The organism is Eubacterium sp. An3, assembly GCF_002159465.1.
Taxonomy (GTDB): domain Bacteria; phylum Bacillota; class Clostridia; order Lachnospirales; family Lachnospiraceae; genus Anaerobutyricum; species Anaerobutyricum stercoris.
Genome location: NZ_NFIR01000020.1, coordinates 1 through 57,671, shown reverse-complemented (window position 1 = coordinate 57,671; position 57,671 = coordinate 1). Strand labels below are relative to the sequence as shown.

At 47.8% G+C, this 57,671-nt stretch carries 54 protein-coding genes and 3 pseudogenes (1 of these 57 running past the window's edge); 6 read left to right on the top strand and 51 right to left on the bottom strand.

Going from position 1 to position 57,671, the window contains the following annotated elements; translation table 11 throughout:
* From B5F87_RS14550 to B5F87_RS14445, 22 genes are all read right to left on the bottom strand, one after another.
* Window positions 1-274 carry the 5' portion of a DUF6551 family protein gene (locus B5F87_RS14550; RefSeq protein ID WP_087282277.1) on the bottom strand. The gene continues 512 nt to the left of window position 1, outside the view, so the window shows 274 of its 786 coding nt (coding positions 1-274); its start codon is at window positions 272-274; the stop codon falls past the left edge of the window.
* Window positions 271-1,275: a hypothetical protein gene (locus B5F87_RS14545; protein ID WP_087282275.1), complete on the bottom strand. Its 1,005-nt coding sequence runs from the start codon at window positions 1,273-1,275 to the stop codon at window positions 271-273. Before B5F87_RS14545 ends, B5F87_RS14550 begins: the two co-directional genes overlap by 4 nt.
* Before the next feature lie 4 nt (window positions 1,276-1,279).
* Window positions 1,280-1,480, bottom strand: coding sequence for a hypothetical protein (locus B5F87_RS14540; protein ID WP_087282273.1), 201 nt, complete (start codon window positions 1,478-1,480; stop codon window positions 1,280-1,282).
* On the bottom strand, window positions 1,477-1,854 hold the full coding sequence (locus tag B5F87_RS14535; RefSeq protein WP_009259813.1) for a type II toxin-antitoxin system PemK/MazF family toxin: 378 nt from the start codon (window positions 1,852-1,854) through the stop codon (window positions 1,477-1,479). Before B5F87_RS14535 ends, B5F87_RS14540 begins: the two co-directional genes overlap by 4 nt.
* Before the next feature lie 479 nt (window positions 1,855-2,333).
* Window positions 2,334-2,600, bottom strand: a complete 267-nt coding sequence (locus tag B5F87_RS14530; protein WP_242964495.1) for a helix-turn-helix transcriptional regulator — start codon at window positions 2,598-2,600, stop codon at window positions 2,334-2,336.
* A gap of 406 nt (window positions 2,601-3,006) precedes the next feature.
* Window positions 3,007-3,225 (bottom strand): hypothetical protein, encoded by a 219-nt coding sequence (locus B5F87_RS14525; RefSeq protein ID WP_083831477.1) that lies wholly within the window; start codon window positions 3,223-3,225, stop codon window positions 3,007-3,009.
* Between the two features lie 26 nt (window positions 3,226-3,251).
* On the bottom strand, window positions 3,252-3,446 hold the full coding sequence (locus B5F87_RS14520) for a translation initiation factor 2 (RefSeq protein WP_087282268.1): 195 nt from the start codon (window positions 3,444-3,446) through the stop codon (window positions 3,252-3,254).
* 42 nt (window positions 3,447-3,488) lie between these two features.
* Window positions 3,489-4,103, bottom strand: a complete 615-nt coding sequence (locus B5F87_RS14515) for a S24 family peptidase (RefSeq protein WP_087282267.1) — start codon at window positions 4,101-4,103, stop codon at window positions 3,489-3,491.
* 141 nt (window positions 4,104-4,244) lie between these two features.
* Window positions 4,245-4,733, bottom strand: coding sequence for a hypothetical protein (locus B5F87_RS21445; RefSeq protein WP_242964493.1), 489 nt, complete (start codon window positions 4,731-4,733; stop codon window positions 4,245-4,247).
* Between the two features lie 48 nt (window positions 4,734-4,781).
* Window positions 4,782-5,756: a WYL domain-containing protein gene (locus B5F87_RS14505; protein ID WP_087282265.1), complete on the bottom strand. Its 975-nt coding sequence runs from the start codon at window positions 5,754-5,756 to the stop codon at window positions 4,782-4,784.
* A 46-nt stretch (window positions 5,757-5,802) separates the two neighbouring features.
* The gene (locus B5F87_RS14500) at window positions 5,803-7,224 is read right to left on the bottom strand and encodes a UvrD-helicase domain-containing protein (RefSeq protein ID WP_087282263.1); all 1,422 of its coding nucleotides are present in this window, start codon (window positions 7,222-7,224) and stop codon (window positions 5,803-5,805) included.
* A complete protein-coding gene (locus B5F87_RS14495) occupies window positions 7,221-8,948 on the bottom strand; it encodes an AAA family ATPase (RefSeq protein ID WP_087282261.1) in 1,728 nt (575 codons plus the stop codon). Before B5F87_RS14495 ends, B5F87_RS14500 begins: the two co-directional genes overlap by 4 nt.
* Before the next feature lie 118 nt (window positions 8,949-9,066).
* A complete protein-coding gene (locus B5F87_RS14490) occupies window positions 9,067-9,816 on the bottom strand; it encodes a hypothetical protein (protein ID WP_087282259.1) in 750 nt (249 codons plus the stop codon).
* Between the two features lie 38 nt (window positions 9,817-9,854).
* Complete coding sequence (locus B5F87_RS14485; protein ID WP_087282257.1) at window positions 9,855-13,259, bottom strand: DUF499 domain-containing protein; 3,405 nt, start codon at window positions 13,257-13,259, stop codon at window positions 9,855-9,857.
* Between the two features lie 3 nt (window positions 13,260-13,262).
* Window positions 13,263-15,479, bottom strand: a complete 2,217-nt coding sequence (locus B5F87_RS14480; RefSeq protein ID WP_087282255.1) for a DUF1156 domain-containing protein — start codon at window positions 15,477-15,479, stop codon at window positions 13,263-13,265.
* A gap of 32 nt (window positions 15,480-15,511) precedes the next feature.
* The gene (locus B5F87_RS14475) at window positions 15,512-18,286 is read right to left on the bottom strand and encodes a DUF1156 domain-containing protein (RefSeq protein ID WP_087282253.1); all 2,775 of its coding nucleotides are present in this window, start codon (window positions 18,284-18,286) and stop codon (window positions 15,512-15,514) included.
* 10 nt (window positions 18,287-18,296) lie between these two features.
* The gene (locus tag B5F87_RS14470; protein ID WP_087282251.1) at window positions 18,297-21,806 is read right to left on the bottom strand and encodes a helicase-related protein; all 3,510 of its coding nucleotides are present in this window, start codon (window positions 21,804-21,806) and stop codon (window positions 18,297-18,299) included.
* Window positions 21,807-21,819: 13 nt separating this feature from the next.
* Window positions 21,820-22,032: a DNA-binding protein gene (locus tag B5F87_RS14465; protein ID WP_182466495.1), complete on the bottom strand. Its 213-nt coding sequence runs from the start codon at window positions 22,030-22,032 to the stop codon at window positions 21,820-21,822.
* A gap of 344 nt (window positions 22,033-22,376) precedes the next feature.
* Window positions 22,377-22,757: a hypothetical protein gene (locus B5F87_RS14460; RefSeq protein ID WP_242964492.1), complete on the bottom strand. Its 381-nt coding sequence runs from the start codon at window positions 22,755-22,757 to the stop codon at window positions 22,377-22,379.
* 124 nt (window positions 22,758-22,881) lie between these two features.
* Complete coding sequence (locus B5F87_RS14455) at window positions 22,882-24,411, bottom strand: DNA methylase (protein WP_050625184.1); 1,530 nt, start codon at window positions 24,409-24,411, stop codon at window positions 22,882-22,884.
* A 70-nt stretch (window positions 24,412-24,481) separates the two neighbouring features.
* The gene (locus tag B5F87_RS14450; protein WP_009259793.1) at window positions 24,482-24,790 is read right to left on the bottom strand and encodes a hypothetical protein; all 309 of its coding nucleotides are present in this window, start codon (window positions 24,788-24,790) and stop codon (window positions 24,482-24,484) included.
* A 19-nt stretch (window positions 24,791-24,809) separates the two neighbouring features.
* Window positions 24,810-25,598 (bottom strand): hypothetical protein, encoded by a 789-nt coding sequence (locus tag B5F87_RS14445; RefSeq protein WP_009259792.1) that lies wholly within the window; start codon window positions 25,596-25,598, stop codon window positions 24,810-24,812.
* A 289-nt stretch (window positions 25,599-25,887) separates the two neighbouring features.
* Between B5F87_RS14445 and B5F87_RS14440 the strand changes: the two genes are divergently transcribed.
* Window positions 25,888-26,205, top strand: a complete 318-nt coding sequence (locus B5F87_RS14440; RefSeq protein ID WP_009259791.1) for a helix-turn-helix transcriptional regulator — start codon at window positions 25,888-25,890, stop codon at window positions 26,203-26,205.
* Between the two features lie 92 nt (window positions 26,206-26,297).
* Here the strand turns inward: B5F87_RS14440 and B5F87_RS14435 are convergent, their stop codons facing one another.
* The 10 genes from B5F87_RS14435 to B5F87_RS14390 all read right to left on the bottom strand — a co-directional run bounded on the left by B5F87_RS14435 (window position 26,298) and on the right by B5F87_RS14390 (window position 34,673).
* Window positions 26,298-27,983, bottom strand: a complete 1,686-nt coding sequence (locus B5F87_RS14435) for a recombinase family protein (protein WP_182466491.1) — start codon at window positions 27,981-27,983, stop codon at window positions 26,298-26,300.
* Window positions 27,984-28,069: 86 nt separating this feature from the next.
* Window positions 28,070-28,258 carry a transposon-encoded TnpW family protein gene (locus B5F87_RS14430; RefSeq protein WP_087282247.1) on the bottom strand — a complete coding sequence of 63 codons (189 nt, stop codon included), beginning with the start codon at window positions 28,256-28,258 and terminating at the stop codon, window positions 28,070-28,072.
* Window positions 28,259-28,648: 390 nt separating this feature from the next.
* The gene (locus B5F87_RS14425; RefSeq protein WP_087282245.1) at window positions 28,649-28,888 is read right to left on the bottom strand and encodes a helix-turn-helix domain-containing protein; all 240 of its coding nucleotides are present in this window, start codon (window positions 28,886-28,888) and stop codon (window positions 28,649-28,651) included.
* A complete protein-coding gene (locus tag B5F87_RS14420; protein ID WP_087282243.1) occupies window positions 28,873-29,307 on the bottom strand; it encodes a sigma-70 family RNA polymerase sigma factor in 435 nt (144 codons plus the stop codon). Before B5F87_RS14420 ends, B5F87_RS14425 begins: the two co-directional genes overlap by 16 nt.
* Window positions 29,308-29,827: 520 nt before the next feature.
* Entirely contained in the window at window positions 29,828-30,034 is a 207-nt protein-coding gene (locus B5F87_RS14415) for a cysteine-rich KTR domain-containing protein (RefSeq protein ID WP_087282242.1), read from the bottom strand.
* Window positions 30,035-30,156: 122 nt separating this feature from the next.
* Window positions 30,157-31,521 carry a radical SAM protein gene (locus B5F87_RS14410; protein ID WP_087282240.1) on the bottom strand — a complete coding sequence of 455 codons (1,365 nt, stop codon included), beginning with the start codon at window positions 31,519-31,521 and terminating at the stop codon, window positions 30,157-30,159.
* Window positions 31,522-31,567: 46 nt separating this feature from the next.
* Entirely contained in the window at window positions 31,568-32,353 is a 786-nt protein-coding gene (locus B5F87_RS14405) for an ABC transporter permease subunit (RefSeq protein ID WP_087282238.1), read from the bottom strand.
* A gap of 11 nt (window positions 32,354-32,364) precedes the next feature.
* Window positions 32,365-33,156 (bottom strand): ABC transporter permease subunit, encoded by a 792-nt coding sequence (locus tag B5F87_RS14400; protein WP_087282236.1) that lies wholly within the window; start codon window positions 33,154-33,156, stop codon window positions 32,365-32,367.
* Window positions 33,157-33,168: 12 nt separating this feature from the next.
* Window positions 33,169-34,056 carry an ABC transporter ATP-binding protein gene (locus B5F87_RS14395; protein WP_087282234.1) on the bottom strand — a complete coding sequence of 296 codons (888 nt, stop codon included), beginning with the start codon at window positions 34,054-34,056 and terminating at the stop codon, window positions 33,169-33,171.
* Complete coding sequence (locus tag B5F87_RS14390) at window positions 34,053-34,673, bottom strand: TetR/AcrR family transcriptional regulator (RefSeq protein ID WP_087282232.1); 621 nt, start codon at window positions 34,671-34,673, stop codon at window positions 34,053-34,055. The genes B5F87_RS14395 and B5F87_RS14390 overlap by 4 nt, the downstream gene beginning before the upstream one ends.
* Before the next feature lie 202 nt (window positions 34,674-34,875).
* On the opposite strand from B5F87_RS14390, the gene B5F87_RS14385 reads away from it, so the two are divergent.
* From B5F87_RS14385 to B5F87_RS14365, 5 genes are all read left to right on the top strand, one after another.
* Window positions 34,876-35,235, top strand: a complete 360-nt coding sequence (locus B5F87_RS14385) for a helix-turn-helix transcriptional regulator (RefSeq protein WP_087282230.1) — start codon at window positions 34,876-34,878, stop codon at window positions 35,233-35,235.
* 247 nt (window positions 35,236-35,482) lie between these two features.
* A complete protein-coding gene (locus B5F87_RS14380; RefSeq protein WP_087282228.1) occupies window positions 35,483-35,812 on the top strand; it encodes a MobC family plasmid mobilization relaxosome protein in 330 nt (109 codons plus the stop codon).
* Window positions 35,773-37,116 carry a relaxase/mobilization nuclease domain-containing protein gene (locus B5F87_RS14375; protein WP_087282226.1) on the top strand — a complete coding sequence of 448 codons (1,344 nt, stop codon included), beginning with the start codon at window positions 35,773-35,775 and terminating at the stop codon, window positions 37,114-37,116. Before B5F87_RS14380 ends, B5F87_RS14375 begins: the two co-directional genes overlap by 40 nt.
* Before the next feature lie 102 nt (window positions 37,117-37,218).
* Entirely contained in the window at window positions 37,219-37,548 is a 330-nt protein-coding gene (locus B5F87_RS14370) for a DUF6050 family protein (RefSeq protein ID WP_087282224.1), read from the top strand.
* A gap of 93 nt (window positions 37,549-37,641) precedes the next feature.
* The gene (locus B5F87_RS14365; RefSeq protein ID WP_087282221.1) at window positions 37,642-38,361 is read left to right on the top strand and encodes a hypothetical protein; all 720 of its coding nucleotides are present in this window, start codon (window positions 37,642-37,644) and stop codon (window positions 38,359-38,361) included.
* A 179-nt stretch (window positions 38,362-38,540) separates the two neighbouring features.
* On the opposite strand, the gene B5F87_RS14360 is transcribed toward B5F87_RS14365, so the two are convergent.
* The 19 genes and pseudogenes from B5F87_RS14360 to B5F87_RS14265 all read right to left on the bottom strand — a co-directional run.
* Window positions 38,541-38,738 (bottom strand): hypothetical protein, encoded by a 198-nt coding sequence (locus tag B5F87_RS14360; RefSeq protein WP_087282220.1) that lies wholly within the window; start codon window positions 38,736-38,738, stop codon window positions 38,541-38,543.
* Window positions 38,735-40,405, bottom strand: a complete 1,671-nt coding sequence (locus tag B5F87_RS14355; protein ID WP_087282218.1) for an antirestriction protein ArdA — start codon at window positions 40,403-40,405, stop codon at window positions 38,735-38,737. Before B5F87_RS14355 ends, B5F87_RS14360 begins: the two co-directional genes overlap by 4 nt.
* Window positions 40,406-40,419: 14 nt before the next feature.
* The gene (locus B5F87_RS14350; RefSeq protein ID WP_087282217.1) at window positions 40,420-40,914 is read right to left on the bottom strand and encodes a hypothetical protein; all 495 of its coding nucleotides are present in this window, start codon (window positions 40,912-40,914) and stop codon (window positions 40,420-40,422) included.
* Window positions 40,901-43,006, bottom strand: coding sequence for a type IA DNA topoisomerase (locus B5F87_RS14345; protein ID WP_087282215.1), 2,106 nt, complete (start codon window positions 43,004-43,006; stop codon window positions 40,901-40,903). Before B5F87_RS14345 ends, B5F87_RS14350 begins: the two co-directional genes overlap by 14 nt.
* On the bottom strand, window positions 43,003-44,157 hold the full coding sequence (locus tag B5F87_RS14340) for a DUF4366 domain-containing protein (RefSeq protein ID WP_087282213.1): 1,155 nt from the start codon (window positions 44,155-44,157) through the stop codon (window positions 43,003-43,005). Before B5F87_RS14340 ends, B5F87_RS14345 begins: the two co-directional genes overlap by 4 nt.
* Window positions 44,147-44,422, bottom strand: a complete 276-nt coding sequence (locus tag B5F87_RS14335) for a DUF4315 family protein (RefSeq protein ID WP_087282211.1) — start codon at window positions 44,420-44,422, stop codon at window positions 44,147-44,149. The genes B5F87_RS14340 and B5F87_RS14335 overlap by 11 nt, the downstream gene beginning before the upstream one ends.
* The gene (locus B5F87_RS14330; RefSeq protein ID WP_087282209.1) at window positions 44,409-44,879 is read right to left on the bottom strand and encodes an XF1762 family protein; all 471 of its coding nucleotides are present in this window, start codon (window positions 44,877-44,879) and stop codon (window positions 44,409-44,411) included. Before B5F87_RS14330 ends, B5F87_RS14335 begins: the two co-directional genes overlap by 14 nt.
* A 15-nt stretch (window positions 44,880-44,894) precedes the next feature.
* Window positions 44,895-46,877 (bottom strand): C40 family peptidase, encoded by a 1,983-nt coding sequence (locus B5F87_RS14325; protein WP_087282207.1) that lies wholly within the window; start codon window positions 46,875-46,877, stop codon window positions 44,895-44,897.
* Window positions 46,874-47,911: a DNA cytosine methyltransferase gene (locus B5F87_RS14320; RefSeq protein ID WP_242964490.1), complete on the bottom strand. Its 1,038-nt coding sequence runs from the start codon at window positions 47,909-47,911 to the stop codon at window positions 46,874-46,876. Before B5F87_RS14320 ends, B5F87_RS14325 begins: the two co-directional genes overlap by 4 nt.
* Window positions 47,912-47,978: 67 nt before the next feature.
* Window positions 47,979-48,887 (bottom strand): hypothetical protein, encoded by a 909-nt coding sequence (locus B5F87_RS14315; RefSeq protein ID WP_087282206.1) that lies wholly within the window; start codon window positions 48,885-48,887, stop codon window positions 47,979-47,981.
* Between the two features lie 67 nt (window positions 48,888-48,954).
* Window positions 48,955-51,210: a conjugal transfer protein TraE gene (locus B5F87_RS14310; RefSeq protein ID WP_087282290.1), complete on the bottom strand. Its 2,256-nt coding sequence runs from the start codon at window positions 51,208-51,210 to the stop codon at window positions 48,955-48,957.
* A gap of 85 nt (window positions 51,211-51,295) precedes the next feature.
* Window positions 51,296-51,721 carry a PrgI family protein gene (locus B5F87_RS14305; RefSeq protein ID WP_087282204.1) on the bottom strand — a complete coding sequence of 142 codons (426 nt, stop codon included), beginning with the start codon at window positions 51,719-51,721 and terminating at the stop codon, window positions 51,296-51,298.
* Between the two features lie 66 nt (window positions 51,722-51,787).
* The gene (locus tag B5F87_RS14300) at window positions 51,788-52,531 is read right to left on the bottom strand and encodes a hypothetical protein (protein ID WP_118635992.1); all 744 of its coding nucleotides are present in this window, start codon (window positions 52,529-52,531) and stop codon (window positions 51,788-51,790) included.
* A 55-nt stretch (window positions 52,532-52,586) separates the two neighbouring features.
* A pseudogene (locus B5F87_RS14295) lies at window positions 52,587-52,862 on the bottom strand (hypothetical protein); the annotation flags it as partial.
* Window positions 52,863-52,964: 102 nt separating this feature from the next.
* Window positions 52,965-54,797 carry a reverse transcriptase/maturase family protein gene (locus B5F87_RS14290; RefSeq protein WP_087282196.1) on the bottom strand — a complete coding sequence of 611 codons (1,833 nt, stop codon included), beginning with the start codon at window positions 54,795-54,797 and terminating at the stop codon, window positions 52,965-52,967.
* Between the two features lie 654 nt (window positions 54,798-55,451).
* A pseudogene (locus B5F87_RS14285) lies at window positions 55,452-56,039 on the bottom strand (CD0415/CD1112 family protein); the annotation flags it as partial.
* A gap of 70 nt (window positions 56,040-56,109) precedes the next feature.
* Window positions 56,110-56,325, bottom strand: a complete 216-nt coding sequence (locus tag B5F87_RS14280) for a Maff2 family protein (protein ID WP_003508243.1) — start codon at window positions 56,323-56,325, stop codon at window positions 56,110-56,112.
* Window positions 56,326-56,388: 63 nt separating this feature from the next.
* Window positions 56,389-57,231, bottom strand: a pseudogene (locus B5F87_RS14275) (TraM recognition domain-containing protein); the annotation flags it as partial.
* Window positions 57,232-57,316: 85 nt separating this feature from the next.
* A partial coding sequence (locus tag B5F87_RS14265) for a hypothetical protein (RefSeq protein ID WP_143405262.1) occupies window positions 57,317-57,671 on the bottom strand: 355 nt, incomplete at its 5' end.

Here is a 57,671-nt window from a genome sequence, read left to right as displayed (position 1 = left end):
CGGAGAGACCATAGAACACTTTGCAGCGGATGGGCAAGTCCTGACCGCCGTTGCGGAGCTTCCTGGCGGCAATAGTGTGCTGACCGTCAAAAACATAGTAGTGACCGTCACGGAAGCTGACCTTCGGGTCATTGGCGATATGCTCGTCAAATTCTGCCGCGATCTTGCGGACACGGTTGGGATTCAGTTCCCGCTGGTAAGCGTTACGAGGGACTTCCAGGTTCTTGCTGTAGATCATCATCTCGTCAAAGGGGCAGTTAATCAGGTTCTTCATGTTGATTCCTCCTGTTCGATTTTTTGAATGAATTGAATGGCTTCTTTGAATATTTTCAGTACCTTGCGGCGGTACGATTTCTTATTTAAAAGTCCCGGATAGCTTTCAAAGCAGCGGAGACATCGGCGTATCATGGTAGATACCGCATCCTCCAGTTCGTAGAACATGGTGCTTTCATCAGCAAGTTCTTCCGCAGTTTCCATACCGGAAGAAATCGCAAGGATTTTTTGGATTTCTGTCATGGGTCGGGCAGGAAGCTCAGATTCTTCCGGCTCTGGCTGAGCTTCATCATCAATAATTGATGAAGGCTCAATCTCTGTCGATGCTTGCTGTTCAACTGAGACTGGTGCTTTATCTGACATTAGCTTTGACTGACGTAGCTGTTCAACTAAAGCTGGACGATCATCGGGATTGGCTTTGGCAATAGCTGCCACAGCAGTATCCGTGGGTTTAATGGAGCCTGAAAGCAGTTCCTGTTTGATGCCGGGTTCTATTTCCTCGGCAGCATCGACTCCCTTAGCATAACGCTCAGCACGACGGACATAGCTTTCGCTGGTGTTAATTTCCCGTGCGATGCATTCACTGGTTCGTTCGGATTTTTGCTTCGGGTCATTTTGACCCGAAGCACTTTTGCCTACTAAAGCGTATTGATTTCCTCGGAAGCAATTAGCCAGCTTCTCCGCTTCATACCGCTGTCCAATCAAATATTTCTTCTGCTGTGGTGTCAAATTTCGACGACCAAGCTGGTTACAGCAAATCCAAGCAATGGCGGCATAGCGGTCAGGAAACTCCTTTTCAAAGACTGTGTATTTGATTTCCGGATGTGCTTGAATAATACGAAAGCGATTATGACCATCTACGATGCAGCCGTTCCAGACAATCAACGGATTCAGCACAACGCCGTCCTGGAGAATATTTTCTTCCAGCAGTTGATATTCTTCCTCAGTCAGAGGTGGAATTTTAGACTCGAACTCTGGGTCAATCCGCAGTAGTTCATCCATCTCATCACCCCCGTTCCGATACCGGCGTTACATAGTAGTCATAGCCCATGCGAATCTGGCAGTAGGTGCAGATTTCCTTTACTGTCTGCTGGTAATTTGCCCGCCGGATACGATAACTCCCTGTGATCTCGAAGTTTTCCCGGCAGGTGGGGCAAAGACAGATCAGGGAATTCCTGTCATTTCCTTGCCGGGTCAGGCGCGTCATACACTATCCTGGGAAAGCCCCAGGCTGGCACATACCGCTTTATCAATCAGTTCCATCTGAGCTTTGGTCAACCGCCCAGCGTAGCCGCGTATGCGGTGCTTATCGATCACCCGTAACTGTTCCAACATGAACAAGGAGTCTCCGTCATACTTCATTCCGGGGATCTTGCTCAGAACAACGTGTGTCGGCAGATATGGCTTTTTGTCGGCCTGCTTTGTAGCAGGTGTGACGATCAATGTCGGTGAATAGAAGTTGCCTACGTCATTCTGCAGGATCAGCACAGGGCGGATACCGCCGTGCTCACAGCCATAGGCAGGATTTAAGTTTGCGAAGTATATCTCTCCGCGATGATATTGTTTGAAATCTCGATCCATTGTGTGTACTCCTTTCTTGTGGGTATGTTAAAGGAGCCAGAACACGGGAATAACATTCCCGGTCATGGCTCCCGAAAATTTCTTAAGCGGTTATTTTCTCACATTTGTCCTCGACACCCCTGAGAAGCGGGAAATCATCAGGCGGCAGCTTGCTGGGCTGCTCCATAGGCATCTAACCTCCCCGCCTTCCTTATGGCCGGGCTGCGAATTACAGAAGTATCATTATCCCTGTATGCCGTCCTGGCCCTGCCGGTTGCAATCCGGTATTTTGTAGCAAGTATGGTTCGCTCGCCTCCGGATGGAAGGTCATGGCGTACTGCCTGTCCGGCTCTGACATACGGTAATGTACCTGATGAATGAGTATTCGGTTTTCAAGGTTCCCAGCCGGTGTTCCCTGGCTGTGATTAAATTGTAGCCGAATCCAAATTGTTTCCAGAGTGACTCGTTGTCACGGTACTGGTCGAGTTTGTCACGGTAGATTAAAGAGAAGCCTTCAATTGTCCAATCTGACCCATTATCTTTTCCAGTTCTCTCTGGATACGCTCACTGTCCGAATATTTCACCCGCCCTAAGATCAGATAGTCCAGAGAAATATCAAACGTAATAGCAAGTTCAATCAGCAAGTCGAGCGAACCACCGCGTCTTCCGTTTTCCAACGCCCTGTAATGATCCAGACTAATGTTCAACTTGTCGGCCATCTGTTGCTGGGTCTTGCCGCATTCCATACGCAGTTTCGAAATTCTCATTCCACATTCCATCGGATCGTAATACATAATTTTTCCTTTCCGCCCGTACGAAAAGCGACAAAGGATACAAACTCCGCAGCGGTTTCCCATCTCACAGCCTGAAAATGAGCGCAAAAAGAGAAGGGTACCGATACCGCACTTCCCTAAAACAGGATCAGTGCAATATTTGTATCCTCAGCCCTTAATGCATATCAGGCTTTCGATATTTTTTGAAAGCCCTGCCGGAAAACAAAAGAAGGCCGCCGACAGAGCCGGACTCCAAAATTGGAATCCAATTCTGCCAGCGGCCTCTCATGTAATGTCTGGTTAAACCTCTGGAACTGTTAAGGTATGTGACCTGGAGCAGGATTTACACAGCCTGTTTCATCTCAACCTGTCCGTCGTTATACCTGTGTATTCATTTTTGTCAGAGACTGGCGAGCCGCCCAGTCTCATTGACTTCACCTTTGGGGGCGTAGATGTCAATTCGGTCATGCCGACGCCCCATTACTTTTCTGACCATTACTGCATGGCATTTTGAGCATTCCACCTTGATCGTGCCGCTGGAATTTTTATATCCAACGGAGATTTCACCGCAATTTGGACAATGCCATGAGAATGGTCGCCAAATTTCCTTTTCCTGCATAAGTCCATCCTCCCTCCATGGCCTTGTCACTTTATTGAAGTCAAAAATTTTTTTGCCAACTCCCTGCCGGTATAAATAGGAATTGGCTTCGTTTTAGCGTATGCCAGTATCTGCACCGCCTGATGGCAATGCTCGCACTCCATCCAGCCATCCGTTTCCTCCAGATAGAGATTATGGTTCAGCTCCCCACAGATTGGGCAGCGCACATCGTAGGTTTCCATTGTCAGAACACATCCTTTCCTTATTTATCGTAAAGGCCAGTGTTACAGGGCCTTGATGACGTGTTTTGCCACGCCCTGTACAATGAGTTGCTTCACTCGAATTTCTTTGTCCGGATACTTTGTTTGATTCGCATATCGAAGAATCACATCTCCGTTTTCCTCATCAATTCCGCCAAAGATTTTCAGAGTGTTCTCATTGTCCTCATCCAGCGCGACGACAATATCGCCGACCACCGCTGTATCTTGTATTCTGATAACGATCAGATCTTCATCCTCGATGCCCGCATCTACCATGGAGTCGCCTTTAGCACGGAGAATATAAAATTTTCCCTCACCAAAAATGGATTTGGGAAGGCTTACATATTCCTCTACGCTTTCCTCTTCACGCTCCGGGTCACCACAGCGGATACTGCCAACCACCGGTGCGGAAAAGTACCCGGAGATACATTTGCCGACCTGCTTTGTCACAATGGTTTTGCCATCATAGGAAAGCATACCGCGCTCATTCATGGCGACAAGGTAGCGATAGGAAGTCGCCTTTGACACGCCAACGCCTTGTGCAATCTCATTTACAGACGGAGAGGCGTGGTGTTCACGGTAATACTGGTCAACAAAGGTACAGATTGCATTCATCACTTCCGGGTTCTTGCTTCTCATGGTCATTCCTCACATTCTAAATGAAACGGCTCGTTTCAGATATTTATATTATAGCGAACGCCCGTTCTTCTTGCAAGGGATATTTTGCCAGAAAAAATGAGATGTCGCCAGTTAGCGACATCTCGTGCGAAATATCATTGTTTATTCGATTTCTTCCCGTGGTTCTAATCCCATTTCCTCCCAGGTCACACCATAGGGAGCGCCGCCGGAAGTATAACCGACAATAAAGAAAAAGGTATCATCCTGTTCGGGAAGAGGAACTTCTTTCGGCTTTTTCCGTCTGTGTCCTTTTGCTTTGCGCTGTTTCACCTTTGATGTGCTCATTGAGTCAGCGGATGAGGCGTTTTTCGTTTTGGGAAGCAAGTGCTGTGGCAAACCGGATTCTTGTAATCGCTGGAGAATATGTGGACATTTTTTCTGGTATTCATTCAGCACTTCGCCATAAGGAATCCAGAATCCAAGCCCCTGAATGCGACAGTATACCCGCTCAGCAATTTGAACAACTTCATTATCATCCGGTGGTTGCTTCTTTTCCTGCAGAAACCGGTCGGTTTCCCGATACATCAAATCGGAGATACGGGCTTTTTGCTTCTGCTTTAGTTCCTTATATTTCTTATTTGAATTGTTCATTCGTTGTCGGTTCATACAGTTACCGTCTCCGTTAAATCTGAAACAGACTCATTCCAGCGCAGCCCTCGCCATCCGCTGATATTCGTCCAGTACGAAAGCAGGGCTTTCTATCTTCATCCTGCCGCACCAACCAAAGACCCAGCGGTAAAAAGTTGGGCTGGTACAAACCAATACTCTTGCTCTGAAATGATTGTCATCTACAGTTTCCGTCTCTACATCCAGACCAAAGTGATCTATCAGATGTTTCATCAGACTGTTTTCGCAAAGCAGCGATACTTCAACCGGTTCCTCCATATCGTACATCCGAAAGACCTCACGCGAATAATTTGCCAGATTCAGGCTGTCTGGTGCCGATGTCGCTGCCTCATCAAGAATTTCCGGCTGTCTGCTGATCCGATCTACCCGGAAGGTATTGATTTGATTCCGGCTATGGTTCAGGCCAAGAACATAGTAGAAGTCACCATCCCATATCAGCGCATAAGGACTGATAACATACGGTAACCCATCGTTTTTCAGCACCCTCTCTTTTTGAGTATTGTAATCCGTATAGTAGAATGAAATCCGTTTACCTTCGTTAATCGCATCATTGATTGCTTCGACAATGTAGTAGCTTTTTTCGTTGTCCGATTTAACACGTCCAGTCACATATAGATTGCGCTTGAGTTTTGCCGCATTGGCTTCACTGGTAAGCGCCATCAGTTTAGAAATCAGCACCTGGCTTTTGCCTACGGAGATAAACTTTGAAGACTGCACCGCATCAATCAGCAATTTCACTTCCGGCAGTTCAAACAGACGGTCATTCAGATAATATTTCTTTTCACGGGAACGAATCTCCATCACTTCAAGGCCACCGGCGTTCAGCAGTTCTATGTATTTAGGGATGGTTGTCCGATGCAGCTTGATCTGGTGATAGGTTTCCATCATGTCTATCAGTTCTTTGGTGGAAACTGGATGGTCCACATCGGAGTGACGGAGCAATATTTGATATAAGTATAAAATTCTAAGTTGGTGATCATTTTCCATTGTTTTGTATCCTCCACATACCATATATCCCGGTTCTCATTTTTAGTTATGGTTTCAAAATCAAAGTGGATTTATCTGTGATTAAGTAGACCATTTTCTTTGCTCTTGTCATGGCCACATAAAATTCTTTTGCTGTCAGTTCTTTTGTCATATCAACAATAACACAGTCGAATTCCAAACCTTTTGAAAGAAGTGTTCTGGATGACAAATACTTGAAGTTCGTATATCTTTTTTGCAAAGTAGAGTCATTTCGGACAAGAGTAGCAGCATCATAAATGTCGATTGCTTTGGTTGCGGCAAGCCTGATACTCCGAAGCATTTCTTGATAAAGCTCCATGCGATAAAACTTAAATTGTTTATTTTCTTCAAACCAGTGAAATACTTCTATAAGATTTTGCGATGAGTTATTTTCAATTACTAATTTTAGCAATCTTCCCAATTGTTCATACTTTTTAATTCTCGAAAAATCTGAGGATCCGGATTTAAGTCTCTTAATGTACGAATTACACTCAGAAGATACTCGAGTGGCACATTCGTTTATAAAGCATAATATAGACAATGCAAGTTGTTCATTTTCACTTTGATCAAAAAGACGTGCGTACTCAAACAGAATGCCACAATCTTGTTTTTCATCTTGCTGAAAAATTCCAGGCATCTTTTTGCAGAAGGCTAATTGATCATTTTCCCATTTTGCCAGATACAGGACAGACTTATACTGCTGTAACTGTCGAAGCAGCTTGTATCCATCAAAATCCAATGGAGCAATAACTTCTAAGATATTGCTAATAGGAGCAATACTAATCATACATTGTCGCCCTTGAATGGCAGGTAACAAATGGGATCTTAGTTCTTCCAGATATGCTCCGAGTTTTGGATTAGAATTTTCCCAGCGCCATGGATACGTATCCACATCAATAAGTTCAAAAGAAATATCAGACCAATTCACAATGGGATCTTTAAACCCAAATATCCCCTGAAGAGGATCTCCGAGAACTCTTACTGGGAGATACTTATTTAATTGTTTAATCAATGCGTGTTGAGCAAGTGTACAGTCCTGATACTCATCGACAATTATTCCTTTATACGAAGATGAGAGTACTTTGCCAACCCACGTATGTTTAAATAATTCCAATGCTCCTGTATATAACTGAGCATAATATTGTTTCTGATCTTCTTTTTTAAATGGCGATAGCGTTGCATCCATTCTAGATGTCCAGTGGTACGAATAACCCCAACGATTACAAAAAGCTGCGATAGTCAAAATTGTATATTTGTGTGTGTCTACTTTTCTTTTCGAAAGACGTTTTTGTATGGCATCAACACCTGCATTCGTGTGTGTAAGCACCAACTGCTTTCCAGAAAATCCAGCGACCATATCGGCTACCATTTCTGTTTTTCCGTGTCCAGCAGGTGCTATAATTGCAACATTATATTTACTTTCAATCTTTACTAATTCTTCAGGCGTCATAGATTTTTTACCCACTCAATCATAGAAGATACCGTTTGAAACAGTTTTGTACTTTGATCAATCTCTGACCAGTGTTCAAAAATAATTTGGCCGATTTCGCGTCCCAAATCAATCCGTTTATACCATTCTCCAATACGTCCATTTTTCCCTTTTTGTTTTGCCAATTTTCCAAGAGTAAGACGTGTGACTTGTGAAAAATCATTTAGAATGAGTTTGGTTCCATCTTCACAAATATCAAATGAAATACCCTCAGAGTACAAAGTGCCAGCCATCGCTGTCGCACCTTTTTCATCTACAGTAATATCTATAAGCTGTTGGATCAAAGATTCCGGCAAATCAAGAAACAGCTGTTGTTCTATAGCATTCGGATTATCCCAATCGAATATTGTTGTTCCGTATAAACGCCGTCTCTTCTCTTTTTCAGCAGCATCGCTTTCCTTATCAGAATCCATAAAGATGCTAATTTCATATCCTCGATCTCGAAGTGAATCAGCATAAGCAAACGTGGTATCTCCTCCTCCAAGAGCTATACCTACTCCTTTATGAGCCATTCTAATTCCGAGATTTTGAGCTATAAAATCATCAAATGCCTTGACAAATCCATATTCTGTTTTTCCTTCGCAGACAATTAAGGCCTTACACAAGAAAGCATCGGCATCACTGCGAATCTGTTTCTGAAGCTGCTCATATACTTTTTCATCACTTTTATTAAAATAGAATACGTTTGTATCTCCGTTTTGAGAGTGTACAATGACTAGTTCGGAGGCAGAACACTCCGTTAATACAACAGGAGAGTGTGTTGTAATAATAACCTGTCCGGATGTTCCCGTCTGATTTCGTAGTTCATTTATCAGACTGCGTAATCTATAAGGCTCAAGGCCGCGCTCAATCTCGTCAATCAATAAAACAGTGCCATTAGAATAAGCTTTGATATTCAACCCTATAGACAGAAGCCTTTGACTGCCAACTCCTCTTAAATTCAAAGGAATTTGTCCGTCATAGAGTCCTGCAGATGTAGTGAATGATCCACTCTGAATCAACAGTTTACTCTTAATATCGTTTTCAAATCCAACGCCATATCGTCCTCCGATGCTCTTAATATCGTCAGAAAGGCCATCTAACAAGTCCAAATCAGTGTTTGCAGCAGCCTCTCTCATAGCTTTAGTATAGGCATTATGAAGAACTCCTTTAGAATCAGCATACTTTTGTAGAACAGAATACCGTCCCCACGTCATGTCTCTTGCGCAATTTTCGCCAACACATCCAACTGCAAGCTGAGCCCGTTCCTTGTTGGTTATAGTTTTAGGATCATTTCTATTACATACAACATTCCAATGCGGTTCCAAGGAACTGTCTGCCGTAAATTGAATGGTAAGACAAAGTGGCTCTCCATCTGCTGGTTCGTCGTTTGTGATGCCATCATATGGAATTCCAGGTTTCCGTAAGAATAAGCCGAATTTATCTTCTGCTAAGAAATAATCAGGAAACTCAGTAAATGTTCCACAGATCGTGATCTTGTTTTCAGTATTTGCAAGATAAAAATCATTGTCACAGATTGGCAAATTCCATGTTTGTGAAAAGAGCCACTCAAGGGAGAGCAAAATCGTAGATTTGGTACTATCTCCTGCGCCAATCAAGCAAATAAATCTGTTATTCATTGGAAAATCAATTTTTGCATTTTGAATTCCACGAAAGTTATGTATTTCAAGATTTATTAATCTCATTAGAGTTTCCCTCCCTTAGCCTTATCTCTTGCCATTCTTTCAAGAATTATCTAACAACTAATTCTTTTTACTCCTGAAGTAATGCATACTACAATCATTTCATGAAGGTATGATCATATCATGCACCCAACAGATTTATTGCCGCTGTTCCCAACAGCTGTACTACCGCACCATAAAACCATCCGTGTTTTTCCATGTGATCAGAAATTCTTTCAAAAAGTTTTTTCTGCTTTGGTATGGTTCGGCTTGTCTGTATGTTCTCTATAAGTTCTTTAACATCATTCAGAATCTCATACAAGTCCTCTTTATCTGTGCCACCATTTTCTTCTATTGCCTGTTCGATTTTATGAATAGAATTATCAACGGTTAGTGTGGAGCCAGACACATCACCAAACACTAAATTCCCGTAATTTATAATGTTTTTCAGTTTATTCGATTCTTCCTGCTCTTTCTGTTTTTCATATGCGGCATTTTTGCTTTCAAAGTAACTAAATGCGGGCGGAAGCAAATCCAGCATCCCGCCGTTATCATAAAAGAATAAACCACCAATCATTCCATATTGAATTAACTTTTCAAACTCTAATCCCAACGACGTTTGTACATAATCTGGAAAAATGTCATTCTCAAAACAAATATGTGTACCATTACCCCTTTCGCAGTTCAGTAAACATTCAAGAATTGCTTCAGCTGTCTGATCCATAACCCGGAAACCTTCTATTATCGGTTGTCCATTGATGATAGTCGCTGCCCTATCTTTAAGTATAGCCCTTCTTTCAGCTTTATCCTGTTCTCTACGTTTCTTATTAGCAAGTTGTTTCGATTGTTTCATTTGCCGTTCAATTTGTCGTTCTAATGACGATTTTGCCATACTGCACTTCCTTTTCAACTATAATTTCACCAGTTCATTTAATCGTCAAAACCAAAATCTTCGATCTTAAGCGTGCGACAGTTTTCTGACACAGTTCGCACGGTAGAAGCTGGTATGCCATTTGGAGCAACTACATCAACATCCAATTTTAGCTCAACCTGACTGCCGTCAACGGCCATCAAATGCTGAATAATTTCTTGTAAATAATTTTGAACATCACGATTTACTCGCGTATTATCCAGTTTTGCAGTCATATAAAAATGCTTATTTACCGGAACAGAAGCCGCTGCATCAGTATCTGTGTTAGCACTAAGACTTCCTTCATCACCTTTAGACTGTACTGCCCCTTCATTATTTTGAGACTCATGATATGTAGCGCTGCCAAAAATATCACCTGCTGCCTGGGCGCTTGCTTTTTCCTGCTTTTCGGCAACAATTTGTTTCATTGCAACATTTGCCTTTACAAGCAAATCGGATGAGTTGATGCTCAATACATTCGTATTAAACTTCAGGTCAACATACCGATTATTAACGTAACCGGCGGCAAGTGCGAAAAACTCATCAGAGGCAACTCCTCGACGAATCGTATCTTCAAGCACAGAATAATTTGCCAGTCTCGGAAGATAGCAGTATGTGCTCAGATATTCCCATAGTTTTTTTACTTGAATATTATCGGAATCTTTCCAGAGCAAATCGTCCAGGCTCATTTGCAAAAGTGCAGGGGCCCAGTTTGTGATAATCTGCTCACTTTGCTGCATTTTCTTTGCTGCTTTTGTTACGATGCTTTCAGTTCCGCCGCTAATATCACTGATCTCCCATTGAATTGTTTTCATATCGCCAAACTGGTCGATATAAGGAACCAGAAGCCATCGATACGTTTCCTTGAGCCGAAGTTCTACGGTATCATTGCTGCGGTTTAGATTACTCTGCGTTTCCCGGATTTGATTTCCATCCAAATTCAGATCATCTTTATCAGACATGATTGACGTCCACGCAATAAAACGACGAACTTCTGCACGCAAAGATTCCAGCTGGTTTTCATCGGGTGCCACAAAAGCAAGCATATTTTTGAAAATACGCGGAGCAGTCCCCCTGTTGTACAGAATATCATTAACAGTGGTTTCAGCAGGGGTTGTCTTTTTAGACTTTAGGTTATAGCAATCACCAGTTCTCAAAATCACCAAACGGACAGCCTGCTCATCTGGAACATCCAGAGAAGAATACGGACAAATGTGAATGCCGGTAAACGGATTCTCTTTCCGTATTTTTTTCAGGCGAGATTCAATTTCCGCATCCACATCAGCCAATGTTTGCTGAGAAGCACGGTCTTCCGCAGTTTTGCGCAGAGTAGGGCGCGTGTCATACCAGTATCTGCTTCCGCTCGGATTATTATAGAGATACGAAAGAGAGCCATGCAGTGTGTTTAACGCGTCGTTAAAGTCAGCAATACTCTCGCCAGGCTGAACTACTCCCAAACGGATTCTGGAGGCTTCCAATCCGCGTACAGCCTGATCCCGGCTTGTGGGCGCGCTTCCAAGCATGATCGTTCTGGCGACACGACGAGCGGCGAGTTTGCGTCCATAGCGAGGATTTGCTTTATCTTTTTGATAAGGAATAGAATTTTTTCCATCTACCTCATGATCAATAATGCTGTTCCATGTATCCGGCAGGTGACGAACCAATTCGTCTCTTACATTCGGCATATCCAACGGGATTGACCCTGGCATAATCATTGCACCCGCGTCATTGGCCATCCACAATTCGTGAATAACGGCAGCCATTAAACGCAGGACACCACGAGTGCGTTGAAAGCGTTCCAGTGTTGCCCAGTCATCATATAGGCGGTCAAAGACCTCTGGGTGAATCGGATAGCAGGAAATCATTCGGTTCCGATATTCGACCTCTCTTGCTTCCATTGGGAAATCAGATGGATTTTCCTGATACATCCGGCTAAATGCCGTACATACTGCATCTCGTGTAGCCTCATCTTTGCAGTCAAGAAACAGCCGTCGGCGCACGACCTCAAACCCTTCGTTGGCGGCAACAGGTTTCCAGATGGCCTCCATTCTCCCGAATGTATGCTCAATCGTTTCGAGTGCAGTTTTACCTGCATCACCACCGATTTCAATCGTTGACTCAGGGATAGAAGCGACAACAATGCTGTTCTCACTTGCACGTGCGGCTTCCGTAATTTCTTGAATGAACGTAATAAAATTATCGTAGGATCCAGCCGGAAGTCCATCGACACCATAGAGTTTCTTTGCATAAGCAACCAGCTCATCCATTAAAATCAAGCAGGGGCCGCATTCATTCAAGAGATTTTTTAAGGTTTCCGATCCAGGGGATACACCATGGCGATCTGCTTCACGGATCATTGCATACAAATCCGGACGACCGGCAGATGTAACCAGCTGATAAGCCATTTCACCCCAGATCGTATTGACTGTATACCCCGGCAGATTGGCAGGATTTTTCTTTTTATTCGGGTCAAGGGCTGTGCCTACAAGAACAGCCACATTAGCTTTGGGCAAGGTATCCAAACCAGCCTTTTCCAAGATTGGTTTAAGACTCGGAATTTTATCTACCGAAGCGCCGCCTTTTACCAGATGATAAAGGGCAAGCATACTGTGCGTTTTTCCTCCGCCAAATGCGGTTTTCAGCTGGATGACAGGTTCGCCGCCCTTGCCCGCGATTCGTTGCAGAGATTTTACAAGCAGCCCGGACATTCCTTCGGTGATGTAAGTGCGTGCAAAAAATTCCACAGGGTCACGGTATTCAAAAGCTCCCTCTCCGCGAGAGACCTGTGCCAGATCAGCAGCAAATTCTGCTGTTTGGTAACGGCCTTCAGCAACATCTGGATGGGGCTGCATAATATCTCGCCAGCTGGGAAGCGTATGGCCTTCACCGACGTTATACTCCAAGACGCCAGCGGTATTAGAAGATTTTTTACCAGTTTTTACAGGGGCGACATTTTCAGTTACAGCAGCGGAACCGGCAGCAGACCCATAGCGGAGAGTGCGATACAAATCCCGAATTTCCTCTGCACCATCCGCGTCAAAGGCAGCACAGAGCAGTGCCATGGTATCCAACGCACGTTCTGCATAAGACTGATCGATGTCCTGTTGACCGATATGAGCCATCTTATTTCGCACGCCCATGAGTTCTTTCGACCATGTACGGTAATCAGTAGACAGTTTTGAGGAAAAGACTTCCCGCCATTTCCGATCAATCAGACGCAGGCAATTTGCAATATCCAGGGAGTCTACCAGGGTACTATAATCACCGTGATCGGGCAAATCACGGAGCTGATCGCTGAGTGTGTCAAGCACCTCTTGCCACCAGTTATCGTGATATACTCGGTTAAATTCCCGGCCAATGTAACCAGCCATTAAAGGATGAAGGATGCGAAAGCCTTTTTGGACAAGTTCGTAATTCTCCTGCATGGTCTATACCTCCTCATGATTTTCATTTGTTTCTGCCTCGTGCGAAGCAAAATATTTTTCCGATTCTTGTGCAATCAGTATTAGGCTATCCTGAATGTTCATAACAGAACCATCTGCATTGAGTATTTTTTTATATCGTGTTACGATGGAAAGTCCAAAGCCCAAAGCGGCGATTGGACGGTCTATGTCATCGATTAGCTCACTTGTCAGTGATTCCAGCAGACTTGGCAATTCCCGGCCAAGGGACGCAATCAGATTCCTTCTTGTAGTCTGTGGAAGTGCATCTTGATTCTTTCGGAACACAATCGCGATCCGCGTAGACTCAAACTTCTCATTTGGTTTTTCCGTTCGTATTGGCCAGATTGCTGTCACACAAAAGCCTGTATCTACAATGCTCTGGAGTAAATGCGACAGCGGGCTTTCCAATGAAATATTTCCATTCGCATTACGAATTACCATGCGATCCGCTTTGCTATATGCGAAGAAAATAACAAATGGATACTCCGTCGATGCCATTTCAGAAAAGTGTGACAACATCTTATTTATTTTCCCATGATACGCGGTTTTTGCTTTTTCAGTATCTCCACCATAGTGTTCAGGAATAGAAGACAGCTCATCTTTCGAAGTAAGCGCCCCTTTGAACAAATCAGGGAACACATTTTTTAGGCATTTCCGAAGCCAAATATAAAAGTAATCTGACAGGTCAGCATAACCGACATTATCGTAATAGGGCAGTTCCGTAAAGAGAACAGTGTTCTTTTGAATAGCCTTTTCGATGGCATCTTCATTCTTCACAATAATTTCTCTGTACGAAGGCAGGTGCGATACTGCCTCTGCAATACTGTCAACGACAGAATGAAAACTTCCTGTTGTTTCTGCAAAAGGATTCTCCTCCACAAATGTCCATGTCATGGGGATGGCCTGTCGCGTAAATGTCGCCCTGCCGGTTCCTTTGCGATTATCCCAGGAACAGATTGTGGAATGGTAATTTGCCATTTTGCTGATAGCCAGCGACAAATAAGTTCCGATGGCCTGCCCATATGCCCAGGCTCCGTTTCCGGCATCACATAACGGGCCACCAGCTTCACTCATTCCTGAGGCCAGTGCGTCTGAAGCAACTTTGTTAATTACTTGAGGAATCAAATCGCAAAAAGCAGAAAGCATGGTTAACTGACGGTTGGTAAAAAGGTCAGTATAGTCAGTAAATCCATATCCTGGCGGACTAAACCAACGGCTATTTTCTGCAATTTGCCCTGATGGGATGCTTTCCGGTGCTGTAATCGCTGCCGCCGTCTCTTGTACTTCGTCAACAGGCTCAAAAACCTTTACGCCGTTTGATGAACGAACAACAGCCATCATTTGAGCACCCAAGAGGTGCTTTTTCCCCATTTTCTTGATGTAAGTGTCAGTAGCCACTTCGCCACACACTGGGCACTGGAATTTTGCCCCCATTGTGCCGAGTTTATTGCTTTCTTTTTCTTCGGGGCATATTCCTTCACGGATTTGAAATCGGATTTTACCGTCCTTGAAAACAGGTTCGGCCCAACGTTCGTTCCCTTTGCTTTTGTTCAAAACAAAACTGCTGGCAAGGGGCATCTTGCATTTGCAAACGGGATTCGGACATTCTACTGTGCGCACCCATAGCCAGGCGGATGTAACAACATCGTTTGTGGCAGGATAAATCTGTCCAATTTTTTCATAAGCTTGTCTCTCCATCCATTGACCATAGAAACGGATGTCATCGGCCAATGCTGCCATGCCTGTCTTTGTACTGTCTGAATCAGGATGAACCGGCTTGTTAGATACAAAACGCGATGGAAATTCAACAACGGCTTTTGTAAGCAGGGAAGCAACCGGGTTTATATCCCCGGCGTATGCCGACACCCCAAGTTTTTCGCAGGCCAGGGGGATGCCGCCAAAGCCCGAAAAACCATCCCAGATAGCAGGCAATTTTAGGTTTTGCAATGCAGCTGTTGCCTGTTCAAAAGCAGTGGCATCATTATGAGCAAGCTTTTTGAGTAACGCTATCTGATTATTTCTTTTCTCCGAGTCCTGATCTTCGTCTGTCATAGCAGCATAGATTAAAACGGAACTGGAAACAATCGGGCTGCGGTTCCACCAGAGATGCAGGTTCCCAGGATGTCCTTTTCTGACTTTTTCCTCAATAGAAGACGCAGTTATTTCTCGTAGAGGGAGTGCCGTCTCTATTAACTTTTTCATGGAGCTTCACCCCCTTTCAATGATCTACTTGCTTAATTATCCAGAAGGCCGGTAGAGAACAGGTCAAGCTGCTCAGGAACTTCCAGTTTCAAAGCTGCCGCGCGAGATTGAATATCCGGCCATGCCACAACAAGGGCATTATACGCATAGGCCTCGTTTGACCACTTCTTCTGTTCGGCAATCGTATATAAGCGATAGGCCAAATCTTTTGCACGCTCTGCATTGGAGCCAAACATGGAGGCTACGATCTGCGCGCAGGCTTCCACGCCGCCTTTTGCCATAGCCTGGGTCAACTGCTGCGTTAGCAGCCAGATGTTTTTTTCATCAACATCCACCTTTTCCGGCAGATCTGCCCGTTCCACCAGGTGGACATCACCGGCTTTGGCGTAGACGACACCGTTGGCTGCCAGCATGGGGATGGAAGTACTCTTTGCATTGGCCAGAACCTCTGCCTCACCATACTTCACGACGTTATAAGCGTACTGGGTATATAGATCAACGCAGAAGCGGCTGGCCGTATCCAGATCGCCAACCTGCTCGTTAAAGTACAAGTCAAGTTCTTCATTGATAATCTGCAATGCGCTGCGGACAGACATTGGTGTACCGTCCGCCTCCAATACGCGGCGATAACGGCTGAACACACCCATACCGGGGCCAATGGCAGACTGTGCCAGGTCAACGGGAGCAATGTTGCTTGCCTGTAATTTTTTCAAGGCCGGACGTAACTCATGCCGCAGCGTGGCAATCAGATTGCGGCGGGTGGTCTGTGGGGCGTCCTCTGGACGCTTACGGCAAACAAGTACTATAGAAGAGGCCAAAGCATTGGACCCATTCCCACGCATTCGATTTCCACGTTCAGTTCTCATTGGCCATGTACCGGTAATTGCAAATCCCGCTTTAACTATAGAATTTAGCATGGTTTCCCACCCTGATGATGCTGTACCATCAGCATCCGAATCACTTTGCTTATAGGCATAGTATATTGTTACAGGAACATCTTCACGAGCATAAAGATACATCTGCTTACTTGCTGAAAGCATTCCACTTTCGAAAAATGATTTTGCTTTTTCCATGCTGCCCCCATGCCGAAATGGAGTAGCAATGAGTTCCTCTGTTTTTGGGACCAAAACAGTGGAAAAAAGTCCTGGATAACTATCTTTAAGTGATCGTCGCATCCAAATATAAAAATAGTCTGACAAATCTGCATAATCAATATTATCGTAATATGGTGGATCTGTAGAAATCATAATATTCCGTAGACCGCAATCACTTTGAGCGTCTCTTTGGCTAACTTCTGCCTCAAACTGAGCAATAGGGAAATTATCAATACACTTTACAATCCAATCAACCATATTACTAAAGCAACCTGTCGAACTGCTAAATGGATTTGCTTCTGCAAAGTCCCATGTCATAGGAATAGCTTGTCTCCCGAATGTATTCCTAATTGCACCTATGGTATTAATCCATGATGCAATAGTAGATCCTATATCTGCTTGTCTATCTACCGCAAAAGCTAAGTATACACCTACAGCCTCACCGTATGCCCTTGCACCATGTCCACCTTTACAAAGGGGAACATGATCATCAGACATTCCAACCGCAATCGCATCAGCCTCAACTTTTTTCTGAGTTTCTACAACTAAGTCACTGAAGGTGGTTAAAGCAGTAAGTTGACGATTTGTATAGAGGTCTTTCCACTTTGTAATGCCATAGGCTTGAATTCTAAAACCAAGTGCCTTTTCTGGCAAGTCCTCACAAGGAACGTTTTCTGGCTCTCCGACTTGCGAAGCACATAGTTGGATATCATCAGGCGAATAGTAAGCTCTTCCATTTTTCCCTTCTGCAACAACAGCTATAAGATGTCGCCCCATTCGATGATTACTGCCTTCAGAACGCACATAATCTAATGGAACTGATGTACCACATGCAACACAGGAGGCAGCCGTTCGGTTTACTGTGCCTTTTTCCTTATGTTCGCCTAATTTAACAGTATAACTACATTTCGAATCGAAAAATTGTGGCTCAACATATGCCTCATGTCCCTTCTTTTTTGATAAAGTAAAAGAGCGAACTAGCGGTATTTCACATCCGCAAGCTGGATTAGGGCACTTCACTGTCCTGGCCCATATCCATGCGATTACAGTTGCCTCTCCGCCGCCTTGTTCTTCTGGTACTTTCACTTTCGGATAAAGATGGCCAATCCGTTTGTAGGCTTCCTGTTTCATCCACTCGCCATAATAGCGCACATCCTCAGCCAAGCCTTCTGCTCTCGCCCACGCGTCATGCATGGAGTTGACCTGTGCATCTGAATTGACCGGTGCCATACCAGAAAATTTGGGCGGAATCTCAATCATTGCCTTGTTGATCATGACGGCAACCGGGTTCAGATCATGTGCGTGAGCTTCCAGCCCCAGTCTCTGCGCCTCTAATGGGATGGCACCGCCGCCGGCAAATGGGTCAAGAAGGGCAGGCGGGTTCCCATTGGTACTTTTCATGATCTCTGCCTTCGCCGCATCCAGAACTTTCTCGTTATTGGAATTTTCCCATACAACCAGATCTTCCAGAATCTTAAAGAGCCTCTGTCGTTCTGTATTTTGGTCTTCCTCTGTCGGGAACTGTTCCGGGTGAGAAGAAGGATCGTCCACCAGCGATGCCCAGATGACAGCCCGCGCTGCCGCCAAGGGCCGTCTGGCCCACCATAAGTGCAGTGTGGAAGGGTGGCCATGTCGGATGGACTTTTCTCTTGCCGATTCTGCGTTGATTTTTTCAAGAGGCAAAGCGACCTCTATCAGCTTTTTTGTTGCCATAACTGTATCCTCATTTCTGATAGAGAATCTCGGATTCTGCTATCAAGTCTTGTATATTGTAATTTACGCTGGTTGCCGTAAAATCAGGTGCGTTGGTAAACGGATGCTTCAGATAAATCGTATGTGTCTGATTGCCGTCAACTTCCACAATGGCTAAAATGAATTCCTTCGGTTTATTCAGTGCCGTCAAAATTTCATTTTTGCTCACTGTCACAGTCGTTGCACCTTTAGCGCGGCCCTTAACTTCGATAAAGCGCAGAGCATAAGCACCTACACGTTCTATCATTCCTTTTGGGATCTGAGATTCTATGTCGTAGCCGCATTTTGCTGCACTGACATCGCTGGGATGATAGCCAAAGGAAGATTCAATTTCCATGACAGCGTTCATGGCGGCATCTTCCACGCTCTTTTTGTCACCTCGGCCAAAATCATCTCCAGAAAGATTTCTGCCCATTAACTGATGCAGCAGCCCTTTGGGAATGACCAAAATACCGCCTGTGATGCTGGGTGGCATCGGAGCAATTCTGCGCTCCTTCTCAATTTCCGCAAGACGGTTTTTCATCCGGAGTTCCAATTCCTCTGCGCGCCTTGCAGCCAATTTGGAGTTCAACCGTGCATTCGTCTTCCCCGCAGCCTCTTTTTGCGCAAGATCAGCCGCACGGAAATCCCAATACTGAATTTCGGCTGTCAAACGATCCTTGACTGCCTTTGCTGTCTTATTCAGCAATTTTTCTTTCTGTGATTTCACTTCAGAAAAATGAACAGGGATTAAATTTTGAATGGCATATCCCTTTGCCATATCTTCAACATCAGTACACAGCCATTTCTGCTGCTTCATCCACTCTCTGATTGCCTGATTTTCTTCGTCCGTCACGGTACGATAGTCCAGGTAGGGCGCATACCCGGCGGAGGCAGCTGTGCCATCTTCTTTCATCTCAACAAAGTGAATATGTTTTGAAATAGTCCGTCTGCTTCCATTTTTCAGAATCACGCCGTCTTGAATTGCATCTTCAATATAGAACAAGAGCCTGGCATTCGTACCGTAATCTTCATCATCCACAAGAATGGTGCCGCGCTTCATCACATCAACATTGCGTTCCCGAATCAAATCAATGACAGCCTCCAGCAGCGGTTGCCCCGGGCAGATCAAAGAAGCCTGCACAAGACCGGGAACATTGCAATATTGTTTGTCAAAGCAAATCCGCTCATAACGGTTTAGCACGGGTTCACCGTAACCAATCTGCATATCACGGTTGCGAACCGCGTAGGGAACAGATGTGATTTCGTAGCGTCCGGTTTCACGTTTTCGGATTTTCCCTCCAACACTTTTGAACGCCTCCAGGAAGAATGCTTCAATAAAATGCGGCTGAAGTTTATGTGCTTCAATCCGTTCCATGTCCTCCCGAATGTTGTTGACCATATTTATATCCATAACATCTTCGGTCAACGCACGTTCATCCAGCAATTTCTGGAACGATTCGCGGTTCATGGAATGATCCACAACCTGATCTAATCGTGCCCGTACTTTTGGGTCATTTCCATATCGGACCGCTTCAATCAATAGATCCCTTAAAGACCGATTTTCAAAAGTCACTTTGCCAAGAATGTCAAAGACTTTTCCGCCCAGTGCCTGGCGTTCTTCCTCCAACTTTTGAAATAATCGTTGGAAGACAAAGCCTTCCCGTGTTTCGTTGGCAACCAGATTCCATAAGTGGCATACTTCCGTCTGGCCAATACGGTGAATACGGCCAAAGCGCTGCTCCAGACGATTTGGGTTCCACGGCAGGTCATAGTTAATCATCAGATGAGCACGCTGTAAGTTAATACCTTCACCGGCAGCATCTGTTGCAATCAAAATGCGGACACCTACATCCTGCTTAAACAGTTCTTCCACCTTGCGGCGCTCGTCACGGAGCATCCCGCCATGAATCGTCACAACGGCCTCATCACTTCCCAACAGAGAACGGATTTTATCCGTTAAGTAGTTCAGCGTGTCTCTATGTTCTGTGAAAATAATGAGCTTTTCACGGTTTCCATTGGAGTCGAACATGGCTCCATCATCCTGAAGAAGCCTGGAAAGTTCTTCCCATTTCCGATCAACGCCTCTTACACGGACGTTGTTAGCCATATTTTCAAGGCGTTTCAGCGTATTGATTTCCGCTTCAAGCTCTGCTATCGTTGCCGCAGCAGAAGCGTGGTCTACAACTTTTTCTTCAAAATTCTCCTGCTCATCCGCAGACAGATCATCTTCGTCGAAGTCGTCAAAATCAGGATCGTGAAACTCCTTCGCACGTTTACCTAATTTTTCTTCAGCAAGCCTGTGCTCAAGACGTTCCCGCCGGCGTCTCAGGGATTGATAGATTGCTTCCGGTGAGGACGCAAGACGCCTCTGCAAAATGGTAAGAGCAAATCCAACCGTTGTCTTGTGCTCATTATTAAGATTATCTGCACGGTTAAATTCTTCCCGCACATAATCAGTAACCGCAGAATACAGCTTCGCTTCCTCTGGAGAAAGGTCATAGTTGACTGTGTAGGCGATTCGCTCTGGGAAAAGAGGTTTGCCCTCAAATGTCAGGAGCTCCTCTTTTACCAGCCGTCGCATGACATCACTTACATCAACTGCCTGTTGGCTGGAACCGTGTATGCCTTCAAAACGGTCCGGGTCTACCAGGGATAAAAAGAGCTGAAAATCTTCTTCTTTACCATTATGCGGCGTGGCCGTAAGCAACAAGAAATTTCGCGTGATATTAGAAAGCAGCCTTCCAAGCAAAAAGCGTTTGGTATATTTGACCTCGCCGCCCCAGACGGTTGCCGCCATTTTGTGGGCCTCATCACATACGATCAAGTCCCATTCCGTAACTTTTAACTTCTCCTGCAAATCATCATTTCTCGCCAACTTATCCAACCGGGCAATACACAAATCAACTTCCGAAAAAATATTCCCGCTGACGGCAGACTCCATTCGATCATTCGTCAGGATTTCAAACCGAAGATGAAATTTTGAATACAACTCATCCTGCCATTGCTCGGCAAGACTGCCCGGACAAACAATGAGGCTGCGTTTTAGGTCTCCTCGTGCAATCAATTCCTTGATATATAGTCCGGTCATGATTGTTTTTCCTGCGCCGGGATCGTCCGCCAAAACATATCGAAGCGGCAATTTAGGAAGCATTTCCTGATATACAGCGGAGATTTGATGCGGGAGGGGTTCAACAGAGGATGTATGTACTGCAAGATACGGGTCGAATAAATGTGCAAGGCTGATGCGATACGCCTCAGAAGCCAGTTTCATTTGTTCACCATCCGCGTCGAAGCTCCATGGCAAGTTGTTGTCCATTACTTCGATATGATATTCATCTTCTCGATACAAGAGTTGTGTTCCCGGAACGTTCTGGCTATTTTTGTAGGTAATGTCAATCACATTCGTTCCGTACCATTGAACAGCAACGATGGATACAGGCTCATTCCCGGCTATTCCTTTTACTGTACTTCCAACCGTTATGTCCTCAAGCCTTGCCATACCGTTTCTCCTCTCATGTTTTATCTTTCGATATGTCTTTCAAACATTTTCTATATTTACCGCTTTTTATACGAGCATCAGCAGGTTTTTCAACATTGAAAGGAATAGCCCAGGTGGAATCAATACGAATCACTCCTGGTATTCGATCTTCCGTACATAGAACCTGTACCCTGCGCTTTGATAAGCCCCATTTTTCAGCAGTTTGCCGTATTGAAAGATACTCTATCATATATTTCGTCCTCTTTTTCAAGCAGAATATATAACAATCCATGATTTATTGTAAGCCTAATTGCGAATGAAGTCAACGAGCACTTGTCACCAACTGACGACAAGCTAAATGTAGTTTTGCCTTAATGAAAATTGTACAAATTGGCAAATTGGCGAGCAGGGCCTTTGTATATACAAAGGCAAAAATACCGGTGCAGCTTTCTAGGCTACATCGGTATTTTTCTCGTTGGGGGAATCCCCAATCCCCTTGAAGATCCGTATCTGGTGATACGGGGCTGCGCATTCGTCCCGAACGCTTTACGCTGCGCGTTCCATCGAAAATACGGTATGACGATCATGAGCTTAATCAAAATCTGTTTCTGACTCATTGGCGAGATCATAGATTTGTCCGTCTATGTCGAGAATGCAGTCAATATCAATCCGCGTCTTATCCATCAGAATCACTTGCTTTTGGTAATCATCTATTTTCTTAATCTGTCCGGAAATCGTATGGTAAGAACCGCCAGCTTTTCTCTGATCCGGAACAAAGTAAGTAATTGTAAGCGCTGGCTTTTCTCCGGGATAATCACAAGCCATCTGCAGCTTATAATCCAGCTCTGCTTTTTCCGACTCAGAAAGCTCCAGCTTGCGATCTGTCAGCCGAGCGGTTTCCTTTATCACTCCTCCATATCCGGTCAGCGCAGCGAATGGAGAAAACTGAGCTGCCCGATCTGTCATCGCCATTCTGGGGTGCCGTGTGGAGACATGATGGGGATGATTGATAATATCACCATAAGAATTATTTGGGTTATTTCTATCTTGTAAAATAATTATCACCTCTTCCGGATGTTCGCCAGTGCAAATACTTTTATGCTTTATGACCGCCAATCTGCTGGTTGCGGTCTTTTGCCGTTGCACCTTCCTGCAAATTCATTCCCTTCAGGATTGCATTCTTGCCAAATTTTTTCTTGATTTCCAACATGGCTTCCTGCATTTTCCGCTCCTTCTCCAATTCCTCATTTTCCTTTTCCCGCAGGTTTTGACGAGCGGAATAGTCTGTAAATAAATCTAACTGCTCAAAGCTGTTTTCACTTTGTGTCTGTGCTTCTGCCTCAGTAATAACATGAGTAGCAGCCATGTTAATCCTGCGTACTAGAAGCTCTTCATCTACGATTCGGTCAAACAGTTCCATCACAGCCTGAGTAATTAGACGAGTGGAGGAAGTGTATTTTTTCAGGTTGGCAGTACCGTGGGCGTGCTTTGGAATGCTTCGTCCATACCGATCTGTCTTGATTTCTCCATGATATTTCTTTCGCCGCGCTGGGTCTTTCAGATTATCAATATCATAACCGACTGTCAAAACAATTTGATTTGTCACAAACCCTTTATCCACCAAATCAAGAACCAGCAGGTCGGTCATTTCCCGCACAACAAGTTTTGCTTTTTCAAACGGGTATGGACACTGCAGCACTTGACCGGAGCCGACACTGTTACTTTCCGGTTTGTAGGCTTTGATGTCGGCAATCGTACAAGGCTCCCAGCCCCAGGCATGGTCAATCAATAATTCCGCATTGACGCCGAAGAGCTGATACAAAAGTTCCTCGCTGTAGTAGTCACCCGGTTTACCTTCCGAGCAGCGGGCTATATCCCCCATCGTATAAAGACCATGCTCTTCCAATTTTTTTGCGTACCCTTTTCCCACCCGCCAGAAATCAGTCAAAGGGCGATGTGACCACAAGGAGCGCCGGTAAGACATTTCATCCAGTTCAGCTATCCGGACACCATTCCGATCCGGAGAAATGTGTTTTGCCTCTATATCCATCGCAACTTTACAGAGATACAGGTTCGTGCCAATTCCGGCTGTCGCAGTAATTCCAGTAGTGTCCAGAACATCAAGAATCATTTTCATTGCCAACTCACGGGCTGTCAACTGATACGTTCTTAAGTAACTGGTTGCGTCAATAAAGACTTCATCAATCGAATAAACATGAATATCTTCCGGCGCGATATATTTGAGATACACCCCATAAATCCTGGCACTGATTTTCATATAATGTGCCATCTGCGGCGGTGCCACCACATAGTCTACAGCTAAAGCGGGATTTGCTTTCAGTTCTCCATCCTGAACTGAAGAACCTGTCAGTTTCCGTCCCGGCGCTTTTTGCTGCCGTAAGGAGTTGACCTCTTTGACCTTTTGCACGACTTCAAACAGTCTGGGTCTTCCGGGAATCCCATAGGATTTCAAAGCCGGAGATACCGCAAGGCAGATGGTTTTCTCCGTCCTGCTGGCGTCTGCGACCACCAGATTGGTTGTCATCGGATCAAGACCGCGCTCCATACATTCAACGGAAGCGTAGAACGATTTCAAATCTATGGCAATATATGTTTTATCTGACATTGTTCGACGCCTCCTTCTCATCAAATTTTAGGCAGGTGCGGCATCCAGGCAGTAACTATTTTTCAAACTCTCAATTTTCCGATTCCTCTATAATGCCATAGTCAATCAGTACATTCGTCTCTGCGTAGTGCGGATAAACAATCCCCATCATTTCATAGTTATATCGCTTCACTTTTCGGAAACTCTTTATAGTTTCCGGCGCATAGGCAGATGTTTCACATCCAGCATATTTGGTGTCACCAGCCAAATCATCGGCCACATCCTTTATCAGTGCGTCCTCTACGTCTTCAATCGTACTGCCATACTCGACAGCAACTAATTCATGCTTTTTCACATCTTTGTCCAGGTCACCAAAAGAACGATACAGTTTGTACTTCATAATAATAGCCTCCTTCGTCTTAAATAGTTTCAAGATACTTGCTGATTTTCAGCTTTAATTCAGCCAGGTATTCTTCAAAATATACACTGATTGCCACCGGATACACCTCATCCAGTGCTTCCAAAATCTCTTTGATCTGCTCATTTCCAATCCTACAGAATCGCTTCATCGGCTCAAGGTAGAATGGGTATACTGCCGGTATCTGAGGAACGCCAAGATGCTTCGCAACCACTTCAGCACCAAGTCTTGCAGAAGATGAAAAATCATCCTGTTTGAATGCGTTCAGTAGCATTTTCAGGAAATGGATTAGCAAAGTATCCTGCTTTTTTAATATTGCTTCGGTCAAATCACTAAGACGGAAGCAATCCGTAAAATCAAAGCCAACAAGATTTCCGTCAGGCGTTGCTGCTATCTGCACCGCATCAATTTGCTCGAACATGACCGCCAAAGCATAGTGACAGGCATACTCAAAAGCCATATTGATAGAATTTTGCAGGTCTTCCGTTGTGAATGGATGCAGTCCTTCCAAGTAAGTGATTCCAACAACATAAGGTGTCTTAAACGGCCAGCTCTCTTTGCGGGCGCTCTTTTTTACCAGGAACGCCTGCGGAACCGGAATTTGCATTTCCTTTGCGAGCCGGGAATATACGAATTCACAGCAGGCTGAACATGGCTGTTCCTGCTTTACGATAAGAGGTGCCAGACCTTCTTCTACCGGAGTTGCCAAAAGCAGTTGCCCGGAAAAACCCTCATGGCTAAATGGCTGATAGAGATAATCCCTGCTGTCCACAAAAAACTCATTGTCCAAATCAGTCACCTTCCTTACTGAGATGTTATTCTGCTGGCGTTGATCATCTGCTTATCAAAATTATAGCAGATCCAATCGAAAAAAACAGTCCAAACCTGCTCGAAAGCTGTCAAACCCATTTTCATATACATAAATATATCCATCTCAAACACTGCAGACCGGAATACAGATAAATTCACGCAATTCGTTCTTTAGCACTATTTCATGTTCTTTATCTTCTGTATTACACAGAAGATGACCGATATACTAAAGGGGAACGAGAAATAGTTCTAAAGGAGGATGTGACGAGATGGACGCACAAGCTGTTGGACAACGGATCAAAGCTGCCCGTGAGGCAAAGGGACTAACACAGGAAGGACTGGCAGCGTTGGTCGATCTCAGCCCCACTCATGTGAGCGTAATAGAACGAGGTCTTAAGATTCCCAATCTGGATTCTTTTGTAGCCATCGCAAACGCACTGGGCGTTTCCGCAGATTCACTGCTGATTGATGTAGTTGACCATGCCACGGAGAGCGCAGCCTGTGAGCTATCCAATCGGATTTCTCATCTGCCGCATCGGGAGAGAATGAAGATCCTGAATGCATTCCGCATTCTGACAGAAGAATAAGAAATATCAGGGGAGCCGTAATGTGCAATCCTAATAAGAAAACATTGTAGGGCGAGAGAGAAACGGTATAGCTTACGGCTATGCCGTTTCTTTCATTTATGCCGTGTATCAAAAACTTTCGAGATTTCCAGGATACCGATGCCCTTGTAGTAGATATCTACCTGCTGCCTGCGATTTACCTTGCTGTGCGGATCGGTCGCTGCGTAAATGACGATCTTCTCAACAAACTCATGCAGGATGTGGGGCGTCAACTCCGGGATTTCCGTATACCTGTCAACGATGGATAGAAACCTGTCAACATTAGCACTCTTGCTTTCAACTGCCTCGATTTCCTCACGGAGCAGAAGCACTTGATTTTTCAGGCCGCCTTGCTCGCCCTCATAGTCCTGGGACAATTTGCGGAAACGCTCGTCCGTGAGCTTGCCAGAAATGTTGTCCTCATACAGTCTCTTGAAAATGTTGTCAAGCTCTGCAATCCGCTTTTCAGCATCAGCCAACAATCTTTTCTTTTTGGCAAGTCCCTTGTTACGCTCCTTCAGGTCCATATCCATGACCATCTGAACAAACCGCTCTTTGTGCTGTCTCGCGAAGGAAACGATCTCCCGGAGGTTATCAAGGATCAATTCCTCCAGGATAACGGTTCGGATGGAATGGGTCTCCCCACACACATCTTTCCCTTTGCGATACCCGGAACAGATATAGTATTCCTGATCCCTGCGGAAACCTGTCGCCCTGCACTGATACATGATCGAGCCACAGTCGGCACAATACATCATGCCGGAGAACATCCCCATTTCTCCCATCTTTGTCGGGCGGCGCCTGGTCTGTCTTGCCAACCTTGCCGCATCGGCCATTGCCTCCGTCCAGATAGGTTCATGGGTATTCTCAAAGATGGCCCATTCACTTTCAGGGTTTTGGATGGTCTTTTTACTCTTGTAGGATTTCTTCCGGGTTTTGAAGTTCACCGTATGGCCCAGGTATTCACGCCAGCGGCCCATCATATCCGCTATGGTGGAGGAGTCCCAAGCGTAGGGATCACCTTGTTTCTTGACATTGGTTTTCATCCCTTTGCTTTCGTAGTAGGCAGCCGGAGTAAGGATTTTTCTTTCCTTCAGCTTTCGCGCAATCTGTGAAGGCCCGAGACCGTCCATGATATAAAGGCCAATCTCATACATCACCTGGGCCGGTTCATCCTCCTTGATCCAATGTTTCGGATCGTCAGGGGATTTCATGTACCCGTAAGGCGGATTGCTTGTCAAATGCTCTCCGGCGTTTCCCTTAACTTTCATCACAGCTCGGATTTTCTTGCTGGTGTCCTTCGCATACCACTCATTGATGATATTGCGGAAAGGGGTAAACTCATTGTCGCCCTGGGCGCTGTCCACACCATCATTCACGGCGATAAAGTGAACATCGTGCTCCGGGAACATGATTTCCGTATACATACCCACCTGCAGATAGTCACGGCCGAAACGGGACATATCCTTGATGATAACACGTTTGACGATACCAGCCTCAATATCGGAAATCATTTCCTGAAACCCAGGGCGATTAAATGTCGTACCTGAAATACCGTCGTCAATGTAAAAGCGGAAGTAGGTATATCCATGTTCAAGAGCGTATTTTTGCAGGATTTTCTTCTGATTGATAATACTGTTGCTGTCGCCCTCCAGTTTATCGTCCTGGGACAATCTGCAATATAAAGCGGTGATTTCTTCGGCGCTCATAATTGCGTAAGGGAATTGAAGCGCGGCAGCGGTGTTTGACTGATAAAACATAATAACCTCCAATCTGGCAGTCAAACACGGTATGAAGTTCTACACTTATTTTACCGCGCTTTTTGGGTTTTGTCTGCCTATGGAGGTCAAGTTGTTATGGCTTTTTTTCGGACTTCGTCCTTGATAAGCCTTTCTATTTTAGAAACCACACCGTCTTTTGCCTGCTCAGGAAAGAAGGAATTGACGATGAAGGTTGTATTTCCGATTTTCTTTTCGCTCCGCACAGGCGGGGCATATTTTATATCTTTCTTTTCAAAGGTTCTATCTTCTTGCATAAATTACCCCTTTCATTATTTGCAAGTTGAATAACGAATAAAAGAGGCAAAACGGACGGCTGCTGGCACAGCTCCACGGGAGTCTCACCCCGGCCCATGCTTATGGGTGCGGCGCGCAATGCTTTGTGGGCGTTCAACGCGCGAGTATCTTTAACCTGCCTGTATGTCGTCGCCCGCAAGCTGCCACGCCTGCTTTGCGGCCTGGTGTGGGTCGCTCACTCCTGGGAGGTCATGGCGCACCGGCCGTATGGCTCGATACAGAACAGAATGTATCTGTCTGCCTTATACTGCACCGGAGGCCTCCCACCGGGCTTTCTTTTTCAAAGAGCATGGAGCTTCATTGCCGGACCATCGGGGCAAGGAAAGGGAGTGAAACTTGCCCCAACGGTTTTAGGCCGACAATACCTTGAAGCCCGTCACGATGCTGTGGATCAGCTTCGTTTCAAGCCTGAGCCGCATATCTTCATCGACATACAGGTATGTATTCCCGTATTCGTCCTTCAGCGGCCTGGTGGCAAGAGCCCGGATGTAATTCTGATAGTGAGCGACCACGGCGGCAAGGGCATCCTCGTCGCCGGCCACGGCTGCCAGGATCACAGGCACCGGGATAGGTTTCACTTGTCCGGCCATTCAAATCCCTCCTTCATCAGATACTCGCGCAATTCTTTCAGCGTGACAAGCCGCCGTTTGGATATGGTCTGACGGACGACATTCAGCCGCTCGCTAATCTCGCGATCACTCATACCCAGGAAGTAGGACAGTAGGATCACGTCCCGTTTGCCCTCCGGCAACTGCGCTATGGCCTCGGCCAGAAGATTGCCGGTCACGACTACCGGGAGACCCTGTACCTCAAAGACATGCTCGTCCATGAAATACTTGTCCCATGTGGCGGTCTGCTCCAGCTCGGAAGCTGTCAGCTCGTCCAGGGGCTTTTCCTGTTCCCGGCGGCGGGCGCATTCACGCTGAATACACCTTGCCTCGTTTTTCAAAACCGTGGTACAAAAAGCGCCAAACTGATTTTGAATACGCTGCTCATTGGAGTCTTTCATTTTCTCACCTCCCTTCGCGCCCGCAGGTGCGGGGTGGTGATTTCCTCCCTTTTCGCCTCAGTAATGCAGGGATCGCCAAATCAGCAACCGCAAAGGGAAGAAAATTTTTATGAAAGGCTCCGCTGGATAGCGAAGGCTCGCATAAACAGAAAAAAGCGCCCGTCTGCAAAACGCAGACGGGCGTAAAGGAATTATTAAGAGTATTTACATGATTTATGTGTTCATAGTTGTGACCGGAATGACCCGATGGGGGAGCTACACTTTTTTTGACAGTTTATTGTCTGTCGGTTTATGTCGATAGCATTTCTGAAACACGGCGGCTCCCTCCATAAGCCGCCGTGTTTGTCAGCACCAGGACGTCATTCCTTTGGAGGACAAAAGAACGGCGGCCTTGATTTTTCAAAACCGCCGTTGTGTTCAAACAAAGCCAACCAACAAACAACGATTTTGTGTTATATGCGGTTGGCAGTCACATAATCTATCAAAAATGCAGAGCCAATAACCGCTTTTTAGTTGCGCGTTATCGGCTCTGCGTCTGTGCGTCTGGCTCTGTGATAACTAAAATTTTCAGATTTTTCACATTGATTAACATTTCCTTTTTGCACTTAGGGCAAAATAAAGGGAAGTTTTTTAATTCTGTATCCGAGCGCATTTTGATGCGTGTTTTGCTACTGCAAAAAGGACATAATAACCACTCAAAATCCCCTATCGAGGCATTATGTATCATTTTTCTTATCGCCACCCCCAACAATAATGTTCAAACTGAATTTACTGTTCTCTGCCTGCCCAGATTTTTTTGCCACAGTAACAGAAGTTCCATTATTTGTTGTAATAGATAATGTTAATGTATCACAGCTCCCCGCCACTGCTCGTGCACACTCCATGATCGTGCCATAGCCTGTCTGCCGTATCCTTCCAGTTCTCAGCATAGGGCGTGGTCTTGTCGCACAGGTGGTTGGCGCTCTCTGGACTTTGATAGTCTGTGTTCACCGCTCCGGTGTCTGCTACTATCTTCCGCAGCTTTTCCGGATTTTCCAGCATGGGACATGGACAAAGCATATTTTCGTTGAAGGGTTGTCCATCGTGATATGCCATGAACAACGGACTGCGAAGGACATCCAACAAAGCGACATCATGGATATTAGTATTAGAGTAATGAATAAACACACATGGCTCTACATCACCCTTGGCATTGATATGTAGATAACTCCGCCCTCCGGCGATGCAGCCACCTACATATTCCGCATCATTCTGGAAATCAATACTGAAAATAGCCTTTGTCTGCCGGAAAGCTCGGATGCGGTGATACATTTCCTCCCGCTGCTCCGGGGTTGGAAGCAGTTCCAGCGCAGCGTCATTACCTACTGGCATATAGTGAAAAAACCATACAAACAGTGCACCGCTGTCGATCATTAGGTCAAAGTATTTTTCACTGCTCACATCCTCCACATTCCGGTTAGTGTAACAGGTGGAAACGCCGAAGGGCAGCTTGTGAGCTTTCATCCGGGCCATAGCATCCTGCACTTTCTGATAGATTCCCTGACCTCGCCGGCTGTCATTAGCTTTCTCAAAGCCCTCCAGAGAAATGGCAGGAACGAAATTCTTAACCCGGAGCATCTCATGACAAAATTCCTCGTCAATGAGCGTACCATTGGTAAACGCCAGGAACTCACAGTCCGGGTGCATCTCGCACAGTTTAATAATGTCTTTTTTCCGCACCAGCGGTTCACCGCCTGTGTAGATGTACATATAGGTACCCAGCTCCTTGCCCTGACGGACAATGGAGTTGATATCTTCCAAACTGAGGTTTAATTTATTACCATACTCCGCTGCCCAGCAGCCAGTACAACATAGATTGCAAGCGGAAGTAGGGTCGAGAAGGATAGCCCAAGGAATATTACAGCCATACTTCTCCTTTGCTTCTTCCTGAATGGCGCCTCCCTTTAGGCTGGCGTTAAACAGGAAATTTTGGAAGAACGCTTTGCGGACGCCGGGGGCAAGTTCATACAGTCGCAGGATTAGCTGATACCAATTGCTTTTTTCTTCAATAGCTTCGCGGATAGCATTACGTTGGCTGGAATACCAATCCTCAGGCGTATATTTATCGACCAATTCCATCAGTTTAGGGATATTTTCCTCTGGATTGCCCTCTATGTACTTCAGGGCTTGACTGACCGCAAAATTCTGCATAGCCGCTTTTATAGAGTTACTCATATGGCGTTCCTTTCTCCTTATTATGGAATGCTTTTTTCCCTCAATCTTACATTTCTCTGCCTGCCCATTTCTTTCTTGCCACAGCAATCGAAATTGCAACAATGACAGCCGCTAACAACAAAAAAGCAATATTGATTCCTTCTCTAGCTACCGCATAAACATCAAAATATTTCAGCGGCGTCAAGTAATACAACGCCGGAATTTCCAGATATTCAGCCACGATATAAATACCATAGAATCCCAGCAACAACCCTGCTCCCAGACGAATCGCTCTTTTATAGTTTTGGTTAATGCCAGATATCAAAAGAGCCAGGGCAAACAGTATGACCTCCGTTAAGAACAAGCCGATTGTAGTCGTAACAGCAGCCCCCTTTTGCTCCAGTCCTCCCAAAGGCAGGATGGAGGTAAAATAGTTGCACAATCCACTAAATACTGCAAGTATAAACAAATTGCACACACAGGCTAAAGCCTTTGCTTCAACGATTTTTTTTCGGCTCACTGGCTTTGTAAACAGATATTCCGCCGTTCCCTGCGACTTCTCTTTTGCAACACTGGAAATGCCAAGATAGACTGCATAACTGTAAGTTAGGATAGCTACCCAGAAATAAATGCAGCCGTACCAACCTAAAGCAGAATCCAGTTTTTCACCTATCCCGAACATAATCATAAGAATTTTGGGAAAGGCATTCATCATTTCCGCCAGTTCTCCAAGAGTGTTCCGCATTGAGAGGAATTCAAAATAAGCAAAGCAGCAAAGGAGCAGAACAATTCCCATCCAGATTAGCAAAAACTTCCTTGATAGACGCAATTCTTTTTTTATCAATGCTTTCATTCTCCTACCTCCTATGCCACAAATTTAATATCCCGCTTCATCAATACTGCATGGGACAGGATCAAAAAAGCCGCCACCAGAAAAATATACCAAATCAAGTAATCCCATTCATAAAATCTCAGCTTGTGTATTTCTGAGGGGTTGAAAAAAGAAAATGGAGACAGAAATCCAATCATACGATTACTTACCGTTCTGGAAAAGGCTGTGATGCAATATTCCAGGAATACAATTAAGCCTGCCGTCAATAGAGGAGATCGATTGTTTGGCTTGCAGCTTCCTAATAACAGCCCCAATGCTCCAAAAAACAAGGTAACAAGGAAAAAGGAGATTGCCAACAGGAAAAACTCTCCTAACGAAAATCCGGGCTTGAACAGTAGCATCGTTACAAGTGATGCCACAAGATAAGCGCCTCCTACTACACACACGCCGCCAAGCAAGCATTGTGTCTTTCCCCGGTAGATCATTCGACGTCCACAAGGTTTTGTAAACAAATATTCTGACGTATTTTCTGTACACTCTTTAGTATGCAGGGATAAGCCGAAGTGCATCCCGAAAATCCCACCAGCAATCATAAAAAAGCCAGTAAGAAATGAATACATTCCCAGCGGTTTCATCAATAGATCAAGAGACACCCCAACAGTTTCAAAAAAACCGCCTTGCGCAAAATTCTCTGGCAGAGAATCCGTCATTCCTATCAGACCGTAATAAACTGGTGTCATAAAGAAAATACAAACCGCAAGAACAATGGCCCAAATCAAGATGCTTTTTTTACTGCGTTTCCATTCATATTGAAAGACAACCATATCCCTATCCTCCTACTCGTAATAATGGAGGAATATTTCTTCAAGTGAAGGTTCCTCAATGAAAATATCCTCCAGTTTCAACTGGTGAAGTTTGTCCATGATGGTCATGGTGTTCCCGCTGAACATAAAGGATGCAGAGGTACATTCCTGCCCCTGTTTCAGATTTGCCACTCCAGGAATAGAGAAGAAGCCCTTCATGATGGGTTCCTTTGTGGTCAGTGAAATTTTTTTATATCCATTTCCACGAAGCTCCTCCATAGATTGAACATCTATCAGCTTTCCTTCCCGTAAGATTGCAACACGGTCGCACAGCTTTTGTACCTCACTCAATACATGGGATGACAAAAAGACGGTCATGCCCCTTTTATTTTCTTCTCGCAAGATTTCATAGAACGTCTGCTGGATCAGCGGGTCAAGTCCGCTGGTAGGCTCGTCCATAATGAGCAGTTTGGGTGAGGGCAGCAGAGCCGATACAATACCGACTTTCTTCTTGTTACCCAGGGACAAATCCTGTATCTTTCGTGACAAGTCCAAATTCAGCCGTTCTGCCAGTTCCTCCATCCTGCTGTTGCAATCCATACCGTACAAATCCGCTGTATACTGGAGCATTTCTCTAACTTTCAGATCATTGTAATAGCAGTTCTCGCTGGGTAGATAGCCCACGTCTTTTGCTATCTCAGCCGCATACTGTCCACAATCCAATCCAAAAATGGAAGCACAACCTCCAGTGGGCTTTAACAGTCCCATCAGAGTGCGGATTGTAGTAGATTTTCCGGCTCCATTTGGTCCAATAAAGCCGAAAACCTCTCCCGAATTGACTGAGAAACTAATGTTTTCGATTCCACGGTGCTTTCCATAGCTTTTTGTCAGTCCCTCTAAAACAATCATGGGTTCACTCATAGCAGATATTCCTCCTTATAAAAATTGTACTTCAGCATATGCAGAATGCTTTCAAATTCCGACATGATGCTGTCATAGTCGATTCCGTTTTCAAACCGGGACACGATCCCATCTGCCAATAGCATCAGCATCTGAAAAACCAGCTTTGCGTCCTCTGGACGTTTGAATTTTACGCTATCTTGTTCATGCAGAACCAATACTTCTGTAAATCTCTTACCTTCTTCCATTGCGGAGGTCAAAATGTCTTTTAAATCTGGTGACTGCTCTGTTGCGGCACTGCCAATAAAAGCCGCAATGTAAGGATTCTCTTTTAAATTCTTTACCTTCATTACGCTGGCTGCCCACACCCGGTCAAAAAAGTCTGCGTTTGCATCTAAGGTGCTCAGATCGTATGCTTCGTATGCTTGCTTCATTTGTGATGAGCAGTAATAAAACAGGTACTCGTAGAGGGCCTGCTTCGTTCCAAAATACTGGAAGATAGAAGCCTTAGAAATGCCAGTCGCTACGGCAATATCGTTGATGGATGCCTTTTCATATCCATGCTTTGCAAAACAGGCCAGAGCTGCATTGCGGATCGTTGTTTGCTTTTCTTCTGTAAGTGCCAAAAACTTATCCATTGCTGGTATACTCTCCTTTCTAAATAACCGATTCGGTCATTCAAGGCAAGTATATCATAAATAACCGATTCGGTCAATAGGATATTTTACGATTATCGTGAAATGCTAAGCCAAAATATGAATTATTTTAGCTATCGATAAGAACTGTGTGGACATATCCAGAGAGAAAGGTGAACAGTAAAATGTAGTAGGGTGAATGAATATGGCAAAAAGACCAGTACCAAAATATAATTTTAAGCCCTTCGGGGACGCAATCAAAGCGGCAAGGAACGGACGCAAGGAGTCCAGGAACAAGGTGGGAGACGAAATGTATCTCTCGCCCCGTTATCTTGCCAATATTGAAAATAAGGGACAACATCCAAGCCTCCAGATTTTCTTTGAGCTTGTTTCCCGCTATCATATCTCGGTGGATCAGTTTCTCTTTGAAGATCACGCAGACGGCAAGACCACAGCCCGCCGGCAGCTTGATACCCTGCTTGATGGCCTGAGTGAGAAAGAAATCAAAATCATCACTGCCACCGTTCAGGCTATGTTGGATGCCAGAGCGGAGGATGAAGAATGATGTTCCCGGCACAATTGAATATGGATTAAATGACGCTATGAATGAATACCGTTTGTAGCGTTTTTCTTTGCCCGGAAGGTAGCAAAAGTGAAGGTTTCGGTATTACATAGGTACGGGAAAAGAAACGATAGCAAGCACAGCAAGCGAGTACCCGCTTGCGATTTTTCGGATTTTCAGGTCCCTTGCCCGAAAATGAAAAATGCTTGTTGGGATAATCCCAAACCCTTATAGAGAACGGAGGCGGCGCATGGCGAACCGAAAACGGAATATCCAAATGAAGTTTTATGTGACGGAGGATGAAAAGCGCCTCATTGACGAGAAGATGGCCCAGCTCCCCACCCGGCGTTATGGCGCCTATCTTCGGAAGATGGCGATTGACGGCTTTATCATCTACACCGACACCACAGATATCAAGGCGTTCACTTCGGAGCTGGCCGCCATCGGCCGGAACATCAACCAGATCGCAAAGCGGATCAATGCTACCGGCTCCCCCTATCAGGCGGACATGGAGGAAATCCGGGAAAGGCTGGACGAGATATGGCAGTTACAAAGACGCATCCTATCAAGTCAACGCTGAAAGCGGCCATTGACTATATCTGCAATCCGGTCAAGACGGATGGAAAGCTGTTTGTTTCCTCTTATGGCTGCACCGCCGAAACAGCGGACATTGAATTTGAGTGGACCCGCCGCCATTCCATCGACAAGGGCGCCAACCTGGGCCGCCACCTGATTCAAGCCTTTGAGCCTGGAGAGGTGACACCGGAGGAAGCCCATGAGATCGGGATGCAGCTTGCAAAAGAAATCCTGGGCGGCAAGTATGAGTTTGTATTGACCACCCACATAGACAAGGATCACGTCCATAACCACCTGATTTTCAATGCGGTCAGCTTCACGGATCACAAGCACTACCATTCCAATAAGCGAAGCTATCACTACATCCGCCGCACCAGCGACCGTATTTGTAAAGAACATGGATTGTCCGTCATCATCCCCGGGCAGGACAAGGGCAAGAGCTACATTGAGCACACCGCCACCCAGGCCGGGACCAGCTACAAGGCAAAACTGAAAGCCGCCATCGACCGACTAATCCCCGTCTCCACCGATTTTGAAGATTTGCTCCTTCACCTGCAGCGGGAAGGATATGAGATCAAGCGTGGTAAGTACATTTCCTGCCGCGCCGACCGCCAAGAACGGTTCACCCGGATGAAAACCCTGGGCGTAGACTACACAGAGGAAGCCATCACCGCCCGGATCGCCGGACGCTCCAGACCGTTCAGACAGCCAAGGCAGCGTGACGGGAAGATCAGCCTGCTCATTGACATACAGAACAACATCAAGGCCCAGCAGAGCGCCGGGTTCGCGCATTGGGCGAAGCTGAACAATCTGAAACAGGCAGCCAGGACGATGAACTTCCTGACGGAGCAAGGGATCACCAGTTATGGAGAGCTGGAAAGCAGACTTGCCGCCGTGACAGAGCGGAGGGATATCGCTCACGCCTCCATCAAAGAGATAGAAACCCGGACAGCGGAACTATCCCTTGTGATGAAGCACGCCGCCACCTATCGTCAGTTGAAGCCAATGTATGACCGCTATCGCCAGTCCAGAGACAAGGAGAAGTTTTTGCGGGGCCATGAGAGCGAGATCATCCTATTTGAAGCTGCCGCCAGGGAATTGAAGAAGCAGGGCGCCGTACCGCTGCCCTCCACGGAGAGCATGAAAAAGAAACTGGCAGAACTCACCGCAAAGAAAGACGCGCTGCTTGCGGAATATCGAGCTGCCAGGAGCGAGGCCCAGGAGTATGAGACCATCCGCCAGAATGTGGATGCCCTTCTTTCTGTACCAAAGGAACAGGAGCAGCAAAAGCGGCATGAGCTTGAATGATTTTTGCCCTGTTCGCAGATTGTTTGCAAATGATTTTCTGAACGCTCTGGGCGCTGTCCAAGGCGTTTTGTATAATAGAGGCATGGAAGGAGGTCTTGCCTTATGACAAGAAGTGAAGCGATCAAAGCATTTTTCATCAAGAGCGTGCTGCCTGTTGCGGCGGCCATGCTGTTATACTTTTTTTTCAAATCCGCCTGTATGAAGGACGGCGAGCTGGACTATGTGTGGCTCTGGATACTCTGCGGCCTGCCCTTCGGCCTCCATCGGATGTGCCTCTGGATCATACCGGGCGGCGGCTCCTTCGGCGGCGGCCTAGTGCTGTTTGCGCTCAACTTCATCCTGGGCGGCGTGATCGGCGGTTTCGTCCTGGTATGGCGGCTGATCGTTGCCGTATGCTATGTACCGTTGACCGTATACCGGATAATGAGATAAAAAATCATATTTGTTCTCAAATTACTTATATGGAATCTTGATGTTCAGTGTAAAACAGTATATAATGAATTATCAAATGTAGAGGGAATAGCCATGATTTTACTTGATGAAACGAAACTAAATTTACTTCTTGAGAAAAAGAAGCGATTTATAGGCAAAACAGTAATGTGGGATAGTGTTTTATCCGCAGTTTCATTTCTGGTGTCTGTGTTCTTGGCTTCTTATCGTGATATATTAGGTATTCCTGGAATTTGTTTTAAGTGCACATTTATCATAATTGGAATATTTTTTACAGGGAAGAGCATACATGATGTTTATAATAGCCTAAAAAACACATACACGGCCGCTGATCTTTTTGCTGATATAAATAAACTGAATCAGATTACTCATAATCATTCTATTATTGCAATAAAAGATTCTTTTTCGAAGTATCCTAACAGATTTCTGCTATATTTTGATTCAAGGTGGTCTTGTGATTTATTTCTTAATTTCAAGGAGAACATCAACAATGAGAGCTTTATTATATCAGCCGTATCCCATCGATTAAAAATTGATGCCTCTGATATTTCTATTAGATATATTGCTCAAAGCATTCACGAAAAATTTTCGGTAAGCCATAAAGAAAACAGGGTATATTGCCACAGATTATATCTTGTATCGATAAAAAATTTTCCCTCTCAATTGAAGAAAAGTACGTTTGAAGTTGATGGAACATCATATAAGTGGATGAGCCTTTCCGAAATGGAAATGGATCAGCGTATAATGGAAGTAAACTCAGACATTGTACAGTTTGTTAAAAATAATTGCAGTTAGAATGTGGATTACATAAAAGAAAGAGCGGGAGTACAGCCAATCGGACGAACCGAGAAGCTGTACTCCCGTTTTGCGTTATGAGAAGTGTGTGAAAATCAGCCTTTATCCCTGCATATCAGCAGAAACAGGCTCCCATGGAAAATCACAAGGGCACCTGTTGGAAAAGCCGATGCAGGAGATTATTTTGCCCTTTTTGAACCCTTATCCTTGCAGTTTTTTGAGCGTCTGGAAAGGTAATGGGGGCAGGCCACCAGCTCCGCCCGGAAACTCTGCTTGCAGTCATGGGCGCAGCCCTGGCAGACCTTATTATACTGCCGTCTGCCGTTCGCACCTAAAAAGAAGGACCATTCCAGCCGCCATTTCTTGCTCCGGCTCATAGCTCGCCATGCTCCGGCGTGTCACGGCCGGGGCGGCCCTTCTCCGGGGGCTTGCGCTCCGAACACTCCCGTTTCGCGTCCTCCAGCCGCTCCCGAATGGAGGGCTTTGCTTTTTCCGCTTCTTCACCACGGCGGCCGTTATTGATAACCCCGTCGATCATGCCGTAGTCATCCTCCAGGGTCATTTCAGCGGTGCGAAGGGGATTGTCCTTTTCCTGCACCGGCTCTGCCGAAATCGCAAAGGCCCGTGTGCCGTTCCCCATAATGAGATATTTCCCATCCTCTGACTGATGGTGGAAGCCGTACCCGGCCGCCTCCATCTGCTCCCGGCTCATGGCCGTCACATAGAAGCTGCTCCTGGGCGTCCGCACCGTTTCACCGGTCTCCAGGGCGTCCGGGGTAAGCTCTGGCTGCCGCTGCTGCAGGAACTCCGGCACCTGGGAGAAGCCGAAGCGGTCACAGTAATGGGCGGTATCCTTGCCGTCCTGATGAAGCACCACAATATCCGATATGGACAGGGAGTGCCCCGTAAAGTCTGCCGGGCGGTCCATGTTGAACCGGGTATAAATGCTTTCCAGACTGTCGCGCTCCGTCAGCGGTGCGGTATAGACCAGCTCATAATTTGCCGGGTCCACGGAAAGACCATTGCGGTGGATACTGTCCAGCGGCTCAAAGCGGTAATCCAGTGTTTCATCCCCGCCCTTTAGCTGATAGATGGAAAAGCTGTCCTCCGGGGCCGGTTCCTCGCTGATATCCAAAGACGCCTCATACCCGGAAGCCTCCTTGTATTTTTCCAGCTCGGAGGATAAGTAGTCCTCCTGGGTCTGGCCCAGCTCCGCCAGCTTTTCATCCAGGGCAGAAATGCGGCCAGCGGTCAGGCTCTCATAGATTTCCTCTTTCGCCGCGTGTTCCTCCGGGTGCTCCGCCGCATACTGCGGATCGTGCTGCCGGAAAAACTCGTCCAGATCGTAGGCGATATCCATAGCCCATTCAGACAATTCTTCTTCCGGGATATCATCCTGGAAGGTCATCACCCGGTATTCCTCCGGGATACTGCCGCGCTCGCCGTCGTAATACTCATGGAAGGAGCTCCCGGTATCCCGGACATAACCAAGATAGGTAAAGTCGCCGCCTTCATCCAGGGCAACATCCCGGCCGTAGGCTTCATAGTCGATGTAGTTCTTCAAATGCTCCGGCACCTGCATGGCGTCCAGCTCGTCAATGTAATACCGGCCCAGATCGTCATAGTCGTGGATATCCGGGTACACATCGTAGCAGTCCAGATTTTCGGTGAGATTGATGATCTCCTGCACACTGCCGGAATGGTCGCCCATCTCCATAGCCGCACAGAACTGATCGTACTCCCAGGACTTCATATCATCCAGCTTCGACGCTAGGTAGTTGAGCTCGTCCAGACTCTCATATTCACCCAGCTTGTCATAGATGCCGTCCACATAGCAATCGTAGTCCGTGATGAACCATTCTTCATAGGGATTGCCAAAATCATCCTTCTGGCCGATCCCGATACGTTCAAACACCTTTTTCATTTCCTCGGCGGTGGTGGGGAACTTCACCCATTCACCCACAAGCTCACCCTCGTTGTACTTGCCTAAATTGGTGATGAAGGCGGCAAAGGGATAGTCCTTGTCATATCCATAACTCGGCATAGATCAACACCTCCTTAAAGCTCCGGTTCAGGCTTGCCCTTTGCCTGGGGCTGCGTCTGCCTGCCGGCACATTCCTTCTTGCCCTGTTCCAGCCGCTCCCGGATGGAGGGCTTTTTCTCCGCCTCCCGGTGGGAGCGGTCCGCCGTCTGCTCATGCTGCCACTCGTCGCCGGAAAGGGAAATGTATCCGTGTTCGGTGAAGTGCCCCTGTTCCTCCTTCATGGCATACCGGCCGAAGGGGACGGGATCAATGGCGTCCAGCAGTTCCGGGGGAAGGCGTGTATCCAAATGCTGCGCCAGATAGCGCCATCCCAAATCGTTCAGGTCATGGATGTTCGGCTCAAACACGAAATAGTCAATATTTTCCGCAAACTCCCGGAACTGCTCCGGGGCAGTCAGGTGGAAGGGAGACTCCTGGACCGCCGCCAGCAGCTCCTTATCCTCCGGGGAGAGGGCGGCCACCGCCGCCCTCACTTCGGGTAAATTCTCGATTCGTTTATTTCCTGCCATTGGCACCATCCTTTCTTTTGGGAAATTCCAGATTAAAATTGATGTACTTGCCGCCCGTGTCGTCCAGGATCACCGCCGCGTCATAGGCAGAGCCCTTCTTTTCAGACCACATCCCCTTGACATTGGTACGGCCCTTTTTCAGAAGGTCAGCCGCCATTTTCTTTGTCAGCTCCTTCTTGCGGGAGGTCCAGAAGCGGCCATTCTTCCAGAGGACGAACCCACAGGCCCGGTCCGAACAGGAAAAATTCTTCTTTCCCTCATACACCGGCTTTCCGCAGCGGGGGCAGAGGCCGATCACTTCCTTCTCCGGGGCAAACAGCTTTTGCCCGTCCTCGGATATCTGGGAGTAGGTCTTGACAAGATCACATACCATATCCCGGATACCGTCCAGGAATCCGCCCGGATCAGCCTCACCCTTTGCAATAGCAGTAAGGCGCTGCTCCCATTCAGCGGTGAGCATGGGGGAAGTCAGCGGCTCCGGTAAAACCGTGACCAGGTTGATCCCGGCTTTTGTGGGGATCAGGCTCTTGCCCTTGCGCTCCACAAAACCGGCTGCCACCAGCTTTTCAATGACGGCCGCCCTGGTCGCCGGGGTTCCCAGGCCCTTGCGCTCGGCGTCGTCCGGGATGTCCTCCGCACCGGCACGCTCCATAGCTGCCAGAAGGGTATCCTCGGTATAGGGCTTCGGGGGTGAAGTGAAATGCTCCGTGATGGAGGTCCCCACATTTTCAAAGGCCTGCCCCTCGGTGAAGCCAGGCAGATCACCGTCCCCGCCGTCCTCGTCCGCCTGCTTTTCCTTCAGGGAGGAACGGAAAATCCGGTCGATCTCCCGCCAGCCTTCGGAAAGGACATGCTTTCCCTTTGCCGTGAAGGAACGGCCGCCGCAGTCGAAAGTGGCCGTGACCGTTTCATACACATAGGGCTCCGCCGCCGCACACAGCAGCTTGCAGCAGACCAGAAGGAACAAATTGCGCTCACCCACAGGCAAGGCGCCGATATCCGCCTTTTCAATCTCCATTGTAGGGATAATGGCGTAATGGTCGGATACGTCCTTGTCCGAAATCATGGCCTCCACCAGCGGAAAGAAAGAACTGCACCCGTCAAAAGGCGGCACCTTCGCCGCCAGGTGGATGATACAGGAGGCCGTTTCCGCCATGTTGGAGGTCAAATACCGGCTGTCCGTCCGGGGATAGGTCAGCAGCTTCTTTTCGGCATAGAGGCTCTGGGCGTAGTCAAGGGTCTGTTTCGCCGTGTAGCCGAAAAGCCGGTTCGCCTCCCGCTGCAAGGTGGTGAGGTCGTACAGCTTCGGGGGCTGCTCCTTTTTCTGCTCACGGGTAACGGAGGTACAGACCGCAGGCATACCGACACAGCCAGCCTTGACCTGTTCGGCCTCCGCCGGATCAGCGATTTTCTCCGAAACCGTCTCGGCCCCGTCCACCTTCAGCCGCACATGATGGTATTTCTCCTTCTGGAAGCTGCTGATCTTCCAGTCCCGGTCCGCCAGCATTGCCAGGGTAGGCGTCTGGACGCGCCCCACATTCAGGGTGCGGTGGTAGAGGGCGGAGAAAAGGCGGGTGGCATTGATCCCCACCAGCCAATCCGCCTTTTGTCTGCAAAGGGCAGATTGATATAGAGCCTCATACTCGGCGCCGGGGCGCAGATCGTCAAACCCTTCCCGGATCGCCGTATCCTCCATAGAGGAAATCCACAGGCGCAGAATAGGCTTGCGGCAGCCGGCCATCTCATACACCAGCCGGAAGATCAGCTCTCCTTCGCGCCCGGCGTCACAGGCATTGACCACAGCGTCCACATCGGCACGATCCATCAGGGAGCGGAGGTTTTCAAAGGCGTCCTCCTTGCCGGGGGCGGTCACATAGCGGAAGGGCTCCGGCAGGATCGGGAGGTCGTCATAGCGCCACTTCTTGAAAGTTTCGTCATAGCCCGCCGCGTCCAGCGGGGAGACCAGATGGCCCACACACCAGGAAACGATCAGGCCGTTTCCCTTATAAAAGCCATCGGCCCTGGATTTAGCACCCAGGGCCGACGCGATAGATTTTGCTACACTCGGTTTTTCCGCAATAATCAGCTTCATTCAGTTTCCTCCGTTTCCTCGTCCTCGGAGAGATATTCTTCTTCATCCTCCAGGTCAAAATCGTCCAGGTCAGACGGCACTTTCTTTCCCTGCTTCGGTTTCAGCACCAGAAAATAAGCCGCCGCGCCGCCGCCAGCCGCCAGGATCAGCAGCACCGCCAGGATCATACCGGCCCCGCCTTTTTTCTCGGCAGCGGGTTCCTCCGGCTCGTCGGGCTCCGGTTCCACAGCCGTCACAGGCTCTTTCCCGGTACACTCGCTCATGTTGTTTTTACACACAGGGCAGGAGGTATCCACATCACCGGCCGCGCACTTATCCTTGCAGGTGCAGACAATGGGTGTTTCCGCAGCCTGCTCCCCATCCATGAGCGCCAGAAGATCGGCCTCGTCCACCTGGTTCAGAAAATGGACGGTTTCCTCACCCTTATCGTCCCGGTCGATAATCAGATAAAAGACATTGCCTGTTTTGGTTTCCACGGTAATGAACTGCTTGCCGCTCCCGGCCATGCTGCCAAGATCATCGATCAGCGACAGGTTCCCGTCAGGGGTCAGGGCGTCGCTGCCTCCAATCGACAGACTGCCCGTGAACAGCTCCAACAGGCCGGAAAGTTCCTCTTTCCCCAGGGAGAAGGAGAAACTGTCTCCGCCAGCGGTTCCCGGTTTTGTATCGCTGATGGTCAGATAATCAGAATAGACATAGCCCACCCGCTCCGGCAAAAGAATTTTGATCCAGTCGCCGTCTGTTCCGATGACCTCAACCGATGTCCCGTTGGGGAGCTGGGTAAAAGCAGTATTGTCAAGCCCCGCCCCGTTGCGGACATTTAAGTTTCCTCCGTTGGTAGTCACGGTGCCGGTCTGATGGTCCCCGGTATCCTCCATACCGCTGCTGATCTGGATACCGTCATCCGTAATACGGGCGCTCACTCCAAAGCCGGACAGTGCGGAAAGCAGGTCTGTAATATCCATATCCTTCAGCCCGGCGGTATCGTCGCCATGCTCCGGGCTGTCCGTGGATGTAGTGCTGGTTTCGCCGGTTTCCTCTGTGCCCACTTCCGGGCCGCCGCCCGCAAAGGCGGTCATAGAAAAGGCGGGGATGCACAGCACCACCGCCAAGAGAGCGGCCGCCAGCCGCATAATTCCTTTATTCCTCATGCTCAAAATCCTCCGTTTCTTCTATTTCTGCGCCGCTGTCCGCCGCCATCATATCCTCCGGCAGCGTGATCAGGCCGCTGGCATAGGCTTTCAGGAAGGCGGTCAGCTCCTTGTTATCCATCTTGACAGCCTTCACCATGCGGACGATCTCCAGGTTTTCTTCCTCCGCAAGCTGGGCCTCCAATGCCCGCTGCTTCTTCTGAAGCTCCGCGATCTTCTCCTTCGTTTTCGCAATATCATTGCGGATTTTCTCAACAGTTGCCATGTTCAGGCTCCTTTCCATTCAAAATTTTTTCATAGCGATACTTCATTTGCGCCGGATATAGCGGCTCGGAAGGCCTGCGCCTGCCCGTCCACTCCTTGCCTCCGGCAAAACCGGCACAGGTCCAGCCCGCCGCCCGCAGGCTCCCTCCGTCCTCGGTATCCAGAATGTAAGTGATGATCTTTCGGTATCCCATGACTTTCGCTGCCCGCGCCGCCGCTCCATAGAGAAAGCTGCAAGCGTTCCGGGTACCGTCAGTACACAAGCGGTTGACCTCCAGGGTGAGGCCGTCATCCAGATATCGGCTGACAGGCCGCCCGGTGATCGCCACGCCTACAAGCTGCCCATCTTTGAAGCAGCCCAGGGAATACTTATGCCCCCGGACCGGCTTATGGTGGCGGTGGTGGAGAGCGACAAAGGCGTTTGCGTCTGCCAGGGATACCGGCTTTAAGATAAGCATGGTATCCGCCTCCTATCATGGTAAACGCCCAAAACTAAAATAATGGGCTTGCCAGTAGTTCGTGTTAATGCTTGTGTAGGAGATCGGCGATCCACAGTGGATCATCATGCCTCCGCCCACATAGATACCCACATGAGAAACGCCAGGCGTATCATAGGTGCCTTTGAAAAAGATCAGGTCGCCGGGCTTTGCCTGGGAGCTGGATACCGGGGTACAGATGTTGTAAAGCCCCTGGGCGCCCAGCCGCCCCACATTCCAGCCGGAATGATTGATGACCCAGGACACGAACCCGGAGCAGTCAAAGGATGTGCTCGGTGAGCTGCCTCCCCACACATATGGATAGCCCAGATATTTTTCCGCCTCGGCGATCATGGCCGCAAAGGTTTCATCCTCCAGGGCCTCCGGGGGGATATCGTAATAGGTGGGCTCCTGCAGGGTGGAGGCGTTTGGATACTCTCCGCCGCCGAACAGGTCCGGCCGGTTGCCCAGGGTAGACATATAGGCAGCGTATAGGGAAAGCTGTTCCTCGTCCATCATATAGACCGGCAGATGGGACAGGTCAAAGTTCTCCAGGGTCACATTGCAGATGTAATAATCGTAGGGCACCTCATAGGTATCTGTATGGGTATTCCCGTCCTCGTCTGTCCAGGTATCTGTTTCCGTCCGGTAGCGGACCTCCACCGTCACGGTCTGGGTCAGGGTATATTGCCGGTCAAAAAGCGTTTGAAGCTCACTCTGAACCTCGCCGATGGTAAACACCCCTTCGTGGAGGGCTGACAGAATGGAGATCAGCACATAGGGGTCATGGCCGATCTCGTCCAGGTCGAAGCGGTATTCATCGTAGCCGGGATAGTAGGTCTCGTAGTTGTCCAGCTCGTCTTGAAGCTTCGCCTCCAAATCCGCATAGGCCGCCTCCGCCGCCAGCATGTCCGCGTCCTCGGAGAGATAGGAGGTCATAAAGACGCCGCTCACCCCGGAGCCGCCCATGATGGAGCAGGAGGACATCCCGCCGAACAAAAGCCCCACGCAGGCGCCGATCCCGATAATGAGCAGCACTACCCGGCTATGGTTCTTCACATAGACAAAGGTTTCCTTGAAGGCGTCCTTTGCCTTCTGCGCCGCGCTCTTTGTGGCAGCGGCGGTTTTCTTCGCCGTTTTTTCGGCCTGGCGGATCTCCTTTGCGTAGTTCCTCTGGATACGCTTCTTTTGCAGAAAACGGGAGACCGGATTGGAGGCGGCCAGGGCCGGATCGTCATGGAGCGCCTTTTGGTAAAGAAACTCCGCGTTTGCCTTGATGGAGGCATTTTCCGCCTTGACCGCATCCCGCCAGGGCTTCATGCGGTGCTCCCGGACAGCGGTACGGACGCCGCCCACAGCACGAGCGGCACCGCGCTCCACCAGTTCCTCGCCCTTATGCCCAGCCTCCACACCCACATTTTCATGTTCCACCTTGCGGACCTCCCCGTGGGCGGTGGCCTTCAATTCCTGTACCGGGCGGGAAAGCGGATTGTGCCGCAGATGGCCGTTAGGCTTTTTCTCCACATCCTCAAAGCGGAGGCGGGTCTTGCCTTTGCCTGCCGCCTCGTCAAAGATGCGCTCGGTCTTTAAGACCTTCTTTGTGGGGATGGCCTCCTTCGCCGCGTCCAGCTTATCCGCTGCCCGGTCAGAGCGACGGATTGCTTTTTGCAGGTCGGGGGAAGCGCGTTCTTCCTCGGTGAATTTCAGACGGGAAGAAGGGCGCTGCCGAACAGCCGAACCCTCCCGGACCGTATCCGCCTGGGCATTCGCTGCCTTTTTTGCCTTTCGCCGGTCATGGGCGCGGGCGATATGCTCCGCCGCTGCCGCCGCTGTTGTCACCGGCTCCTGTTCCGCGGAAAGATCAACCTCCGCCTCCCGGCTGCTGATGTTTGTGACCTCGCCCGTGGCAAGGTTCTCCGCCACCGCGCCGTCATGGGTCATTTTCTGCGTGACCTTTTCGGACGCTTTCAGTTCGTTCATGTTGCTTCACCTGCCTTTCCGTAGGGACAGATATTGACACACGCCCCTATTTCAATCATGGCGATATACCGGAAGATGGGGTATGCCTGGGGAGGGCAGACCGCGTTTCCCAATGTTTTCAGCCGCAGAGCCCGCCCATCCATCCGCTCCGTCATGCGGGGGACTCCATCGGGTTCCCGGTCCCAGAGGATACGTCCGTCCATCCTTTCGGGAAGCCCATCAGCCATTCCACCCAGTCCGGGTTCAAGGCCGCCGTATCCGATACCGGCTGCTCCTGGAACACCACCTGCGCCGACAGGTTCCCGTCTTTCTTCGCCGGATCGTAGGCAGAAGGTTTCAGGGTCGAGCGGAAGCCGTCCGATGCCACCGGGGTCAGATAGAACACCGCCGCCGACAGCGACAGGCTCCAGATCGAGCCGTTCCGGTTCCTCTTTCGGAAAATCCCATTGTCGGACAGGTACACATCCAGGCTTGCCGCGTCCCTGGCGGTCCCCTTGTCGGAGGCAAGGGGCGTGGGAAACATCAGCCGCGACGATAAAAGTTCGCTGGCGCTCATGCCATGCGCCGACGCCGCAAGCCGGAAATACGAATGGGAGAACAGCGTATCCCGCTTTTGCCAGGTCAAAAATCGTTTTGTCGAGCCCCATATCGATGAAGCCAGCAACATTTTCCCCAAGCACCCAACGGGGCCGCAGCTCGGCAATAACGCGGCACATCTCCGGCCATAGATAGCGTTCATCCGCAAAGCCTTTCCTCCGTCCGGCGGTGGAGAAGGGCTGGCAGGGGAAGCCGCCGGATATAACGGTGACTGTTTCAAGTCCTGTTTTTTCAAAAAACGCCTCCTTCGTGAATGTTGTGATATCCCGGAACCTGGGAACCTCCGGCCAATGCGCCTCCAGGACGGAATAAGGGAAATCCGCCCACTCGCACTGGCAGACGGTTTGAAACCCGGCGGCCTCCGCCGCCAGGTCCAGGCCGCCGATCCCGGAGAACAGGCTCACATGGGTCAATGTGGTTTTAATATTGTCGTTCACCTCCTAATTTTGAGCATAAGAAAACCCGCTTCAAGTCGAAGCGGGTTTCTTCTAAAGTCATCCTAGATTACCGAGACAAATTATATACTTTTTTTATTGCAGCTGTCCATTCTTCGGAGTTTCTTCCGTAATTCTTAAAAACATCAAAAGCATGAGTTAGTGCATCATAGATTTCTGATATACGATCACATACATCTTGAGTGACATCAAAATCTACACCATGTACTAAACCATTCCGATACATCCTAAGTTCATTTATTTCATTTAATAAAGAGCCATTTACAATTTCATTTAATCCTAGCACTTTAAGTGATTGGATGATTTGAGGTTTATAATTATAGCGGTAAGAATTCTGATCTTTCATGCACTCTTGAGCAAAATCTATAATCACACGTTCAAGCAAATTGTATGTTTTTAAGAACTCCCTAAAGTCGCCAGATGCTGATGCTGTTGATTGATAGTATTTTTCAGCACTCTTTTTCATCTTTTTTATTTCTTTATCTAATTTTCCTGGATCAAGCAACATTGTACCAAATGTCAAAATGGCAGTAATGCCAATCAGAAAAAGAAATAGGCTTTCGTTTATGACGAATGGGTAGATTGCCATCCAATTATGTAAGTCTATAATTCCTATCATGCACAAAAGAATTATTAACCCACAGGTGATTGCTATTAAAATAAGGATATGGAAATAACGATTAAGAATAGCAGTTGTGGCATCATAGAGTGTATCATCATCTTTCGTAGACTCTTTGAATTTATCTACAAAAAATACATACGCTGTCAATGTTAAACCGAACACTCCGCCAATTACTTGTGCCATTGCAGAAAAGAGATAGAGCAATTGATTTTCATTCAGCACAAATATGGCATCACAACACGCAGAAAGAATCACACTCAGAACAGTTGCAATTCCTATACTCCATAATAGTATTTTGCCAAAATAGCTCAATTGATTTTTCTTTTGCTTTTCCATATCCCTATCGCTCCTAAAAATCTATGAAATCATTATACCATATCCTTTTTGGAAAAAATAGTAGTGTTTATCTGTTTATCACTTCCTCCGGCTTCGTGGTCATAATGTTGTAAAGCTCGTTGTCCTGGGGGAAATCATCCATGAAGGGCAGGATCACATTCCCGAAAAAGATAAGCCCCTGTCCGGGGCCGGAATTGCTGATATGCGCCGCCTGCTGGGTGGAGATATTCAGACGCTCGCACAGTATCTTCCGGTCGCCGCTGGCCTGGTTCAGCAGATAAATAAAATCGCTGTTCTCAAAGATGTTCTCGATCTCCGGGGAGGCCAGCAGGTCCTTGATGTTCTGGGTGATCCCCGTGGGGATACCGCCCCATTTGCGGAAGCGTTTCCAAATCTCCACGCTCCAGCGCCCTACCTCGCCCCGCAGCAGAAGGTGGAACTCGTCCACATAGTATCTTGTGGATTTGCCTTCGCTCCGGTTCACCGTGACACGGTTCCACACCTGGTCCTGGATGACCAGCATCCCCAGGTTTTTGAGCTGTTTCCCCAACTCCTTGATATCAAAGCACACAAGGCGGTTGTTGATATCCACGTTGGTCCGGTGGTTAAAGACATTCAGCGAGCCATGCACATACAGCTCCAATGCGGCGGCGATCCTTGCGGCCTCCGGCTCCGGCTGCCGCTTGATCTCGTCGTAGAGGTCGCCCAGGATGGGGACATTCTCCGGCTTCGGGTCCGCCAGATAGGGACGGTAGACGATCCGCACCGCCCGGTCGATCACCGTCTTTTCCACCGGCTCCAGACCATTTCTGCCGCCCGCCGCCAGCTCGCAGAAGGACAGGATAAAGTCAGATTTCAGCGCCAGGGGGTTATCATCCTCGGAGTAGTTGAGGCTCATATCCATCGGGTTCACATACTGGCTGCTCGTGGGGGATATCTTGATGACTTGCCCGCCCAGGCGGTGGACCAGGGGGAAATACTCCGCCTCCGGGTCGCAGATAATGATATCGTCCTTTGTCACCAGGAACACGTTGAGGATTTCCCGCTTTGCGGAAAAGCTCTTGCCGCTGCCCGGTGTGCCAAGGATCAGGCCGTTGGGCGTCTTGAGCTGCTTGCGGTCCGCCAGGATCATGTTGCCGGAAGTAGCGTTCAGGCCGTAATACAGCGCCTCGCCGCCCTGGAAAAGCTCCTGGGAGATAAAGGGGACAAAGATCGCCACGGAGGAAGTGGTAAGCCCCCGTTCGATCCTGATCTGATTGACGCCTAAGGGGAGGGCGGACACAAGGCCCTGCTCCTGCTGAAAGTCCAGCCGTACCAGGTGGCAGTTATGCTTCTGTGCCACGGAGGACGCCCGGAAGATATCGTTCTCCAGCTTTTGCTTCGTGTCCGCCACGTTCACCACCAAGAAGGTCATTAAAAACATCCGCTCATTCCTGGTCTGCAAATCCCGGAGGATATTCTTTGCCTCGCCCGCGTAGGTGGCGATATCGGAGGGGATGATATCCATATCGAACCCTTCTCTGGCCGCCCGCTTCTGGGCGTCGATCTTCATGCTGTCCAGGTCGGTGATCTTGCGCTTGACTGTCTTGATCGCCTCATTCTGGTCCATGCTCCGGATATGGAGGCTCACAAAAATGGCGCTGTCCGTATCCAGAAGGTCGGCAAGCACCCGGTCATTCAGCTCCGGGGCCGTGATCTGCAAGAAGCTCACCGCCCCATATTTGCCTCCCATGCCAAAGCGCCTTGCCTCCCCGAAACGGAAGGAGGAAGGCGCGATAAAATCCTTGACCGACAGGCCGGAAGGCGCCAGCCAGTCCCATTCAAAGGAAAACCGCTCCCCGTCCGGGTGGAGGATGCCATGCAGCACCTCAAGCCACTCCTTCCCGCCCAGGGCCTCCGCCAATGCGCCCATTGCCTTAAAGTAATTGAGCGCGTCCAGTGTGATACGGGAGAACCGCGCCCTGGCCTCCTTGATGTTCTTCGCCTCAATGGCAAGCACCAGAAACTTTGTCTTGACCATGCCGTTATTGCCGTGTTCAAGCTGTCCCCGGAGCATATCCGTGTAGAGGGCGCGTACCCCGTCGAACCGGTCTCCCTGGGCGGCGATCTCAATTCGCTTTCGGAAATCCGCCTTGTTTACCTTCCGGCACACAAGGGAAAGCTCCATGCCGATAGAAGCGTCGTGGGCGTTATACATATCGCACAGGGCTTCAAAAATGGCCGTCTGGTCGTCCTTCTGGGCGAGCTGATAATTCACATCCTCAAATTCGATGCACCGGCTCCAGGTGGTATCATCCAACTTGCACAGCCCGTCTGGGTACATCTGCCGGAAGGGTAAGGTATCCTGGGCCGAATGGGGCTTTCCGTCGCCCCTGGCCGTTTCGATGATCCTTCGGATTTCCCGCTTTTCAGCGGCGGTCAGCTTTCGCTTTGCCTTTACCGGTGCCGCCTCCTTCGGCGGCTGCTTTCGATTTCTGAACAACCTTCTTCACCTCCTTCTCCGCTTGAATCTGCCGCTCTACGGCGGCATAGAAATTGTCTGTCTGATAAGGCCGTTCCTTCGGACGGAGAAAGACCGTCTGGATGATCTGGCCCGCGATCACCTCCAGCGGCTGCCCGTTCCGCTCATACATGGCGAGCAGGAACAGGGGCAGCATGACCACGATCATGCAGACCGTGGCGGTGCTGGAATTGACCGTTTTCCGGAGCAAAAAGAAAAGCGGTACTCCAATGAGTGCCGCCGCCCCGAAACACACAAGCTGCCGCCTGGTCAGGCCAAACAGCACCTTGCTTTTTACTTTTGTCAGGTCCTTCGGGACCGTTACATACGCCAATTTATCACCTCCAAAAGCAAAAGAGCAACCGCTACTCGCAGTTGCTCCTCATAAAAAGTATTTAGTTCAGTCAAAATCGACTCTACAATATAATAATTCAAAAATGACGATTTTCACGCATATACCGCCAGACGAATTATAAGACACTTGGTAGCGATACTGATTATCCTGCACTTCATTCCAAAACATAAATGCAGCCGATTCACCAGTGGATATGTTCTGCACGATGTATGGTGTCATACAGCTTCTCGATCCCACTTCTGGAAATAGATTTGTTTGCGGGATTTCTTCAAATCTATCAATATCTGCCTCGGACATATTAAAAACAAAATCATAGTCGATTTGTATATCGCTATCATCGAAACTGATATAATCAAGTTCAAAACCAGCATGTCCTTTTGCAAGTTTTATGAGAATACGACATAAGCGTTTTTCGTCAAAAGTATACTGAACAGTGCCATTAGTTACTTTTATTTGTTCATCAAGAAGCATTTTAAGGTTAGCGTTTTTTTCCAATCTCTGAGTTGTTGCCAAACTTCTGGAATACCCTCGATATATTGATTCTTTGAGTACATCCAAAAAACAGGCAACATATTCTTCATCATTGGAAAAACCGTTATTGCACTCAAAACATGCCGGGATAGTCGCTAAGTTATCTGGGTATGGCTCAATCAAAAATGCTTTTGACGGTACATGCTCTCTTGTTGTTGCTGGTTTTCCACAATAGATGCACCCATTTTCTTTAGATTTATCCCAAGAGGTGTAATATCCAAGTCCATCACTACCTCCAGGACGCTTTCTTTGTTCCATATAATCACCCCTAATTAAGGTAATTATAGCACAACTCCAATAGTTTTTCACCTCCTTAATGCGCCCCGAACAGACTCTTTGAGAGGCTGCCGGTTTTGAATAACGCAAAACACAGAAGCACCGTGTACCCCATGCAGGCCCAGATCGCCCCGGAAAGGTCCCCGCCCGTGGCAATGCTCTGGACCAGCACCGAATAAATACCCACGCACACCATGATAAGAAATGCCTGGAACGCCAGGGCGAACAGGGATTTCAAGTAGTTCTGCCCGGTAGAGCTCCAGTCCCGGTTTGTCATGGTGGCAAGGGGGATCGGCCCGATGGAGGTCGTCAGTAGGGTAAGAACCCAGCGCCTTGCCATATCGCTATGGCAGGTTTCCGAGAACTCCCCTCCGAACCGGACTTACACCTCTCGATGTATCCGGCTCTCCAGCTGTCAGTCTAATTTCCCAGCGTGTAACTTATCGTGACAGTCAATACAGAGTGCCATTGTCTTGCGCTTACGCCCGATCATGGCGATTTCCCATTGTTTTCTGCCGCTCAAGTCTTTGAGTTTTCGTACATGGTGTATTTCAATTGGTACATTCTCTGCACCGCACCACTCGCATTGACTCGCTTTCAGCCGCTTTATTAGGCTGTTGCGTCCGTAGTTCTCAAACACTCTTGCAATCACATCGGGATTGCCGCTTTCCACTTTGGTATCACGGCGAAACCCGTTGTTATAGAACAGCACCTTTCCAACCTTGCCGTTTTTCTTCGGATACTCCACAACAAAATCTTTCCCTTGACGGTACTTCTGAATAATTCTGCTGATTCGTGTCCGGTATTTTCCGGCAAAGGTCTTGAGCATACTGTATCTCATTACATAGTAGAAGTTGTTGAGGACGGACACATTGTTTGCGAGCCGGTAGTAGTTGTACAATCCACGGATTTCTGCGTTGTACTGGTTCAGGATTTCCAAATCATCCAGGTGCAACAGGCGGGTGCGCCGGACAGGTTCCCAAACCTCTTTATTTCCGTTCTGTTTGTCGTGTTTAATCTTGAGGGCATGATAGGAGAGCAGCCGCTTGACCCACTTGTCGTGGGGGACATAGAGCATGACTTTTCCGTTGTTTACTCGTCTGGTGGCCCCGGTTTTGGTCTTTTTGTTACACTCACCTTTGGCGATTGTGACCTCATACCCCAGGAACTTAGCAAAATCATGCCCGTGGGTAATCAGTGTTTTTTCCTCGGACATTTCCAGATGAAGATTTTCCCGGATGAAGCGCCCCACATCCTGTTTGACCTGTTCCGCGTCCGCTTTTCTGCCAATTACTCCAATCAGAAAATCATCGGCGTACCGAATATAGAAAACTCTTTTATAGCCTTCGTCCATTTGGTCGCTGTACGGTATTGACCGCAGACTGCGCCGCAGTTCTCTGATTTCGGCAAGTAAGCCCTCTTTTTCTTCCTCGCTCATTTTGGAGATGTTTCTTTTGAGCCTTTGCTCTTTTCCACGGCAGACATCCAATTTCTTCTTGAAGGCCGGATTGATTTTACGGCGCTCTCCGCAGTTGAATTTCTCTGCGTATTCCGCCATAAACTTATCCAGCTCGTTCAGATAAATGTTTGCAAGGATGGGGCTGATGATAGAGCCTTGCGGAGTACCGGAGTAAGTATTGTGGTAGTTCCAGTCCTCCATATATCCGGCTTTCAAAAACTTCCAGAGCAGACCAATAAAATGCTCGTCCGCAATCCGCTTGCGCAGAATGGCAATCAGCACATGGTGGTCTACATTGTCAAAACAGCCCTTTATGTCGCCCTCAACAAACCACTTTGTCCCTGTGAAATATTTCTGCACATATTTGAGCGCCGTATGGCAGCTTTTGTTTATGCGGAAGCCGTGGGAGTGGTCGCTGAAGGTTGGCTCGTAAATGCTCTCCAGTATGAGCCGCACCACCTCCTGTATCAGTTTGTCGTCGAATGACGGTATTCCCAAGGGGCGCATCTTCCCGTTGGATTTCGGGATATATGTTCTCCTTGCGGGGTTGGGCTGGTAGCTGAAATCCCGCATTTTTTCAATGAGGGCGTTGACCCTCACCATTCCCATGCCGTCAATCGTCTTGCCGTCTGTTCCGGCTGTCATATTGCCTGGTTTCGCCTGTATCCGCTGGTATGCCAGCAGATAGAATTGTGGATTGTACAGATTGCGGTATAACCGCTCGTACTTGTAACTCTGGTTACACGCCTTGGATTTTAGGCTTTCCAACACATTCTCAGGACTTCTCATAATGCCTCACGCACCTTTCCTTTTTATGAGTTGGTTAACATCCTGCCTTCCTTCGCCATGTAGACGGCTTTCCCGTCCTCGGACTACTACGAAGGCTCCGTTGCCTTGCCGGATATTCAGCGTCATCTTTCTTGGGGTTTTAATCCTTGAAATTTTTCACCTTGCGGCATTACGCATAGCCGGACGGTTCCGGCGTTCCGGTTTAGGCAATCTCCAGTTAGACACTTTGGGAAAAGCGTATTGTGATGTCGGAGTGGGTTTTCGTCCTTTTCCGCTTATTGCGGCTGGCTGTCATAAGTATCGTGCGGTTTGTGTATACCTGTCACATTCCGCTATGACATACGGCGAATACAACCATCCTGCGCCGCCGGGTCGAGTATCCCGCCTCGGACTGCCCTTAAAGCAGTTTAGCCTTGTTCCTCGTTCACAATGTTGCGTCTTGCCGCTCAGTCGTGGGTAGATGGTTTCCCCAACTTGCGACGTTTCCGGTACGCTATTGTCCCCCTTATGGTTTCCCTCCGGGGTAAACCGGCTGACGCTAAAGTGACGCTTTTTCAGCGTCTTTGATACTTTTCTTTACCGGCTTGCCAAAGCCGGATTCCCAAAATGCCCGCGCACCGCCTGCGGATTACAAGCGGCGCTTCTGGACGCGCGATATATTTCAATCATGCGCCCATACACCACAAGCATAATGCAGATTGACAGGGCTTTCATGGTAAGCCCTACAAAGAGGGATTGAAACCATAACCCCAAAAGACCGCCCACGCTCATAGCGTCGAGTTTTGCTTCAATGTCGGTAATGACAGTGGTAACGTCTATGCTTGTATCGGATATGATAACCCCCGCGCTCTGATTGACGACGCTCTGCGTAACGTCAAAAACTCCCATGACGATATTCCAAGTATTTGTTACCAGCAGCACCGCAACAAAGGTTTTGAAAATCCATTTGAAAAAAATCCAAGTGTCGAGATCGTGCAGATTGTTTTTTTCAATTACAAGCTGGATTAGTTCATAACACATGACAAAGGTAATGATAACGCCCGCAATCGGTACAATGACGTTTTCCGAAAGGCTGCGTATCATGTTGAATATGCCCGCGTTCCACCCGGCGGGGGTCGTGCCGACTTGCGTTGCAATTTCTCCAACCTCTGTATTTACGCTGTCAAACAAGCCGGAGAGGTTCGATAAAATCCCGTCTGTCAAAATGCCGCGAAACCAATCTTCAATCATCTGCCATATCAAAAGTTAATCCCTCCTTTCCCGCGCCCTCCCGTTTCCGAGAGGGCGCGGCGGGTGGTATTTGTTTTAGGCATTATCCAAAAAGTTTGGAAAGAAGCGGAACAAGGGTGCCGCCGATCAACGCGACGCCACCGCCCGCCATAAGCTGCTTCATGCCCTGGCTCTTTGCGCCCGGATTGTCGTTGCCGTAACCCTCCATGAGGTTGATAGCCCCCCAAATGCCAAGACCTGCGCCAAGCGCGATAACCAAAGTCTGCAATACACCAACTGCGCTGTTAAAGAAATCCATATAAACCTCGCTTTCTGCCGCTTTGCGGCTCAAAAAATGTTGTTGAAAATGAAAATGCCGCCGTTATTCCTCGGCGGCTGCGTCCTCGTCGGACAAATCTATTTCGTATATGTCAAAGGCTTCATCGGGCTTTACTATTGCCGGGCGGGTAGACATATACCGTTCCACATCAAAAGCGTTTTTCTTGTCGAAGTCGGAAAGGTATTTGTAGTTCGGGTGTTTCGTTATATCGTATTTGTCGCTTAAAAAGGGACGTACACCGCGTAGCTGCAAAATACATTTCCCACCGTCCATAACTGCTATTTCGTCCTGTGTCATCAACTCCTTTCCTAATTTTTGATAAGTAAGTCCATGAGAAACCTGCGTGCCGCGATTTTCGGAAGTGTTGAAACTGTCAATTGTTTCCCGTCCCAAGTTATCCGAAATATCCTTTGCATTTTTCCCACGTCCTCCCAAAAACAAGGTGCTGTCGGCATTATCAAGTATGATTTCTGCCGCGTCCTTGTAAATGGCTTTTAGCTGGCTCTGCGATTGCAGAATGATAGAAGCGGACATTTCCCGGCTGCGGATTGTGGCAATCAGTTTATCAAATCGGGGTATCTGTCCGATGTTCGCAAACTCGTCAAGCAAAAAGCGGACGTGAACAGGCAATTTGCCGTTATATTCGTCGTCCGCTTTGTCGCAAAGCAAATTGAAAAGCTGCGATTGCAGCATAGCGATAACAAAATTAAACGTGCTGTCCGTATCGCTCATTATGAGGAAAAGTGCGCTCTTTCTGTCGCCTAACGTGTCAAGTTCTAATTCGTCGTAGGACATGAGATCGCGCAATTCCTTAATATCAAAAGGCGCAAGCCTCGCACCGCAAGAAATGAGGATTGATTTTGCTGTTTTGCCCGAAACGAGTTGTCAAGGACTTTTTAATCAAATTCACAAAAAAGCCACAAAAAAGTGCCAGAAGCAGATTTTAGCTCCTGACACTTTTGCGGATGGGTTATTTGCTCCTGCTTAACAGTTCGTCGCAAAGGTACGCATATTCCGGCAGTTGGTCGATATAGGGTTGCCAGCGTCGCTTTATCTCGGCCAGTTCCAGCGGATCAGCGTCCTCGAAGTCGTGATCGTTTCCGGTCATTCCGAAAACATCCAGTGCTATATCGTTCAAGCACTCATAACAAAGACCGACAGCAGACTCTATCCAGTTGCCGGTGTCGATATAAACCGGGTCGATACATATTGCCAGCCACACATAGCCGACCTTGTCCGACCAAACCAAATCATAAGCGGTCATCTGCTGGATATGTTTCTCAAACACTTTGCGGACGCGCTCAATCTCATTTTTCTCTTTTTCT

Coding starts and splice junctions, on each gene's coding strand:
- B5F87_RS14545 (WP_087282275.1), bottom strand. CDS start 1,275: ATGGATGAACTACTGCGGATTGACCCAGAGTTCGAGTCTAAAATTCCA.
- B5F87_RS14540 (WP_087282273.1), bottom strand. CDS start 1,480: ATGACGCGCCTGACCCGGCAAGGAAATGACAGGAATTCCCTGATCTGT.
- B5F87_RS14535 (WP_009259813.1), bottom strand. CDS start 1,854: ATGGATCGAGATTTCAAACAATATCATCGCGGAGAGATATACTTCGCA.
- B5F87_RS14530 (WP_242964495.1), bottom strand. CDS start 2,600: ATGAGAATTTCGAAACTGCGTATGGAATGCGGCAAGACCCAGCAACAG.
- B5F87_RS14525 (WP_083831477.1), bottom strand. CDS start 3,225: ATGCAGGAAAAGGAAATTTGGCGACCATTCTCATGGCATTGTCCAAAT.
- B5F87_RS14520 (WP_087282268.1), bottom strand. CDS start 3,446: ATGGAAACCTACGATGTGCGCTGCCCAATCTGTGGGGAGCTGAACCAT.
- B5F87_RS14515 (WP_087282267.1), bottom strand. CDS start 4,103: ATGAGAAGCAAGAACCCGGAAGTGATGAATGCAATCTGTACCTTTGTT.
- B5F87_RS21445 (WP_242964493.1), bottom strand. CDS start 4,733: ATGAACAATTCAAATAAGAAATATAAGGAACTAAAGCAGAAGCAAAAA.
- B5F87_RS14505 (WP_087282265.1), bottom strand. CDS start 5,756: ATGGAAAATGATCACCAACTTAGAATTTTATACTTATATCAAATATTG.
- B5F87_RS14500 (WP_087282263.1), bottom strand. CDS start 7,224: ATGACGCCTGAAGAATTAGTAAAGATTGAAAGTAAATATAATGTTGCA.
- B5F87_RS14495 (WP_087282261.1), bottom strand. CDS start 8,948: ATGAGATTAATAAATCTTGAAATACATAACTTTCGTGGAATTCAAAAT.
- B5F87_RS14490 (WP_087282259.1), bottom strand. CDS start 9,816: ATGGCAAAATCGTCATTAGAACGACAAATTGAACGGCAAATGAAACAA.
- B5F87_RS14485 (WP_087282257.1), bottom strand. CDS start 13,259: ATGCAGGAGAATTACGAACTTGTCCAAAAAGGCTTTCGCATCCTTCAT.
- B5F87_RS14480 (WP_087282255.1), bottom strand. CDS start 15,479: ATGAAAAAGTTAATAGAGACGGCACTCCCTCTACGAGAAATAACTGCG.
- B5F87_RS14475 (WP_087282253.1), bottom strand. CDS start 18,286: ATGGCAACAAAAAAGCTGATAGAGGTCGCTTTGCCTCTTGAAAAAATC.
- B5F87_RS14470 (WP_087282251.1), bottom strand. CDS start 21,806: ATGGCAAGGCTTGAGGACATAACGGTTGGAAGTACAGTAAAAGGAATA.
- B5F87_RS14460 (WP_242964492.1), bottom strand. CDS start 22,757: ATGGCGATGACAGATCGGGCAGCTCAGTTTTCTCCATTCGCTGCGCTG.
- B5F87_RS14455 (WP_050625184.1), bottom strand. CDS start 24,411: ATGTCAGATAAAACATATATTGCCATAGATTTGAAATCGTTCTACGCT.
- B5F87_RS14450 (WP_009259793.1), bottom strand. CDS start 24,790: ATGAAGTACAAACTGTATCGTTCTTTTGGTGACCTGGACAAAGATGTG.
- B5F87_RS14440 (WP_009259791.1), top strand. CDS start 25,888: ATGGACGCACAAGCTGTTGGACAACGGATCAAAGCTGCCCGTGAGGCA.
- B5F87_RS14435 (WP_182466491.1), bottom strand. CDS start 27,983: ATGTTTTATCAGTCAAACACCGCTGCCGCGCTTCAATTCCCTTACGCA.
- B5F87_RS14430 (WP_087282247.1), bottom strand. CDS start 28,258: ATGCAAGAAGATAGAACCTTTGAAAAGAAAGATATAAAATATGCCCCG.
- B5F87_RS14425 (WP_087282245.1), bottom strand. CDS start 28,888: ATGGCCGGACAAGTGAAACCTATCCCGGTGCCTGTGATCCTGGCAGCC.
- B5F87_RS14420 (WP_087282243.1), bottom strand. CDS start 29,307: ATGAAAGACTCCAATGAGCAGCGTATTCAAAATCAGTTTGGCGCTTTT.
- B5F87_RS14415 (WP_087282242.1), bottom strand. CDS start 30,034: ATGATACATAATGCCTCGATAGGGGATTTTGAGTGGTTATTATGTCCT.
- B5F87_RS14410 (WP_087282240.1), bottom strand. CDS start 31,521: ATGAGTAACTCTATAAAAGCGGCTATGCAGAATTTTGCGGTCAGTCAA.
- B5F87_RS14405 (WP_087282238.1), bottom strand. CDS start 32,353: ATGAAAGCATTGATAAAAAAAGAATTGCGTCTATCAAGGAAGTTTTTG.
- B5F87_RS14400 (WP_087282236.1), bottom strand. CDS start 33,156: ATGGTTGTCTTTCAATATGAATGGAAACGCAGTAAAAAAAGCATCTTG.
- B5F87_RS14395 (WP_087282234.1), bottom strand. CDS start 34,056: ATGAGTGAACCCATGATTGTTTTAGAGGGACTGACAAAAAGCTATGGA.
- B5F87_RS14390 (WP_087282232.1), bottom strand. CDS start 34,673: ATGGATAAGTTTTTGGCACTTACAGAAGAAAAGCAAACAACGATCCGC.
- B5F87_RS14385 (WP_087282230.1), top strand. CDS start 34,876: ATGGCAAAAAGACCAGTACCAAAATATAATTTTAAGCCCTTCGGGGAC.
- B5F87_RS14380 (WP_087282228.1), top strand. CDS start 35,483: ATGGCGAACCGAAAACGGAATATCCAAATGAAGTTTTATGTGACGGAG.
- B5F87_RS14375 (WP_087282226.1), top strand. CDS start 35,773: ATGGCAGTTACAAAGACGCATCCTATCAAGTCAACGCTGAAAGCGGCC.
- B5F87_RS14370 (WP_087282224.1), top strand. CDS start 37,219: ATGACAAGAAGTGAAGCGATCAAAGCATTTTTCATCAAGAGCGTGCTG.
- B5F87_RS14365 (WP_087282221.1), top strand. CDS start 37,642: ATGATTTTACTTGATGAAACGAAACTAAATTTACTTCTTGAGAAAAAG.
- B5F87_RS14360 (WP_087282220.1), bottom strand. CDS start 38,738: ATGAGCCGGAGCAAGAAATGGCGGCTGGAATGGTCCTTCTTTTTAGGT.
- B5F87_RS14355 (WP_087282218.1), bottom strand. CDS start 40,405: ATGCCGAGTTATGGATATGACAAGGACTATCCCTTTGCCGCCTTCATC.
- B5F87_RS14350 (WP_087282217.1), bottom strand. CDS start 40,914: ATGGCAGGAAATAAACGAATCGAGAATTTACCCGAAGTGAGGGCGGCG.
- B5F87_RS14345 (WP_087282215.1), bottom strand. CDS start 43,006: ATGAAGCTGATTATTGCGGAAAAACCGAGTGTAGCAAAATCTATCGCG.
- B5F87_RS14340 (WP_087282213.1), bottom strand. CDS start 44,157: ATGAGGAATAAAGGAATTATGCGGCTGGCGGCCGCTCTCTTGGCGGTG.
- B5F87_RS14335 (WP_087282211.1), bottom strand. CDS start 44,422: ATGGCAACTGTTGAGAAAATCCGCAATGATATTGCGAAAACGAAGGAG.
- B5F87_RS14330 (WP_087282209.1), bottom strand. CDS start 44,879: ATGCTTATCTTAAAGCCGGTATCCCTGGCAGACGCAAACGCCTTTGTC.
- B5F87_RS14325 (WP_087282207.1), bottom strand. CDS start 46,877: ATGAACGAACTGAAAGCGTCCGAAAAGGTCACGCAGAAAATGACCCAT.
- B5F87_RS14315 (WP_087282206.1), bottom strand. CDS start 48,887: ATGGAAAAGCAAAAGAAAAATCAATTGAGCTATTTTGGCAAAATACTA.
- B5F87_RS14310 (WP_087282290.1), bottom strand. CDS start 51,210: ATGTACCCAGACGGGCTGTGCAAGTTGGATGATACCACCTGGAGCCGG.
- B5F87_RS14300 (WP_118635992.1), bottom strand. CDS start 52,531: ATGGAACAAAGAAAGCGTCCTGGAGGTAGTGATGGACTTGGATATTAC.
- B5F87_RS14290 (WP_087282196.1), bottom strand. CDS start 54,797: ATGAGAAGTCCTGAGAATGTGTTGGAAAGCCTAAAATCCAAGGCGTGT.
- B5F87_RS14280 (WP_003508243.1), bottom strand. CDS start 56,325: ATGGATTTCTTTAACAGCGCAGTTGGTGTATTGCAGACTTTGGTTATC.